The following is a 57,671-nucleotide window of genomic DNA, read 5'->3' on the forward strand; positions in this document are numbered from 1 at the left end:
TCGCGAAAAACTGTGCAAAAGAGCAGGGCTTAGATCTGCCCATGCTTAAAGACTAACTATTCAACAAACCGTGAAAAACAACGACAAGAATACGGATGTAAAAATGAAATCAGTCAATCATTTAGTATTAACGCCTGGCAGTTTAAGTCTGGCGCAACTGCGTGAAATCAGCCGCCATAAGCTGACACTCGAACTGGCACCAGAGGCGATTACCGAGATCAACACCAGCGCGCAAATCGTGCAAAAGGTGCTGGATGAAGGTCGCACCGTTTACGGCATCAACACGGGTTTTGGTCTGCTGGCCAACACTAAGATTGCCCCGGAAGATCTGCAATTACTGCAACGCTCTATCGTGTTATCCCACGCGGCGGGCACGGGCCAATATATGCAGGACGCCACAGTGCGCCTGATGATGGTGTTAAAGATCAACTCCTTAAGCCGTGGCTTCTCGGGTATCCGTTTAGAAGTCATCAACTTCCTTATCAGCCTAGTGAATGCCGAGGTTTATCCTTGCGTGCCTGAAAAAGGCTCTGTGGGTGCCTCTGGCGACTTAGCGCCGTTAGCCCATATGTGTTTGCCGCTGTTGGGTGAAGGCGAGATGAGCTATCAAGGACAGATTATTTCGGCCGCCGAAGGCTTAGAAATCGCGGGCCTCAAGCCGATCGATTTAGCCGCGAAGGAAGGCTTAGCCCTGCTCAACGGTACTCAGGCTTCTACGGCACTGGCGCTGGAAGGCTTGTTCCACGCTGAAGACTTATTTGCTGCCAGCTCAGTGATTGGCGCCATGAGCGTCGAGGCGGCCATGGGTAGCCGCAGCCCATTTGACCCACGCATTCATGCAGCCCGTGGTCAGAAAGGACAAATCGACGCGGCCATGGTGTTCCGTCATCTGCTGGGCGAAGAGTCTGAAATCAGCTTAAGCCACCTCAACTGCGAGAAGGTGCAAGACCCTTACTCACTGCGCTGCCAACCACAGGTATTAGGTGCGTGCTTAACTCAAATCCGTCAAGCGGCCGAAGTGTTAGGCACTGAAGCCAATGGCGTGACCGATAACCCGCTGGTATTCCAAGATACTGGCGACATTATCTCCGGCGGTAACTTCCACGCTGAGCCCGTTGCTATGGCCGCCGATAACTTGGCGATTGCGATTGCTGAATTAGGCGCGATTGCAGAGCGTCGTATCGCGCTGCTTATCGATTCTAGTCTGTCTAAACTGCCTCCTTTCCTAGTGAAAAACGGTGGGGTGAACTCGGGCTTTATGATCGCCCAAGTGACGGCGGCGGCATTGGCCTCTGAAAACAAAACCTATGCCCATCCAGCATCGGTCGACAGTTTACCTACCTCGGCCAACCAAGAAGACCATGTGTCTATGGCGACCTTTGCGGCGCGCCGTTTACGGGATATGAGCGAAAACACCCGTGGCGTGTTAGCGGTTGAGTTATTGGCGGCCGCCCAAGGTTTGGACTTCCGCGCGCCGTTAATGCCAAGTAAAGCTGTGGCACAGGCGAAGGCCGAGCTGCGCGAAGTGGTTGCCTACTATGATAAAGACAGATACTTTGCGCCGGATATCGATGCGGCTACGGATCTGCTTTATACCGCCAGCTTCAATGCTTACTTGCCCCTAGGTGTGTTGCCTAGCTTGTAACGGATAGCATTCGGCGCTAACTACCTCAGTTGTGGGTTTTATGGGCTGAAAGTTATCGATAACGCGAAAGGCATAGCGATTTGCTATGCCTTTCTATTAAGTTAAGCCACTAATTGGCTGCTTTAGCGCTTTGCACTTTAGGTGTGTTTAACACCGCAGGATGAGTGCTTTTTTATCCAATCTTTACATTGTCAGTTTTTATGGCTGTCTATCCGTCTAAAACAGCGGAATTGGAGCTGTTTTAGAACATTGTTATTCCTTTTTTGTCTGTAAATTTTCCTTATATAACCAAAGTCGGTGATTGTGAGACAAAATGGGTCTTTGTGTGTGGACAAAATGTCTTTTGGTTATTTTTGGTTTTTTAAGCTATTAAATGCGATATATTTTTATTTAAACTCTGATTTTTATATTTTTAATATTGTATTCTGGTTTAAGGTTCTGTGGTTTTCTATTTGAGATCTTGATCTCATGTCATTATTTGTTATCTATTTTCACTTTAAGGATAATCTTAAATTAAGTGAGGTCTTTATTGACTCACTCAAACGATTGCAGCTTTACCACTGCAATTACCCAACTCATAACGACAAAAGTGTGAGAGAACGCTATGAACAGACGCCAGTTTTTTAAACTGTGTGCGGCCGGAGCGGCAACCTCAGCGATTTCAGCGCTGGGATTGATGTCCGAAAAGGCCTATGCAGCAGTGCGAGAGTTTAAGCTGATTGGAGCCAAAGAAACCCGTAACAACTGTCCGTATTGCTCGGTCGGTTGTGGCCTGCTGATGTACAGCCAAGGCAGCGGGGGTAAAAACTCTGAACATGCTATTTTCCATATCGAGGGTGATGCCGATCATCCAGTAAACAGAGGTGCATTGTGCTCTAAGGGTGCTGGCCTTGTGGATTATGTTAACAGTCCACACCGTTTACAGTATCCAGAATATCGCGCCCCCGGCAGCAACAAATGGGAACGGATCAGCTGGCATGATGCCTTTAAACGTATTGCTCGTTTAATGAAAGATGACCGTGATGCGAACCTAATTGAGAAAAACGCCGATGGCGTAACGGTTAACCGTTGGTTAACCACAGGGATGATGACCTCATCCGGTATGGCTAATGAAAGTGGCTTAGCGACACAAAAGTTTGCTCGCGCTTTAGGCCTTGTAGCTATCGATACTATTGCACGTAACTGACACTCCCCAACGGTAGCAAGTCTTGCTCCAACATTTGGGCGTGGTGCCATGACCAACCACTGGATCGATATTAAAAATTCTAACGTAGTGATTATTATGGGCGGTAATGCCGCAGAAGCTCACCCTGTCGGATTCGGCTGGGTTACAGAAGCTATGCAGCATAACAATGCTAAGTTGATTGTGGTTGACCCACGTTTCAACCGCAGTGCGTCATTGGCAGATCACTATGCCCCAATCCGCTCAGGAACTGACATAGCATTCCTTCTGGGTGTGATTCGCTATTTGATTTCGACCAATCAAGTTAACTTCGATTATGTGAAAGCCTATACCAACGCCAGTTATCTGGTGCGGGATGATTTTGACTTCCATGACGGCCTATTCTCAGGCTTTGATGAAGCAAAAGGCGAGTACAACAAAGAATCCTGGTTCTACCAACTCGACGAAGACGGCTATGCCAAAGTGGATGAAACACTTGAGCACCCGCGTTGTGTGTGGAACTTACTCAAACAACACGTAGAACGTTATGATTTTGCAACGGTAACTAATATCACTGGTACGCCAATCGCTGACTACCAAGTGGTATGTGATGCTATTGCGAGCACTCATACTAAAGATCGTGTGGCGACCTTTATGTATGCGCTGGGCTGGACTCACCATAGTAAAGGTGCGCAGAACATCCGTTCTATGGCGATGATCCAGTTATTACTGGGCAACATTGGTCAGTTAGGCGGTGGTGTTAACGCATTGCGTGGTCACGCCAACGTTCAAGGCTCAACCGACATGGGGCTATTGGCCCAAAGTTTACCCGGTTACCTAAAACTGCCAAACGATAAAGAACCTACCTTAGCGGCTCACTTGGCGGCGAATACGCCTAAGCCATTGCGCCCGGGTCAAACCAACTACTGGCAAAACTATCCGAAGTTTTATGTGTCCCTGCTCAAAGCCTTCTGGGGTGAGCATGCTACGCCTGAAAACGAGTTCGGTTATCAGTGGTTACCTAAGTGGGATCAGATGTATGACTTCGGTAAGCATCTGGACATGATGTACCGTGGCAAAGTGAATGGTTGCATAGTGCAAGGGGTTAACGCCATTAACTCCATGCCTAACCGTAACAAGAACATCAAGGCACTGAGTAACCTTAAGTACCTAGTAGTGCTTGATAACTTGTCATCGGAAACCGCCACCTTCTGGCAAAACGAACCCGGTTTCAACGAGGTCGATACCGCCAGTATTCAAACCGAGGTCTTCCGCCTACCTGCGACCGTGTTCGCAGAGGAAGAAGGTTCGATCGTGAACTCTGGCCGCTGGATGCAATGGCACTATAAAGGCGCTAATCCTCCAGGCGAAGCAATGTCGGACTCAGAGATTGTTTCTGGTCTGCTGTTGGAGTTGAGAAGGTTATATCGTGAAGAGGGCGGCAAACTTCCTGAGCCGATTGAAGCGATTAACTGGAACTATACCGATCCGCACAACCCAAGCTCTATCGAATTGACGAAAGAGTTGAATGGTTATGATGTCGCGACCAAGCGTCAAATCAGCAGCTTTGCTGAGCTGAAGGCCGATGGTAGTACCGCGAGTGCCTGTTGGATTTACGCGGGTTCTTGGACCGAAGCCGGTAACCAAATGGCTCGCCGCGATAATCATGACCCATCGGGTAAAGGCATTACACCGGGATGGGCCTTCGCATGGCCGCTTAACCGCCGCGTCCTCTACAACCGTGCCTCTTGCGATGTGAACGGTAAACCTTGGGATGAGCACCGTAAAATTGTCGAGTGGAAAGACGGCAAGTGGGAAGGGATAGACGTGCCCGACTTCAATGCCAAGTTGAATCCACAGGAAAGTGCGCATCCTTTCATTATGCAGGCTGAAGGCGTGGGTCGTTTCTTCGCGCTCAAACTGCTGAAAGAAGGGCCGTTCCCAGAGCATTACGAGCCAGTCGAGTCGCCCATCGGCACTAACCCACTGCATCCTAATGTGGTGCACAGCCCTGTGCTGCGTTGGTTCGAAGGGGTGAAAGACACTATCGGTACTAAAGAGGAATACCCATACGCCTGTACCACTTACTCACTCACAGAACACTTTAACTTCTGGACGACACACTGCCGTTTAGCGGCGATTGCCATGCCAGAGACCTTTGTGGAAATGAATGAGCAATTGGCGGCAGAAAAAGGCATTAAGAATGGCGATTGGGTGAAAGTGAGCTCGAAACGTGGCCACATTCTCACCAAAGCCTTAGTGACTAAGCGTATGCGCCCATTGCAGGTCAATGGTCAAACGGTACACACACTCGGTATTCCACGTCACGGCAGCCATAACGCGCTCACACGTAAGGCCTATAGCTGTAACGTCCTTACCACTGAGATGGGTGATGCCAACACGGGTGTGCCTGAGTACAAAGCGTTCCTCGTGAATGTTGAAAAGGCGGAGGTCTGATAATGGCGACTCAAGATATCATTCAACGTTCCGGCACTTCGCAAGCGACTCCTCCTGCACAGGCGAGAGTCGGTGGCGTGAAGCAAATTGCGAAGCTGTTTGACGCGACTAAGTGTAATGGTTGTAAAGCCTGTCAGGTCGCTTGTTCCGAATGGAATGACCTGCGTGAAGAGGTGGGTTCGTTCCAAGGGACTTATCAAAACCCAGCATCTCTGTCCCCAGAGTGCTGGACCCTGATGAAGTACAACGAGATCGAAGACCAAGGCAAATTACGTTGGCAGTTTACCCACAGTGCTTGTATGCACTGTGCGGATCCCGCCTGCTTAAAGGCCTGTTCTACCTCTGGCGCGATTGTTCAACATGCCAATGGCACTGTGGATTTCGATTCGGACAAATGTATTGGCTGTGGTTATTGTGCCAGTGCCTGTCCATTCGATATCCCGAAGATCAGCGCCGTCGACAACAAAGCCTACAAGTGCACTATGTGCTCTGACCGCTTGGCTGTTGGGCTTGAGCCTTCCTGCGTTAAGTCCTGTACCACAGGTGCGCTGCGTTTTGGCACGCGCGAAGACATGCTGTTCTCCGCAGAAAAGCGTGTTAACGAGCTGAAAGAGCGTGGTTTTGCCAAGGCGGGACTCTACAACCCTGAGGGCGTGGGTGGTACAGGCATGCTGATGATATTGCACGATGTCACTCAGCCTGAAACCTACGAAATGCCAAAGGATCCGCAAATCCCATTATCTGTCACCCTGTGGCAGGACTGGGTGAAACCACTAGGTACTGTCGGACTTCTTGCCACGGCGGCTGTGGCCTGCCTGCATAAGATCACCGTCGGTCGCAACATAGTGGAAGAGGACCAACCCGGCTATCAGCCGCCAGAGGACAAGGCGCAAGCGGAAGAGGAGGCCAAGAAATGAGCAAGCATAACAAGCAAGAAATGGTAGTGCGTCACAAACTGTTCGACCGCATCTGTCATTGGTTCATTGTGGCCGTGGGGCTAGTCACGTTTCTGACGGGCTTTTCCTTCTTCTATCCCTCCTTCCAATGGTTGGGCGCGATAGCGGGCACGCCGCAATTGGCGAAGTTTATTCACCCAATTGCCGGCCTGATGATGTGTTTACCGCTGATGTTGATGTTGGTGCGTTATTACCACCACAACAAATGGGAAAAACACGATCTGGCTTGGATGCTTGCCATCAAGGACGTGATGTTCGAGAACGAGGAAAAAATCCCGCCTATCGGCCATTACAACCCTGGTCAAAAAGTGCTGTTCCGTGCCTTCGTGCTGACGTCTATCACCTTAACCGTGACGGGATTCATCATGTGGCAACCCTACTTTGCACCTTACTTCTCGGCCACTGTGGTGGGCTGGGCGATCGTGCTACATGCCATTAGTGCCTTGATCATGCTGATGTTTGTGATGGTGCACTTTTGGATGGCGACCTGGGTGGAAGGTTCTATCACAGGCATGCTTTACGGCAAGGTCTCTAAGGCTTGGTGCCGTAAACACCATCCGCTGATGTTGGATGAACATTCGGACGTGGAGAAACATTAATGAGTCATACAGCCGAGATACCTATGGTCCCCGGCAGCGAATCGCCGCTGGAGCTTAAACCCTTAAAGGCGGTGGACCCTAAAACTGTGTATTACAGACGGGCGCAGCGTTTGCTGTCGTTGGCTAAGGACTCGCCGCTGGCCGACTACTTTGAGCTATGCCGCCGTGTGGTTGCGATTCAGGCCAGATTGGCGGCGGAGGCTGACTTCGGTCAGCTTCTCGCTTGGGGGAAAGATGAAGCGATTCCGCTTTCCCACTTGGGCTTAGAGGCAGATAGCTATTGGCAAGGACTGCTACAACAACTGTTAAGCGATCTGTTGCCGCAGGTGGATGAGGATATGGCGCGAGTGCTGCGTTTGTTGATGCAGCAATCCCCAGAACAACTCACCTCCTGGGGCAGTGCATTGCGTCAGGGCCATATGAGCGAAGTGCCCGCGCGCTTCAGTTTGTTTATCTGGGCGGCGATGGGGGTCTACTGGTCCCATTGGGCACCTATGGTGATTAAACGGATCGATCAACGCAAAGTCGTGCAGCAGAACCTATGCCCGATTTGCGGCTGTCATCCTGTGGCGAGCGTAATCGTCGACCAGCCGAGAGCGGGTTTGCGTTATCTGCATTGCAGTTTGTGCGAGAGCGAATGGCATTACATACGCGCCCACTGCACTAGCTGTGGTCAGGATAAAGGGACGACGCTCTGGTCATTCGATGATGCTAAGGCGCAGGTGCGCATCGAGAGCTGCGACGAATGCCATGGTTACACCAAGATGCTGTTCGTTGAAAAGTCACCGCTGATGGATGTGGCGGCCGACGACTTAGCGACCCTGATGCTCGACAGTGAGCTAAATGCCAAAGGCTTTGGGGCGACCACGGTCAATCCATTGCTGCTGGCCCACGAAACTGAGCAATAACCAAAGTTGGGAAGGGCTCACTGAGCTCTTCCCCTTATATTTATCAAGATGATACAAATGATGACCCAAGTACCCGATACACCCCAAGCCCTGTACCGCGCGCTGCCGTCGATGGACAGTCTGCTCGCCGAGGCGATATTGGCGCCCCTGCTGCAACGCTATGGTAAAGCGGCGGTAAAAGCGGCGCTGGACAGTCAGTTACGCACGGCACGTGAGCTGATTGCCCAAGAGCGGCGCTTGCCCGCTTGGTGTGCTAATCCGGCGTTACTGAGCGGATATTTGGTTGATCAATTGTCTAAGGACTATAGCCATAGTCTTAAGCCCGTGTGGAACCTCACGGGAACCATACTGCATACCAATCTTGGTCGCGCCCAACAGTCAGAGGCGGCCATTCGGGCGGTGACTTCTGTGATGCGTTATCCCACGCCGCTGGAGTTTGAATTAGCCGCCGGTGAGCGCGGCCATCGGGATAATGCCATTAGTGGATTAATCCAGCGCCTAACAGGGGCAGAAGCCTGCTGTGTGGTGAATAACAACGCCGCCGCTGTGCTGCTGATGTTGTCGGCGGTCGCGGCGGGCAAAGAAGTGATTGTCTCCCGCGGCGAGCTGGTGGAAATCGGCGGCGCCTTTCGCATTCCAGACATTATGCGCCAAGCGGGCTGCACCTTAGTGGAGGTCGGCAGCACTAACCGTACTCACCTCAAGGACTATGAGCAGGCGATAACCGAAAATACCGCCGCCATCATGAAGGTGCATACCAGTAACTACCATATCAGTGGTTTTACTGCCTCGGTGGATGAGGCCAGATTAGGCCAACTCTGCCGCGAGCGAGGTGTCGCGTTGCTCTCGGATCTTGGCAGTGGTTCACTCACCGACTTACGCCGTTTTGGCCTGAAACAGGAGCCGACGCCCCAAGCCATGTTGGCGGATGGCGTCGATCTGGTTAGCTTCTCCGGCGATAAACTCCTCGGCGGCCCGCAATCGGGTTTGATTGTCGGTAAACAGGCGTTGATTAATAAGCTTCAAAGTCATCCGCTCAAGCGTGCATTGCGCTGCGACAAGCTGATTCTCGCGGCGCTAGAGGCTACTCTGATCCACTATCTCAACCCCGAAACCTTAGATCGGGAGCTGCCGATTATGGCTAAATTTGCCCGCAGCCAAGCTGAGTTGCGTCAAATCGGTGAGCGCCTGCAGCGCGCCTTAGCACCGCTGTTTGCCCCGAGCTATGGCATCGAATTAGTGGAGTGCCAAACCCAAGTCGGTAGCGGCTCGCAGCCAGACACCTTTTTACCTTCAATCGCCCTGTGCTTTAACGCGCAAGAGGGCGGCAGTTTAATGCTGCTCGAGCAGCATTTTAAGCAGGCGCAGCGGCCTGTGATTGGCAGAATGACCCAAGATCAACTTCGTCTCGACTTGCGCGGTATCGATGATGAGGCCGAATTGTTAGCCGAACTCAGTACCTTAGGTGTGCAGCTATGATTATGGTCACGGCGGGCCATGTCGACCACGGCAAGAGCACGTTGATCCGTGCCTTAACGGGAATGAACACCGACAGGCTCCCCGAAGAAAAACGCCGTGGCATGACTATCGACCTCGGCTACGCCTTTATGCCACTGCGAGATGGCAGTCGCTTAGCCTTTATCGACGTGCCCGGCCATGAAAAATTTATCAATAACATGCTGGTGGGCGTGAGCCATGTGCGCCACGCGCTGCTGGTGTTGGCCTGTGACGACGGGGTGATGCCGCAAACCCGCGAACATCTGCAAATCCTCGCGCTTTTACCGCTAAACAGTTTGACCTTAGTGCTGACCAAGCGGGATTTAGTCGATGACCAAACCACCGCCAAGTTGACTCAAGAGGGGATGGCGCTGCTTGCCGAATACGGTATCGAGGCCAGTGGCGTATTTGAGGTTTGCGCGAATGATGCAGGCGATGCAGGAGTAGAAACCCTTAAACAACATATTTTGGATATTGCCGAGCAGCAATCGACCCAAGCGGAAGATGCCAGTAGCTTTAGGATGACGCTCGATCGCGCCTTTAGCGTTAAAGGTGCCGGCTGTGTGGTCACTGGCACAGTGATTAGCGGCAGTGTGTGTATTGGCGATAGCCTCTACAGCTCTGGGCAAAAAGCGAAATTACGGGTGCGCGGCATTCACTGCCAAGGGATGGAAGTCCACAGGGCCTTGAGTGGCACTCGGGTCGCCTTAAATCTTACTGGTGTTGATAACCATAGGTCGCCCGCCCGCGGCGACTGGTTAAGCAGTCTGCCTCAAGCTGAGTTGTGCGCCAGACCCGTAGTGCAAATTCGCAGTTTCGAACCCTTAACCCATTGGCAAAATGTGCATTGTCACCACGGAGCCGACCACACCTTAGGGCGAGTATCGCTTCTGGATGAGGCCGATGAGCAGGGGCGTTATCTGGCCGAAATTGTGCTCGATAAGCCACTGCTGTTATGCCAAGACGACCCGATAGTGCTTAGGCATATTGGCGGCAAGCAAACGCTGGGCGCGGGGCGGGTGCTGGCATTAAAAGTTCCTAATCGTAAGAAGCGCACGCCGGAGCGTGTCAGTAAGTTGCAACAGCTGGCTCAGCTCTCCAATCCGGTAAATGTGCTGGCGTTACTTGGTCAGAGTGAGGCGCTCAGTATCGATGAAATCCGTTGGCGCTGGCAGCTAACCGATGAAGGGCTGGCTGCCATGCTGGCGCAGGCGGGGCTGACTCGCCTCGGAGCCTATGGGCTATCGACCCAGTTACTTGAGCAAGAAAAACAGCAATTTATCGATCTGCTACGTGAATATCACCAACAGCACCCCGACCAATTAGGGCTGGGGCGTAATCGCCTACAACGCATGAGCCACAGCGTATTGCCTAGCGAGCTTGCCAATAAGGTGCTCGATAGCCTCTGCCAAGACGGACAGATGGTGCTGCGCGGCGCCTTACTACAGTTGGCGGATCACAGGATTGTCCTCGATAGTGAGGCGCAGCAATGCTGGCAACGCTTGGCCCCTTGGTTGGCGCTGCAAACCTCGCCCGTGTGGGTGACTGAGATGGGTGAATATCTGGAACTCGAGCCCGCCAAACTCAGATTGCTGTGTTTTCAACTGGTGCAACAGGGCTTTATTACCGCCGTAGTGAAGGACAGATATCTGCTGAGCGAGCAGTTGTGCCACTACGCCAATCTGGTGCGTGAGCATGTGGAAACCCACGGCAAGCTCGAAACCGCAGAGTTTAAGGATCTGATTGGCCTAGGCCGCAAGGTCAGTATTCAGCTGTTGGAGTTTTTTGACCGCAGTGGTTTTACCCGTAGGAAGTATCGCAGTAACAGTCGGGAGATCCGGGATGGGGAACTGTTTTATTCCCATGAGAATTGGCGGAAGAACATAGGAGTCGAACCTACCCAGGACTGCTGGCAGCCCTACCCGGATTTGAAGTCCGGACGCCTCACCGGAGACGACGTTCTTCCAATAGAAGACAAACCGATAGTAGAAAATGCATAAACCTGAATCAAGTGCATTCGTATTTAGTTAGCCACTTTGTGACTTGAGTCGAACTTTATTGGCAAACCAATTGTTTTTATTTGAATTTATGATTTTAGAGGGTCGCTATGGAATATCATTCACACGCCGTGGTTACTGAAAGAAAGGTGACCCTTTTAGAACAGGGACAGGCTTCCGAGTTAACCGATTATGTGGCTAACGAGGTGCGAGTGGCACTGGTGTATAACGGCATCGCCCACACTGTGATGCTCGCCAGCCCAGAAAATCTCGAAGAGTTCGCGATTGGCTTTACCTTGTCGGAGCGAATTGTTTCCCATGTGAATGAAATCAAAGGTGTGGATCTGGAGTTTACTCCCGAAGGCGTGCTCATTCAGGTAGAGATCACCCAAAGATGCTTTATGGAACTCAAGCAGCAGCGGCGTAATATGGCAGGGCGCACGGGTTGCGGACTCTGTGGTGTTGCGCAGCTAGAAGAGGCGGTTAAGCCCGTTATCCGCGTAGACTCGGACGCCAGATTTAATATCGATCATCTTCAAGTCGCGCTTGGGCAACTTAAGGAAAATCAGCATCACTTTAAGCTTACTGGGGCGACCCACGCTGCCATGGGCTTAGATGCGGAAGGACAAATCATCGCCGCCTTTGAGGACATAGGTCGGCACATCGCACTGGATAAATTAATCGGTGGATTTTCAATGCGTAAGGCAGAGCGACCTGTCGCCGTGTTGCTCACCAGTCGCGCCAGTTTCGAAATGGTGCAAAAGGCCGCCAGTGCCAATATCCAAATTCTGTTTGCTATGTCCGCCGTGACCTCACTGGCGTTGGAATTAGCAGAGAAAAGCAACATCACGCTTATCGGTTTTTGTCGTAATGGCAGAGCTACGCTCTACACCCACGGCTATCGGCTATTGGGGCAGAATCGTGCCTGTTTAGCAAAAGCTATCTAAAGCGTGTCGCCACACAATTAAGATTCTTTAGCGCCTTATTTTTTAAGGAATTGTGCCTTGCTTGTGTGGCAACAGGTATAAGCTCCGCGCTTATTTTTTATAGTCTCGTTCATTAGGGTAATGACATGACATGGCAACAATTTAAACAACAATATTTAGTCCGTTTTTGGGCTCCTATGCCTGCGGTTATCGCCGCCGGTATCCTTTCTACTTACTATTTTGGTTTAACTGGCACTTTTTGGGCTGTCACGGGGGAATTTACTCGCTGGGGTGGGCACTTATTGCAACTTATAGGCGCGAACCCTGAAACTTGGGGTTATTTCAAGGTGATTGGTTTACAGGGTTCTCCCTTAGACCGTATCGACGGCATGATGATCATCGGCATGTTTGGTGGTTGTATTGCGGCGGCGCTGTGGGCCAATAACGTCAAACTGCGTATGCCACAGAGCCGTATCCGCATCGCTCAGGCGTTAATTGGCGGCATTATTGCTGGCTTTGGTGCGCGTTTAGCGATGGGTTGTAACTTAGCGGCCTTCTTCACTGGGATTCCGCAGTTTTCCTTACATGCGTGGTTTTTTGCTTTGGCGACGGCGGCGGGCTCTTACTTTGGTGCGCGTTTTACCCTGCTGCCTATGTTCCGCATTCCGGTGAAATTGAAGAAAGTCGATAAGGCGACTTCGGTTAAACAGGATGAAAACCAAGCCAGACGACGTTTTCGTATTGGCATGTTAGTGTTCGCGGCCATTATCGGCTGGGGATTACTGACGATGTTCAATGCGCCTAAGCTAGGTATCGCTATGCTCTGCGGTGTGGGTTTTGGTCTGTTGATTGAGCGGGCGCAAATCTGCTTTACCTCGGCATTTCGCGATATGTGGATCACCGGACGCACCCATATGGCTAAGGCGATTATTCTCGGTATGGCGGTGAGTGCCATCGGGATTTATAGCTATGTGCAATTAGGTGTGCCGCCCAAAATTATGTGGGCTGGCCCGAATGCGGTGATTGGTGGTCTGCTATTTGGCTTTGGCATTGTACTGGCGGGTGGTTGTGAGACAGGTTGGATGTACCGCGCCGTTGAAGGTCAAGTACATTTCTGGTGGGTTGGTTTAGGCAACGTGTTGGGTTCAACCCTGCTGGCCTATTACTGGGATGATTTAGCCCAGCCATTAGCCACAAGTTGGGACAAGGTTAACTTGCTTTCAAGCTTTGGTGATAAGGGCGGTTTATTGCTGACTTATCTGCTGCTGGCGCTGTCGTTTGCGGCCATGTTGCTGTGGGAAAAACGTTTTTTTGCCCGTAAGGCAAAGCGGGATGAACAACTGATCGCGGAGGCGGCGTAATGAGTCAATATATTCCAGATTATCAACTCGATATGGTGGGCGAGCCTTGCCCTTATCCTGCAGTGGCGACCCTTGAGGCTATGCCGACACTGAAGCCAGGGGAAATATTAGAAGTGATCAGTGACTGCCCACAGTCAATCAATAATATTCCACTCGATGCCAAGAATCATGGCTATAAAGTGCTAGAAATTGAGCAAAACGGGCCAACGATTCGTTACCTGATCCAGCGCTGAGGATAGGGCTATGCTAACTATCATCAGTGGCTTAGGGATTGGTTTGGCTATGGGCTTTGTGATGCAAAGGGGCAGATTCTGTATGGCGGGAGGGATCCGCGATACCTATCTGCAACGTGACTTTACCATGGTGATCGCGATTTTGATCGCCATCAGCATCCAAAGTTTAGGGCTGTTTCTGTTCTATGAGTGGGGCTGGGTTAAATTGCCCGAAGGGCATTTTCCCTGGTTGGCCACCTTAGTGGGTGGAATATTGTTTGGTGTAGGGATGGCTGCAGCGGGAAGTTGCTCTACTGGTGCCTATTACCGTGCAGCCGAAGGATTGGCAGCCAGTGTGATGGCGGTGCTTGGTTTTATTGTTGCCAGTAAATTTGTGCGCCTTGATGAGATGAAAGGGCTTCTTAAGCCTTTGAAACAGCATCAACTTGAGGATCAAACCCTCTATCAAACTTTAGGCGTTTCCCCTTGGGTGATCGTGTTTGCTCTCGTCGCACTCACATTATGGTTGGCATTGAGTTATCTCAAGCGCCGCAAACGTCCGGTAGCGCTAATGGCGCCTCGTAAAACGGGGATAGCTCATTGGTTGTTTGAGGCGCGTTGGCATCCTTTTGTAACAGCTCTAATGATTGGTTTGCTAGCGCTGCTGGCTTGGCCAGCCAGCCTTGAGAGCGGTCGGGTTGGCAGCGTGGGGATCAGTGGCCCAAGTGCGCAATTATGGGATCTTATCACCACAGGCAACACTAAGTTTTTTAGTTGGCCTGGATATTTCCTCTTAGGGCTATTTGCCGGTGCCTTCATTGCCGCCCGAGGTAGTGCTGAGCAGCGCTGGCGCTATCCTGGACATAAAGTCGTATTGTTTGGGTTTGTAGGTGGTTTGTTTATGGGAGTAGGCAGTGGGCTTGCTGGTGGCTGTATGCTGGGTAACGCACTGGTTGGTACAGCCTATTTGTCGTGGCAAGGCTGGCTATTTATTCCTGCTATTTTATTGGGTAGTTGGTGCTTTAACTATTTTGCGCTACTGAGGCCGATGCGCCTTGCGCAGATTTAATTTCGATAAAGGAGCTGTATATGGAACACTATCTCGACACAACGGGTAAGTTATGCCCTTTTCCTTTAATTGAGTTGCAACGTTTAATCACCAGTCTTGAGACGGGTGATAAAGTGGTGTTGGATTACGATTGTGGCCAAGCAACTGAAAATATTCCGCGCTGGGCCGCAGAGGCTGGGCACGAAGTAATTCACTTTGCGCAAAAGGGTGATGCTGCTTGGACAATGACGATTCAAAAAGGTTAATTTGTCCTAAAGTAAAAAGCGCTGCATTGGCAGCGCTTTTTGATCTTAGCCTTGGCAATCGGCAGGTAAATATTCGTCGGGAATACCGTTACTGCTACATACCCAAGTGACATTGTCTTGCTCGTCAACTTGGGGCGACAGATACACCTCATAACCTTGATAATCACCTAAGGCTTCGCCGGCTACAAAACCAACAATCCCCTCGGAATAAAGGTTAAAGGTGGTTAACTGCTCATCGCTAAAACCTAGCGGCTCTAACTCAGTCGGCCAAGCTTTATGGCTTTGGTAGTACTGAGTCAGCACCTCGGTAATAGGCGCTAATGATTGATGTAACTGGTCGATATGCTCGATTGCCAGTGCGGCATCGGGCACGTTAGCGGGCTCAGTCTCCATTTGCGGAGTACTGGTAGCGTAGTTGGCATCATCATAGTTAATGCTGGCTGCGCCCGCTTTCTCTTGGTATTCCTTATATGCGGGAATCGCGACCGCAGCGGCCACACCGATAATGGCCGCAAGGATGATAATCCCGCCGCCCGCGGTGCCCATACGTGGCATAAACAGGCTAAAGAGGTAGGCGAATACGCTGCGAGAAGGCGCTGCATACATTTTGCCCTGTGCGGTTGCTTGTACTCTTGCCATACGTTTAGTCAGCCATGGATAGCTGCTATTGAGCTCATGGAAGGACATCCAAAATCCGCTCGACTCTTGGGTTTGGCGAATATATTGATCCACATTCATCCGTTTCCACTGCTCAACCCCAGCGGCTAAAACAGCAACCGCATTGGTGGCCGAGCGTAGGCTATTACAGCAACGCAAGCCGTGTAAGTCGCAGGTGTATTCACAGGCGCGAGCATAGGCGGCGCCTACTAACGGCAACCAAGTGGCGAACACTAACAGCGGCTCTTTACCAATATGGTTACGGCGAATATGGCCCAGCTCATGGCCGATATAGAAGTTAAGGGCATCTTTATCGGACTCGAGTGCATCCACAATCGATGAGAACAGCACTATGTAGTTACGGCGTAAAAAGCGGGTGGCGAGGGCATTTAGCATGCCATCGGCGGCTAACAGGTAGGCGCGGGGCGGTTCTTTAATCTCTAAACGCTCGCAGCAGGCGAGGTATTGTTTGTGTAAATCGGGGAACTGCTCAGGGCTGATTTCAACCGCCGTGCCCCTTAAGTAGCTGATAAACGCCGAGTGGGTAAAGAGGTAAATGATGAAAAACATCAGCACATAAATCAGGGCGAGACCTTTGGTGGCTAAGATCAGCACGGCCCAAATTAGCCCTGAAATAATCGCTAAAATTGCAAACAGTGACTTTTCTTTCGAATAGACGGTATCGGCCATTTGAATGGGGTTGTCGTTCCCTGTGCTAATCGCTTGTTCCATGTTGATCCTTTTCCTAGTGAAATAACAAAGCGGCGTGAAAATAGTCAATTTCACTAGGAAATTCAATCTCTATAACTGGAATAACCGATAATTTACCCTTAAGTGCTAAAAATGGCCTAAGGTGCTAGTACTGCGGTGCCATTTTTTATCGCGTTTTGCGCAAGCTCGTAAACCTGCTTCTCGGCCACATCGACTAATGCTTGGTGTTCTTCACCGAGTTGTTCCATCTCTTTACCCATCACTTCCATCGACGCGCCTAGACTTTCGATTTGCGCGTTAACCTCAGTATCTTTTTCATTTGAGGTGAGATTGATTAAGAGTTTACTGGTTTCGGCGCTGATGGCATCGCCTTTAACCTGCATTTGTTCACCCAGGCGCTGCATCTTTTCGCCTTGCAGTTGCATTGGGCGCACAGCCTCTTTCACTTGATTTACAAGGGCTGGATCGGTAATCACATAGCTTTTTCCGGCGGTTTTGACCCACAGATAGTCGGTTGGATAAGCATTGCCTTGGCGTTTGAGTTTATTCCAATCTTGGCTCTCACCTGCGCCTATCGTGAGCTCGCCATCTTGGCGCACATAAATCCACGAAAAGTCAGGATAGTTGCTGCTATTGATTGAAATATTGGTTTCGCTAGATGACCGAGTGCTTACCTGCTGTGCAGCCCAAATTCCACAGGGGATAAGTGCGAGGATCAATAAACCGCCGAATACTTTAGTGCGAGTGTTCATAATGCTTCCTTGTATGAATGAGAGTTTGTGATTAACACTCCGGTATAAGCAGAGTCCGTGCCAATAAAATATTCCTTATTTATCATTGCGATAAAAATGGTGTCCGCCTAGTCGGCCTGAATGTGTCCGCGTGTTCAGTTTAAAAGTGTCCGATTCAGTGGGCACTCTTGGGATAACCCACAAGGCTGCACTACACTTATTCGTGTTTGTGAAAAGCCGTTAGCATGTAGAGCAGGCATTGAGTGGTATTTGTGCATTAGTGCTGATTTTTGCCTGTTCGGTAAGCGTATTTTGCTTAAGTCAGCTTCGGTTAAGCTGGTATGGCGTTAGCTATGGCAATGAATAGTGATTGGTCGTTGATATAAGGGAATAAAAGTATGACGTTAACTAAGATCATCAATACGCAAAACGCAGGAATAGTAGGGCTGTTAGCCATCATGGCCTTGAGTATGTCTGCTATGGCCGCAGAAAAGCCTTCCTTTGACTGTGGCAAGGTTGAAGCGGGCAGTATCGAAGAGATGGTGTGTCAGGATGAAGGCTTAACTAAGCTCGACCAAAAATTGGCTGAGGTGTATGCCAAGGCCACTGATAAAGCTAAAAATGAACAACCTCCAGTATTAAAAGCCATGCAGCGGGGTTGGGTCAAAGGTCGCAATGAATGTTGGAAGAGTGAAGATAAACGTGCCTGTATCGAGTCGAGTTACCAGACGCGGATTGCCGAGCTACAGGCGCAATATCGTTTGGTGGAAATGACTGGGCCGGTATTTTATGCCTGCGATGGCAATCCTGCGAATGAAGTCGTGGTGAGTTACTTTAAGACTGAGCCAGCTACTCTGATAGCCGAACGTGGCGATCAAACTTCCTTGATGTTTGTTCAGCCAAGTGGCAGCGGCGCTAAGTATCAGGGGCGCAACGAAAGCCTATGGGAACACCATGGCGAAGTTAAAATTGTTTGGGGATACGAAGCGCCAGAAATGACCTGCGTGGTAAAACCTCAGTAAATTTAGAAGTTAACGCCTAAGCCTAGGTTGTAGGAAATATCCCGAGAATGCTGCGCAGCAGATTTAGTCTGATTGATATCATATTTAAATGAGAGATAAATCTGTTGTGTTAGCAGATACTTAAGCCCTAGCGTTGCGTCAGAAATATAATCAATGGTTGGCGTATCAGGAAAGGCAATTTGGAGATCGGCATAGGTCTCCAATACGCCATCGAACCAATATTGCTTGTAGTTAAGTGTGGCTGCCCAAGCGTTGAGTTGATAAGTAAAAATTTGGGTCTCCAACCAAAAATGGTTGTACGTAACAACAAAATCCAGTTTATCTCTCCCTATTCCCCAAAATCGATAACCTGGACCGAGTGCGGCGTAATAATTACTTATCGGAAAATCGCGCCTATCTTCTTGAAAATAATCCTCTTGACGCAATAACCAATGCTCACTGATAAGGTAGTCAAGGCTGTAGTGAGCCTCAAGCGTATTGCGTTTAGTGGTTTTCTCTTCAGTTTCGTAGCGCACTTCACTTTTAAGGTTATGACGCCATTGTAAGGTTTCGGCGGTAATATCACTTTTAGCATGGAGTTTTTGGGTATTTTTAGTGTTGCTGGTGACATCAATTGCAGCTTCAACACTGCCACTATAGCGCCACTCTGAGTCACTTTTTCGGTCTGAAAAAACCAACTCGCTAATAGGTGTTTGTTGATTGTTAACCAACACAAAACCATCAAGTTCGGAAGACTGTATGCTCACATCCTTCAGCGTGCGATTAATGCTCCAATGCTGCTTTTGATCGGTTTCAAAGCTTTTAATCGCGCTTCGCTCTATGGATATTTTGGGAGAATAGCTGGGCTTAATGACTAAATGCTCTTCGTCGAATTTTTTAATTTCACCAGTAATTTTATCGCCATTTTTTAATAAGACGGTATCTGCAACACTTGGCCAGCTTATGATTGCCATAAACGTGGCCATAGATAACAGTGAGTGGCGATTAGGCATTGATGACTGGCTCTAAAATAAACAGTGTCGAAGATTTGGGCATTCTAGCTTATATAGCGGTCAGTAAGGCAAGATCAATAAATAGCGACAACAGAAATTGGGCATTACCGCCCAATTTCTTCTCTTAAGTAAGTGATCAACGAGAATTGATTTCGGTGATTTTGAGATTAATCAGTTGTTTCTGCCAACGGTTTTTATCGACACCTTCAACCCAAATCACAGGGCTCTTACGTTGCTCGCCTTTACGTAGGTAGGTTTCCGGCATACGGAAAATGGCTTCCCAGACTTCGAGTTTTTCGGTTTTGAGCAAGGTGCCATCGTCGGCAAAGAAGCTAGCTTCTACCTCTACTAAGGTCACATGCTCACCGCTGGTACTAGCAAGCTCGAAAGTTAGGCCGAGTTTATCCTTTTTCCATTGGCTCTCGCTGAAGGTGACCTTAATGCCATCTTTGGCGGTTGATCCCAAGAGTTCTGGGCGCGCAATGGCATTGGCAGTTAGCGTGGTGACTGGCGCAGCAGTTGCAACCGCGGGCGTATTGCTGGCTACGGCTGTTGCCGCTGGGGTTGATGTCACCTCGGTAGTAGGGGCTGTAACAGTGGCAATCGCTGGCGCTGCCGCGACTTTGGTCTCTGTGATGATATATTCCCAAGTAAAGTCATCCTTGAGTCTGACCTGAGCGCCATTCTCTAGGGTGATAGTTGCCACATCGGCGGCCATCACAGATGAAGAGAGCAGCAATAATGAGCTGAGCGCGCTGAGGCGAAATGAATTGGGCATGGTTTCTGGCTCCGATATCAGTCGAGTCAATAATTTGCCCTAACATAAACAATTTGCAGCATAGTCGTCACTGTCTAAGTCGTGTTTTGGTGAATAAAGTGGATTTAGTCTGGATTTAACTTAACTAAACTTGAACTAAACTTGGACACCCAACCTTAATAGCGTGGTAGTTAACCTCCGACTATGCTTTGGTTAAGCATTAAACAAGGAGGTTTGTATGCCGCGCCCCCGCAGAACTCAGATAAGCCTTGAAGACACACCTTATTACCATTGCTGTAGCCGCGTGGTGCGTCGGGCATTTTTATGTGGTGATGACAGTTACTCGGGTAAAAATTATGACCATCGCCGAGGTTGGGTAGAATCGCTACTGTTTGAACTTGCTGCTGTTTTTGCTATTGATGTAGCTGCTTATGCGGTGATGTCTAATCATCTGCATGTGGTGCTGCGAGTCGATATCGAGACGGCAAATCGTTGGACTGACCGCGAAGTGCTTGAGCAATGGCATAAGTTGTTTAAAGGCGATGAATTAACGCAAAAATTCGCCAAAGGTGAGTTGGTTGAGGCGTATCAGGTCAATCGATTAAAGCATTCAATCGCCCTTTATCGCAGTCGTTTGTGTGATATCTCATGGTTTATGCGCTGCCTCAACGAACCAATTGCAAGACAAGCAAATCAAGAGGATAACTGTACAGGTCGCTTCTGGGAGGGGCGATTTAAATCGCAAGCTCTACTCGATGAAGCTGCGGTATTAGCCTGTATGACTTACGTTGATTTAAATCCGATTCGAGCGCAACTTGCTGATACACCAGAACAATCCGACCATACCAGTATTCAACTGCGTATTCGGGCCGCATTAAAAGGTGAGCAGCCAAGCAATCTCCTGCCGTTTATTGGTAACGAGTGCGACGACCAACCCAATGGCATTGCGTTTTCATTAAAAGATTACCTTCAGTTGGTGGATGATACAGGCCGAATTATTCGAAATGATAAACGTGGATACATCAGTGAAAGTAGCGCCAAGATACTGAACAGATTAAATATCCCCCATGATAATTGGCTCAAACTGACCACCGAATTTGGCAAGTTATTTCATGGTCCAGTGGGCACATTGCGAGCACTAACCGATTACTGCGAACACTTAGAAAAGCGACGACGGCATTTTGCGTCAAGCTGCCAGCACTTTAACAGCAACTGATAACGGCTTATATCACTTCAAAAGCCCCATCCAGAACACTTCCCAAGCGCTATGGGCCAATTTACCTCGTCTGAAATACCCCATTTTTGAAGGAATTAGCGTAATTTTTTGCCTTAGATGCTCTCCCTGCGACTTTTGATGACTCCCACTAAAGTTATTTTAGCTCACACAAGTTGTAGGCAAACCGAAAGTGCATTATGTTATTGATTTAAAATGGGTGGCTAGATTTAAAAGTCGCAAGCTGCCAGCACTTTTACAGCAACTGAAAACTACTTATATCATTTCAAAAGCCCCATCCAGAACACTTCCCAAGCGCTATGGGACAATTTTCCTCGTCTGAAATACCCCATTTTTGAAGGAATTCGCGCAATTTATTGCCTTAGATGCTCTCCCGCGATTGTTGATGGTCCCTATTTAAACCATTTTAACTCGGACAAGTTGTAGGCAAACATAAAGTGCATTATGTTATTGATTTAAAATGGGTAGCTAAATTTAATTTTTGATCCAAACAAAAGAGAAATAGTTTCAACAACTGAATGGGACGGTATTGGCAATATTATCTACAACAAAGCAACTGGGTTTCTAGTTGCAACAGATGGTCTTTGTTTAGCCTTATTCAATGGGCCTCGCTTAGAATGGTCAGGTGAAAGAGTATCTGCTGACGGCATTAGCTTTACCGACCAGTCCGGTCCTGTAATAAAAGGGGGTCTAAATGACCTTACTGATGAAGGTTGTGAGTTTACATTTAATGCAAGTACCCGTGAGTTTAATGCGGCATGGGTGTTTGCCAAAAACTGGGATTAACAAGTCAAAGCCATGGACTTGGTTAAGCTGTCACCTGTTTTGCGTGCGCCCAAAAGCCGCCAACTTCACCAAGCCGGTGTTTGAGGCGTTATGTTTTCGGAGGGAATATGCGAAGACTTCTAATTATTCTTACTGCAATATCGGGATTGGTAATGGCAAAAGAATACCCAGCATCTTATGATGCAGTTTCTGAAAAGTATGAGGCTGTTGGCTTTTCCAATCTGTCTGAAAAAGAAAAGGCAATATATACGATTTGGTGGTTTGAAGCAGAGGTAAACAATGGTGGGTTCCATCAATATTTCTGGAACTCTTCTGGGGATCATGCTGCGTTTGCTCTGAAATCACTCAATAATATAGGTGCCACTAAAACTGCCTCATTGCTCCAACGGGCTATAGATGTGGCTTTCAATGGTAAGTTACCCGAATCTCGCCTTGAAAGACAAAACCATTTAAAAATTGATGAAGACTCAAAGATGGGTAAGCTCGGAGATCTAGATTCAGAGTTTTACGAGTATTCGGAAAACTTTTATGAAATGCTTGATGCTTATGTGGCGAAGTAAAAACATAAAAAACGCGTAATGTGCTGATTTTCCGCTAGTGCTTCAAACCAGCACACTACGCGGGCGTTAATCCATAGCAATTTTTATCCGAAATTCACCTGATACAGTTGACGTCCTGACATGCTTTAATGTCCCAAAACGAGTTTCAAATCTTCTTTTAGAACAAACAGGCTAAACCGATGTTAAACGGGTGAACCATGGTGATTAGCGAGGCGACCGTCCGCCCCATGGCCGCTCTTTGGCATCCATGCCATCGCGGCATTCGTGAATCCATTCACATCAGACAGGGCGGCCCTGCATCCACGGATGGACTTGAACAACATCCCTGTTTAACGGCCAGTTTGCCATCCATAGCCCTCGTTCATAAGCTAAGAAATCCTAGATTTCTATTCACCGTGTCGCCGAGCAAATACCATGGTTCGCCCTTAAATATGATCCGCATTCAATAACCAAGCAATGATATTCGTCTTCCAATATTTAACGCTCTTCTGTTCCATAGTGAGTTGTGTGCTTTCGAGTGGAGATTGTACGATTAAGCCTCGCGATATAATCAAAACTGTCGGTGCGTGTATGCGTTAGTACACTTGAGGAGGGTAAAATGCTCATCAAATATCATACTTATATATTGGTTTTTGGCTTGGTTTTTAGTGGTCTAGCATGGGCTGATGAACCCGCTACTATGGGCTGCGCTGCAAAATTAGCGGCCATTGGCGCTGAACTCACCGAGGCTAAGGCTGCTGGCAATCAACATAAAGTCGCTGGACTTGAAAAGGTCTATGATGAGATTGCTACCCATTGCGATGATGACAGCTTAACTGCGGAGCGTTTAGCTAAAATTGAGGCCTTAGAAGCTAAATTAGCCGAGCGCCAACATGAGCTTACCGAAGCGATTGCTGATGGTAAGCCTATGGATAAAATTAATAAAAAACGTCAAAAGATTGCAGAGGTCGAATCAGAGCTTGCTGAGGCGAGAGCTGAACTCTCGCAATAAGTTCGGACTCTTTCGGGTTAACCCGCGTATCCAATGCTCAAAATCGTTGATTCAGTGCTGGAGTTATAGCCAGCACTGAGAATAATATGCTCTGTGATACGGTATCTAAGGCCTGCTTCAGCACCCCATTGAGTGGTTTTATCTTCTTCCCACCTAGGTTTACCGCCAGCAATTCGGGGTGAAATATTGTTGGTGTAAGCTGTGGTGCTGGTATAGGCACTGCCTCCCGCATAAAAGCTTAAGTCGGTCGTTAAACTGTAGCTTAAACCTAAGCGCCATAGGCTTTCTTGCCGATGGGATAATGCAGGTTCAGGCACAACAATATCGGTTTCACGACTGCGGGCATAACCAAGGTAATAACCCCATCGCTGGTAATTATCATCAAAATGGTAAGGTGCAATGGTGATTCCATACAGATTATCTGTTGCCGGAACGTAATCGAGCATTAACGCTATATAGGGGGTATGGGTCTTTTCATCTGATTTATCTGGCATAATCAGATGACTTGCAGTGTTATATTCTGCTGCTTGTAGAGGTTGGCATAGGCTCAGTAGTCCCATGCTAAGATAGGTGAATTTGGGGAAATGGCGATACATGGGATGGCTTCCTTAATAATAGGTTGAATATTGTTCATTTCCTTTTGTGTGCGGTCAATTCAAAATGCTAAAATCTCTTTTAAAAGAATGATTTGTGAAATAATTGTTTCTTGCGTGAGCGTTTAAAATGGGGCGTTTAACCAAGGGTAACTCGGTTGTTTCCTTTGTATGATTTTGTTGCGCTAGTACCTAAATTGGAGTGAATCGTGGATCAGGAAATTCGCCTTGAAATCTCGGGTTGGTTATCAAGTATTGGGATCGATAGCCAGCCGTCAGACGGGATATCGACCAGCATTATGCTGCTTGCTTGCGTGTTAGTAGCGGCCATTGCCTATTTTATTATGCGCCGAGGAGTTATCCGCGCGGTGAACATGGTCATCCTGCGTTCAAAAGTGACGTGGGACGATGTGTTTATGCGTTATAAAGTGCTCGAAAAGCTGGCGATGTTAGTGCCCGCTATCGTGCTAAACCTGTTAGTGCCAATTACGTTAACCGAGCACCCTTTACTCAGCAGTTTAGTCGACCGTCTCCTGAGTATTTGGCTGGTAGTGTTGATGATCCGTGCCATTTACGCTGGGCTGGATGCGGTTAATGAGATCTCCGACATCAATCTGGTCAGCCGCCGTTTGCCGGTAAAAAGCTTTGTGCAGCTGATTAAACTCTTCCTGTTCTTCGTCGGTCTGATCGTGTCGATTTCCGTACTGGCAGATCAGTCCCCGGTGTACTTCCTCAGCGGTTTAGGTGTGGCAACGGGTTTTGTGATGTTAGTGTTCCGCGACACCATTTTAGGCTTTGTGGCGGGGATTCAGCTGGCAGCCAACCGCATGGTGAGCAAGGGCGACTGGATCCAAATGGACAAGTACGGCGCCGACGGTGCGGTGGAGGAAGTGTCGTTAACCACGGTCAAAGTTCGTAACTGGGACAAGACCATCACAATGATCCCCGCCTATGCCTTAGTGTCGGATGCGTTTCGTAACTGGCGTGGTATGTCGGAATCCGGTGGTCGTCGTATCAAGCGTGCTGTCAATATCGACATCAACAGCATTAAATTTTTAACTGAGGAAGAACGAAATCGCCTCAGTAAAATCAATTGTTTAAAAGAGTATTTCCCCGCGAAGATCAGCGAGATCCAAGAGTCGAATGCTAAAGTGTCGGATCTGGATATGATGGTTAATGGGCGTCATTTAACCAACGTGGGCACCTTCCGCGCCTATTTGCAGGAGTACCTACAGCGCCACGATAAAGTGCATAAAGATATGACTCTGATGGTGCGCCAACTCGCGCCGACGACTGAAGGTTTACCGATAGAGATTTATATCTTTACCAATGACACTCGTTGGGCTTTTTATGAGGCGATACAAGCGGATATCTTCGATCATATCTTTGCCGTATTGCCCGAGTTTGGTTTACAGGCCTTCCAAGCGCCGACGGGCAACGATATCCGCAGTCTAAAATCGGTGAAAGTTGAAGGCTAATCTCGACTGACTAAGATGGCGGCGAGGGTGAGAAACACGCCGCCGCTAGTACGGTCAAACCAATGCAGTTTGTTGCTGGCCTTTAGGCTCGGGGCCAGCACATTCGCCATCGAGGCGTACAGCATCACAAAGCTAAAATCGACCAGCGCCCAGGTGAGGGCAAGAATCGTCAGTTGTGGCATTTGTGGTGCGGTTAAATCGATAAATTGTGGAAATAACGCCGCAAAAAACAGCAGGTCTTTAGGATTGCTGATCCCTACTAAAAATGCCTGCTTATAGAGTTGCTTAGCTGTCCCTTTTCCTTCGGTTTTCGCGACTTCCAGCTTTTGCCCCTGTGACTTGGTGAGCACGAGTTTTATGCCCAAAAACACCAGATAGGCGGCGCCGCACCATTTGAGTAAGCTAAAGCCGTATTCCGAGGCGCTGATTATCGCGCCTAATCCTGCCGCCGAAGCCGCCATCAACACCAGTGCGGCGCTGACACTGCCAAGCCCCGTGGCTATGCTGCGTGTTTTGCCGAAATGAATACCGTGGGACATAGACAACATGGCGATAGGCCCGGGGGAAATCCCAATCAACACAATCGCAAAAAGGTAGAGTAACCAGGTTTCGGTCTGCATGCTTTGCTCCGTTATTCCTCAGGCATTAACGTCTGTTGTCTGGCGTATAGTCGGGGATCGTTTTGGGATGACGTCCTTTAATGCTGCGGTAAAAACTGAGGATTTCCGCCATATCTTGCTCGATTTCCCTTGGTTGCAGTGGCGGTTGGATCACCACGGCCTTACGGGCAAAGTCTAAGCCGACTGGCACGATTGGCACCTGCGCCTTGGAAGCGATATGGTAGAAGCCGCATTTCCAGCGGGTTACAGGGCTGCGAGTACCTTCGGGGGCGAGCGCGAGTTTATAGTCGGGTTGGGTGGCAAATAACTGCACCGCAGCATCGACTAAGTTATTGTTTTTACGCCTGTCCACTGGGCTGCCACCGATAGCGCGGAAGAACCAACCCCAAGGCGGAATAAACAATTGATGCTTACCGAGGAAGTGTATGCGGGTGTTTAAGGCGCCGCGAGCGAGCACGCCGATGATAAAGTCCCAGTTACTGGTGTGTGGCGCAACAATCACAATGTATTTGGCTTGAGAGGGTAATTGCCCTTGGATTTGCCAGCCTGAAATTTTGAGTAGCCAGCGGCATAAATGTGTAAACATAGTTTGGTGCTCAGAGTCGAAAAATGAATAATATCATCAGCTTTTTTTAATTATAAATCGGCTTTGACAAGATAGTCTGCGCCAATTTGGTTATAGTACAGTCTAACCTGATAGTTGGGGAGCGATACTATGTTGCGACAGGGATTGATGAAAAAACATATTTTACGGTGCTTCGCGGTACTGATGTTGCTGTTTGTTGGGCAGGTGAGTGCGGTGCCGACGGATGACATTGCCCAAATGCTAAAAGGTCAGGAAGATGCGTGGAACCGCGGCGATCTTGACGCTTACATGCAGGGTTATTGGAAGAACGAACAGCTTAGATTTGTCTCTAATGGAAAGTTTCGTTACGGCTGGGATGAAACCCTTGCCGCCTACAAGAAAAACTATCCGAATAAAGAGGCGCTGGGTGAGCTAAAGTTCACCATCAAAGAAATCAAAATGCTCAGTAACTACGCCGCTATGGTAGTTGGGCGTTGGGATTTAAAGCGGCAAAAGGATGCGCCCACGGGGGTATTTACCCTGCTGGTGGAAAAAATTGATGACCGCTGGGTGATCACTATGGACCACAGTTCAGACTGACCGCTAAAAGTCGGCGAGACAGTCTGGCTCCTTAGGTAATTGCGACGGCAGGGTGAAGTGGAAGTCCTGCTGTCCCAGTCGTCGACCCTTACCGTCATATCTTACCTCGGTAAACTGGACTTCCCCTTGGGTATTTTGCAGCAAAATGCTGGTGGAGCGGGTGCCATAGTCGGGGTGACGAATATAAATTGCCGAGAGTCGGCGTTCCCACTCTAGCCCGACGCCAGTGTCGGGTAGCTCGTTATCCTCTGGCCGCGAATCATCCTGCATCAACTTAATCAGCGACTCTAGCTCGAGTGGCCCCGATTGTTGGATAAGGGCCTCGAGTGAGCGTTGGCCTTTAGCCATTTTCGGCCAGACATCATCGAGTGCGCCGTTGCTTATTGCATGGAATCCTGCCGTAAGTTTTACCGTTTCTTGCTTAAGACTATTAAAGCAATAGAGATTAGTGCCTTGGCCAAACACGAGATTAAATGGCTGATAATCTTCGGCGTGTTCCTCAAGCCAGTTAGGGCAGATAAGCGAACCCGAGCTTAGGGCTTTAATGATCAGTTCGCCGCGGCTGCGCATCGGCTCTTGGGACTTTTGCGCCACCCTCAGGTTAGTGACGCCCGCAATTTGCCCCTGCTTATTCACCCCAAACCAAGTGCCACCCGCCTGCAAATCCTTGCCCGCGAGCATATTCTGCTCCGGTTGCCAAAATTGTGCCGGTGCTGTGGGCCTATGGTGAAACTCATCCCGATTCGCGCATATGATCAGCGGATATTGAGGATGAGCTTTAAGGGCGACGAAGAGTATGCACATAACAGGCTAAGGTTATCCAAGGATAAGGTTAACTTAGCCTGTCTGTGATCAAATGAACAGTGCTAGTGATGGTGCTTATTTACATCGCTATGGCTGTGGCCGCCACTCTGATGAGAGTGTGTATGGCCATGCCCGTGACTATGGGCGGTTTCTGTAGCCGAGGCATGCGCGTGAGCATGGCCGTGCTTATGACCATGAGTAGCCGGTTTTAACATCATCAGGCGGCGTAAGAACTTACGTGGCCCTAGGCGCAGTAAGCTCGCAGCAAATAAACCGGATAGAACCAGCAAGGCGGCCAAATTAATTGCCTCAGGCAAGGTGACCAAGGAGAACCACATAGGTAACTTAAGGGCTGCTACCAGTGATACGGCAATAATCGTCAGCAAAACACCACGCTGCGGCCAACTCATAAGTTTAAGTTGGGCGATGTTCAGCACGGGCGCAGCAATTAGAGGCAGTATGATGGCAATTGGGCTCCAGCCGCTGTAGGCGAGGGCTATCGACAGTACTGCTGCACCTAAATTACAGAAACGCATAGGTAAAAAGACCAACAAGAGTACGGCAATCTGCAACATTGGATTGCTTAACGGTACCGAAGGATGGCCGATCAGATTGACGAGCACTAGGCTGAGAAGCACCCAAGGGGCACTGCGATCAACCAGATGGGCAAAGCCAAAGCGCAGCGCATTGTGGGGCAACTTGCTGTGGGGATCGGTAATCTCGACCCGAGCATGGGCGAGATATGCACTCATAATAAACACCACGAGTAGCTGGAATAGCGCTAACCAAGGGCCAAGCAGTAGCGCGCTGAGCACGAGTGCCTCTGGGCCCGCTAAGCGTTGGAACCAACGGCGAGCCAGGCTGTTATCCTGCGGAGTTAAGCCAAGCTGGAATCGCAGCGCAGCTGCGGCATAGCTGAGTAAAAGTACTGGCGCTATGGTCATTAACCAAGTGGTTAGCTGTTCGGTGCTGTGATCGTGGTGGGCATGGTCATGGCCGCCGGAATCCATCAGTAACAGCACTATCAACAGTCCAATCCCCAGTAAACTGCCGATACCGGCCTGATATTCATACTGGCCTTGCTTATCGGTATCGTGTTGACCATGGGGTTGATGCAGTACAACGTGCAGGATTGAACCCGTCACAAAGGCTTGTAAATAAACGGTATTATCTAAACTGAGCTGGGATAATAATTGCTCGCCCGCGAAATAACCCACGCCAGTGAGCAGCATCATGGCGACTAATACGAGACTTGCCCAACGGGTTCCTACTTGAGGCTTGAGTAACCACCAAATGGCGAGGCCAACGGGCAGGCGATGCAATATCACCCCGAGCGCCAATAGGCTGGAATTGCCGTCCTGCTGCGCCAGCACCATAGCGCCGCCATCTGTAATGGTGTGCAGTAAAAGGCCGCCAATCCCGAGTGACAGGGTGAGATTATGGGTGATCTCTGAGTAGCGGTGGAATAAGCGTTCGCTGGCGGTCGGTCCCCAGAGGCCTAGCACCACAAAGACGATGGCCAATAGGCCGCCATGCTCGAGTAATTCAGGCAAAATATGGATCAGCACTAGCCCGCCTAAAGAGACGAAGATAAAGCCATCGAGTCCCTTCTGTAAGCCGCTGCCCGATGAAAAGTAGCGATAAAACAGTGGTCCGATTAATAGTGCGATACAGCTAGCGAGAAGATAGAGCATGGATTCCACGAATTTTGCTGAAAAAACGCCATAGTATACCAGTTGAAATTAAAATGAGCAGTGACTTACAGGCAATTTACTCACGCGACTATGACCTATTATTGCAGGCGCAGAAATCCCTTTAACGCTCAAGGGCGTAAACTCAGTGCGGCTTGGCATTGGTTGGGGGGTAAATTGATAAAGGTATGCTGGCTTAGAGCCATCATTAGGAATTTTATAGATAATTTTTCACATCTGTAACGCGAAAAAGTTATACAATATGGGTTCATGTTGGCTTGGGCGTTGATAAAGTTAAATGGATATATTTTCTGCTGCGGTAATGTTGTTTTTGATTATGGATCCCCTCGGTAACTTACCGATTTTCGCGTCGATTTTAAGGCATATCGACCCGAAAAAACGTCGCAGGGTTTTGATCCGCGAACTGATTTTTGCATTAGTGATCATGTTGGCCTTCCTGTATGCCGGCGAAGCCATCCTCAGTTTCTTAAATTTGCGCTCTGAGTCTGTCAGCATCGCTGGCGGGATTATCCTATTCCTGATCGCCATTCGAATGATTTTCCCTCAACCTGGCGGTGTGGTTGGCCTTGCGGCGGGGGAAGAACCCTTTATTGTGCCTATGGCGATTCCGTTGATGGCGGGACCATCGATTCTGGCTGCGCTGATTTTACTTGCACACACCGACAGTTCTCGTATGGGTGACTGGACGATAGCACTAGTATCTGCGTGGGGAGCGAGTGCGGTTATCTTAATGTTCTATAAGCTCTTTACCCGCATGTTGGGTGAAAAAGGCTTAACGGCCGTTGAGCGCTTAATGGGGATGGTACTGGTGATGATTTCGGTGCAAATGTTCCTCGATGGGGTTTCAAACTATATGAAAACCGCCAGCTAAACTTTGCGAAATATTGTAAGAACCGCATTAATGTCGTTAATGCGGTTTTTTTGTGCCCTAATGTCGGTTGTGATTTGCTGAACAAATGCTGACTAAAGTAAAAAAGAATGACTTTGCAGTCTGTATCAAGTTGTTACATAAATGTGGTCCTGATATGTTTTTACGTCCCGCAAAATTCGGGATAGGTATTCAAAATACGAGCTGCCAAAAACAAACTTGCCATAGAGCAAATAGGCACTAGCCTTAGAAAATAGCTCGGCTACAGCGCACATTGTGACGGAAGGAAGAAGGTAATGCGAAGTTCAAAAAGTATCACAGCGTTAGGTTTGATGTTGGCCTTGCTGAGTGGCGTAAGTATTGCCGCGCCCAATCATACGCCAGCGGATGCAGGGGTCATTAATAAAGAAAGGATCCTCTATTGGTTGATTAAGCGGGGTGAAGTCTCTGCTGATGCCAGCGATAGCGTTAAGCAAGCGGCCGTTGAAGCCTATATTGCCCGTGCCAGCCTAGCTCAGCCTAAAGAGCCGAGAATGGTGATTGAGGCAGAGCAAGAGCGCCTACAAAAAGCCAAAGCGACGGCGATGATGCGCGCACCCGCACAGCGAGTATTAGCGGATGCCGACGTGACTAAAACGGTGAAGGTATTAACCGTTCTAATTGATTTTCCTGATTTAAAGTATAACAACAATGGTTTAACTGCGAGTGATACCGACATGTATTACTCTAGTTACCCCGCTTCTCACTATAAAAATTTACTCTTCTCCACCACAGGTTTTAATGGTCCTCAAGGGCAGACCTTAGATTCGGCCTATCAATATTACCAAGCTGTTTCGGGCAAGACCTTCTTCTTTACGGGCGATGTGAAAGGTTGGTACACCGCTAGCCAAAATGCCGATTACTATGGTGCGAATGATGCCGATACGGGTAGTGATGCCAATGTGACTGAGCTAGTGAAAGAAGCGGTAACCCAAGCGGTTGCCAATATGTCAACCACAGAGCTTGCAACCTATGATGTTGAAGACCCATATGATTTAAATAATAACGGCAATTTAGATGAGCCAGATGGCATTATTGACCATGTGATGATTTTCCACTCGAGTATTGGGGAAGAAACTGGGGGCGGCAAATTAGGGGATAATGCGATTTGGTCGCACCGTTATTACGTTGACCAGAGCACGCAAGGTTATAGCCTACCTGGGTCGTCCAAAAAACTCTTTGGTTACACCATACAACCAATCGATGCGGCGACTGGGGTATGTACCCACGAGTTTGGCCATGATCTTGGCTTACCCGATGAATATGACACTACGGATAACACCAATAAGGATGGCTCTCCCGTAGGCGCATGGTCTTTGATGTCCGGTGGCAGCTGGACGGGTGCTATTCCAGGAACTAAACCTAGCGGTTTTAGCCCTTATGCACGTTCATATTTACAGGAAAAATATAAAGGTAAATGGCTGAATGAGCGTGAGATCAGCTTAGACAGCATTCCTAAATCTGGTATGGAGATCACCCTTAATCAGGCGACAAACCAAGATGCGGTAAATCAGATATCCATTCCGCTGCCTGCTGCGCCGATCGCCTTTAAAGCACCCTATCAAGGGAGTTATCAGTATTACTCTGGCCAAGGCGATATGCTGAACCATAGTATGAACTTTACGGCAAATTTACCGGCGACGAGTGAAAAACTTACCCTTGCGATGCAGGCAAGTTGGGAGATTGAGGCCGATTATGACTATATGCAGGTCAAAGTGAATGGTGTGGCGATTGCGGGTAATTACACTAAGTCCGTCAACGCAATTAACAGCGCTCGACATATTATTACGGGTAAATCATCGAGTATTTCGACCGCAGGCGGCAGTGATGCTTGGGTGGGGTTGGAATATGATTTGTCAGCTTACGCTGGCAAAAATGTAACGATTGAATTTACTTATGTGACCGATGAGGCTGCTATTGAGTCGGGTATCACTATCGACAACATCAGCATCAAGCAAGGTGCAACTGAGCTGTATGCCGATAATGCTGAAGCTGCGGGTAAAGCGACTCTGGCAGGTTATAGCCGGATCACCAACACACGTCCAGGTGCGGCTTCACGCTACTTAATCCAATTGCGTAGCCACAATGGCGTTGATGCAGGCTTAAAGAACGAAGGTTTTGATCCCGGTGTTCTCCTGTGGTTAGAGGATTTTAGTTACCATGATAACAACGTGTCAGATCATCCTGGCCATAGTTTGATTGGGGTGATTGATGCTGACCAGAACATGATAGGGAATAGATCAACCGACACCCAAATCCGCGATGCAGCCTTTAGTACTGTAAGGCAAACCGCTTACAGCGGTGATACTAACCTCGAGCCTGTCAGCTTGTTTGACGATAGTTTAGATTACAGTGCGCTGCTACAACCTCAATCGGGTATGGTGTTGCAAAAACTCGGCTTGACTATGCAAGTGGTCTCTCAAGCCAGTGACAATAGCACCGCGGTTATCCGTTTAGCCAATGCGAATGCCGATCCTGCATTAACGCCCTTAACGGCAGCGATCAATCTAAGTCAAAATGGCTTAACAGCCTCTGTTACTGCCGCGGTCGAGGGTGGTGAGGGTGCTTATACTTATGCTTGGGATTTTGGTATTGCGGGAGCAACCAGTACTTCAGCGTCGGCGACTTATACCTACGCGAATGCAGGAACTTATACGCTGACCCTAACGGTAACAGATGCTAAAGGTACCAGTGTTACGGTGACGAAAACGCTTGTGGTGAGCTTGCCTTTAACGGCTGGCTTTAGTGTCAGTGCTAACCAACTTACGGTTAACTTTAGCAACACCTCGGCAGGTGGCGTTGGCAGCCTAAGCTATACATGGAACTTTGGCGATGGCACTTCTAGCACTTCGGCATCGCCAACCCACACTTACACTCGCGCGGGCACTTACACTGTCACGTTGACGGTGAAAGATACTCAAAACGCTACCGCGAGTAGCAGTTCAAGCGTTACCGTGACAGCACCAACTACGCCAGTCGAAACCCCAAGTAGTGGCGGTGGTGGTAGCTTAAGCTGGCTGAGCCTAGTGTTGCTCGGTGGCTTTGCGTGGCGCCGCCAGCGCCAATAAGCTTATGTGTTAACGAAAAAATGCCTCTGATATAGAGGCATTTTTGTTTTAGCTTAGCGGTTAGGGTTGTAGCCTAGCCATCGCTTGTACTGCGGCCGGGAGGAACATTTCGCTGACAAACATTTCCTCCTCGTTATGGTGAAAATATCGGCGTCGACCCCAGAGCTCGTGTTCGACGTTTTGCGCTAAACTCTGAGCGAGCTGAGCGAGGCGACTGTCGGGGGTAAAGCGGGCTATTTCGATGCGACCGGGCACAAAACTGTCTTGGCTAAACAATAATTCACCCAGTGGGCGTGTACCTAGGCCTAAAAAATCGGCTTGGCGGGTCGATAATAAAGATTGTGGGATCAAGGTTCTAGCAAAGACCCAAGGCACAGAATCGAGGCAGAGTAACACTTCCCGCACCCAAACGGCATTTTGCTTGGGATATTCCCCTTCGAGCGGCGCACATTGGCCTTCACCGAGGATTTTGACTTCGAATTTATCGCAACAGCCCTTGAGCTTTTGTGTCAGGCTTCCCGGTGCCAGCAACCATTCTTTAAGGGGAGAAGAGGGAAGATTTTTGGCGTTATCGGCACAAAACCATTGAATAGATTCGCCATAGGGAAAGCTTAAGCTGGTCACATTCATTAAATACTCGTTACAATATAAGCAAACGTCGGCAGTCTACCAGATAGATTGGGAAGTTTCTTCCATTGACCATTATTGTTTTTAGGGAGCTGTAAACCGCGATGAAAAAATTATTATCAGCCTGCCTGATCTTATTCAGTGTTGTATTGAGTGCATATGCGGCCGACGAGAAAGAAGCGGCTCCCGCGGGAGATTACGCCTACTACGGTTTTGAACCCGAAATCGTGACTAACTATATTTCAAACCGCAAAAAACTGGGGTTTGTGAAGATCAGTGTCGAGCTGATGGTAAAAAGTCCTGATGATCTCGTCATCGTCGAGCGCCACGATCCGCTACTACGCGCCGCGATTATTGAGGTGCTGGGTAATCAGGCCGAAGAAAAGATTAAGTCCCTCACTGGCCGTGAAGAAATCCGCCGTGAATGCTTTGATATGGTGAATAATCTGCTGACCAAAGAAGCGGGTAAACCCTTAGTGGTCAACCTGTTGTTTACCTCCTATCTTTACGATTAATCTCGCCAATATGCTAAGGGCTGATCCTTTGATTAGCCCGCCCTTGTTGATAAGTCATTATGCCTAAACCCGTCAATAAAACTGCCGCTAAACCCGCGACCTCAGCCGCGGGTAAACGGGGCAAGCCAAGCGCGCCTAAGTCAGTGGTCAAACCCCAAGTTGCTAAGCCGAAAACGGTGAGTAAGCCTAAGGCAAAGCGCGGCGAGAAGAAAAGCTTACATCCGCGTAATTTGCATATTAATGGCTATGACTTTCCGGCCCTGATGGTGAGTTTTCCTAAGCTAAAAACCTTTGTTCGGCCCACGCCCTATGGCGCCTTATCTATCGATTTTGCCGATCCCTTAGCGGTAAAAAACCTGAATGCGGCGCTCTTGAAACATCATTATGGGCTGGCATTTTGGGATATTCCCAAGGGCGCGCTGTGCCCGCCAATCCCTGGGCGGGTCGACTATCTACATTACTTGGCCGATCTGTTATTTGAGGGCGGCAAAGTTAAGTACACTGCGGCGATCCGTGCCTTAGATATAGGCACGGGGGCGAATGGTGTTTACGCCATCCTAGGTCATCAAGTGTATGACTGGCAGTTTGTCGCCTCGGATATTAATCCTCAGTCGCTCACCAATGTGCAGCGGATTATCGACAATAACCCGAGTTTACAGGGGCACTTATCCTTAAGGCGGCAGCAGGATGAAAAGGCGGTCTTTAAGGGAATTATTCAAGCCTCAGATCGCTTCGAGTTAACTCTGTGCAATCCTCCCTTTCATGGCTCGTTAAAGGAAGCGAGTGAAGGCTCGCTGCGCAAGGTGCGTAATCTGCAACTCAATCGTGGTGAGCAGCCTAAAGCGACCAGCGCGACCTTAAACTTTGGTGGTCAGGCGGCGGAGTTATGGTGCCAAGGGGGAGAAAAGCAATTTTTAGCCACTATGATCCGCGAGAGCCAAGCGTTTGCCGAGCAGTGTTTGTGGTTTACCAGCTTAGTGTCGAAGCAGGAGAATCTAAAGCCTTGTTATCAGGCTTTGGAAAAGTTGGGTGTCGATACAGTAAAAACCATTGAGATGCAGCAGGGCAATAAGGTCACTCGGGTGCTCGCATGGAGTTTCCATTCGCAGGCTAAACGTTTGCAGTGGCGTAATCAGGTCATCAGCGGGGAATAAAAAACAGGCGCCGAGTGCGCCTGTTGTTTTACTCAGCCTCAATTACTGGGCTTTTTCCTGTGGATGGTCGCGGCGAAATAGCGCCCACTCATCAATTTTTTCACCGCTTGGCAAAGTACAGACACCCTGTTCGCCTTCAGCCGTCTTTTGGATTTCCGAGGTGCCACCTAGTGAGATGCAATATTCGGCCGCTGGGTTGGCGATTTGCACCTTAGCGCCTGCTTTGGCTTCGGTTGTTACTGCGGCGGGCGCCTGAGTTGCAGGTTCAGTCTTCTCGCCGCAGCCGACTAAGCTACCGCACATGATCAGGCCGATTAACAGTGGTGATGTTAACTTCATGCTGTTTTCCTTGTCGTTGAGTGACTTATTTACGTCCTAAAATCCGCAAAATACGCAGAAATAGGTTGATGATATCCATATACAAAGCGGCGGCACTGTCGACGGCATTATCGACGGTTTTTGGGATTTGATTTGCGCGGCCCCAATCGTAGCCAATATAGCCGCAGAAAATGAGCACAACTATCCAATCCAAAATGCCGTGGTGGGTTTTAAAGATAAATATTTCAATCAGTTCAACGACTATTACTAATAACAATGCGATAGTCAGCACCCCAGCGATTTTCTGGAAGAAGGCAGGGAACATAGTTCCTAAACACATCATGGCGATAGTGACTAAGCCCGTGATTCGAATCGCTTCGGTCACTAGCTCTGGGTCGTACTGGCTAACGACCATATTAATGATCAAGCCGAAGGGCACGACCACAAAGTTGTAACCAATAAAGCTGACGAGGGGGTTACTCGATGTTTGAAATAAGTAAATCCCAAAGAAACACGAAGCGAAGTAACCGATAAAGAAAATCCACGGGTTAACGCTGGCAATTGCTTCGGGGTCGATATGGCTGACCATTATATAGTTCACGGCAAAACCCCAAAGTAGGGTTAAGCCAATCACTAAATTATAAAGACCCGCGCCAATGAGAGTGTCATCGGTAGTGCGGCGGTCGAATACGCTGTTTTCAGAATCCATTGATTTTTATATCCTTAGTTGTTGAAAGTAAGCTAGTTACTGACTGCAAATTTTGCAGTGGGGTTGTTTAGGGAGTTTCATTTCGCGAAATTCCATGGTCATGGCATCGATCATCAAGATTCGTCCTGCGAGTGTCTTGCCCATCCCAGTAATCACTTTAATGGCTTCAACCGCTTGCAAGCAGCCGACCATGCCAACTACTGGGGCGAGAATGCCAGATTCGACGCAGCTGAGTTGCTGCTCGCCAAAGAGTGAACTAAAGCAATGATAACAAGGTGTTTGTGCTTGATAGTCGAAGACAGTAACCATGCCTTCCATACGAATCGCGGCGGCTGAGACCAGTGGTATTTTGTGCTTAAAACAGCTTTGATTTAACTGCTCACGCACACTGACATTATCGGTGCAATCCACCACTATACTGTGGCTGGCGACTAAGGCGTCGATCTCATGGTCATCCAATACCGCATTGATAGTATTGATTTTAACGTGAGGATTGAGCCGATTAAGGCTCTGCTTGGCCGACTCGACCTTAGGTTGGCCGATAGTGGCGTCTTGATGCAGCACTTGGCGCTGCAAATTAGAGAGTTCGACCGTATCGAAATCCACTAGAGTCAACTCGCCAATGCCCGCAACTGTGAGATATTGCCCCGCCGCGCAGCCTAAACCGCCGGCGCCAATCATCAAGACTTTGGCGAGTTTTAAGCGCTCTTGGCCGTCGATATCCATCGCCTTGATGGAGATTTGGCGGCTGTAGCGGGTGAGTTCGCCGTCGCTGAGGATCTCTAGTTGTTCATTCATCGAGGCGTACCTTAGCAGAGCACTGAATTAAAAGGTTCAACGGTCACTTGCGTGCCCACAGCCGTGTCACCTTGGAATTGCTCCAGCAGCACGAAACAATTCGCCAGACTCATAGAGGTCAACATGCCCGAACCTTGGCTGCCCGTGATGGCGACTTCCAACTCGCCCTGTGCATTGCGGGATAAAATGCCGCGCTGATACTCGACACGGCCGGGCTGTTTACGCACGGGAGTTGTCAGAGTGGCGGAAAGCATCAGTGGTGCCTTCGGGGTCAAGCCCTGCATCTTATTCAGAATGGGCCACACCAACTTGTAGAAGGTCACCATGGAAGAGACTGGATTGCCCGGTAAGCCGCAGAATACCGCCTTGCCGATGCGTCCCATCGCAAAGGGTTTACCCGGTTTAATGGCGAGTTTCCAGAAGGTGATTTTGCCTTCTTCATCAAGAATTTGCTTAGTAAAATCTGCTTCACCGACCGAGACGCCGCCTGAGGTTAATACCATATCCGCTTGGCTCGCGGCATGGCGAAATGCGTGGCGAATGGCCTCTGGGTCGTCGGCTATCACGCCTAAATCCAGCCATTCCACATTGGCGCGGCTGAGTAAACCTTGGATGGAATAACGGTTTGAATCGTAAATTTGTCCCGGTGCTAAGTCGCTGCCCACGGGGCGTAGTTCATCACCAGTGGAGAAAAACGCGACTTTGAGTTGGCGGTAAACCCGCACCTGACTCACGCCAATGGTGGCTAATACGCCCAGTTCTGCGGCTTTAATTTCGATGCCCGCTTTCAACACTTTAGTGCCTTGCAGCAGCTCTTCACCGCGGCAACGCACATTGGCACCCTTAGCCTTAGGGTGATTGATTTGGATTTGATTGCCCTGCGCGTTGGTCTCTTCCTGCATTTGCACTGTGTCATAACCCGCTGGCACTGGCGCGCCCGTCATAATGCGCACGCAGGAGTGAGGGGTGATTTCACCTTCATAACCATGGCCTGCAAAGGAGCTACCAATCAGGGTTAATGTAGTTTGATTGGTCTGACTGTTTAAGTCGGCAAAGCGAAAGGCGTAGCCGTCCATCGAGGAGTTATCGAAGGGCGGCAAATCGATGCAAGAGGCCAAATCCTCGGCCAATACGCGACCAAGCGCATGGGGAAGGGTAACGACTTCTGTGTCTGACACTGGGCTAACCTGCTCAAGCAGAAGGGGAATGGCTTGATCTGGATGCATTAAGCTAGGTTGCGAACAAGGATCGGCTTTCACGGACATCGGGTCTTCCTTATGGGCAAAGGGTTGGGCAAATATGGGGGCTATTATGCCACGCTGTGCTTGCTTGGCTATGATCTGTATAGGGGTTTATGTGATTTGTCAGACAGTTTTGCTTAAGTCTTGCCTAAAGAAAACGCTAGCAAGACGTCATTTTGCGACGACTTGGATATGCTGCTAAATACGAGTCTATGAACAAATGAAAATCATTTTTATCAATGAATCATTAACTTAGCGAAGTCAACAAAGGTAAATTTTGTTGCTTTTGGCGACGCCCTTCATGACAATGTGTGCCAAGATTTCAGTTCGAGTGCCCAAGAGGATTTACTATGCTATCTGCAACCATGATCGAAAAGTTGAATGAACAAATTAATATGGAGTTCTTCTCCTCTAATTTATATCTGCAAATGAGTGCATGGTGTGAAGATCAAGGCTTTGAAGGCGCAGCGAAATTTATGCGCGAACATGCGGACGAAGAGATGGGCCATATGCGCCGTTTGTTCACCTATGTGAGCGAAACGGGTGGCTTACCTTTGCTGGGGGCAATTGAGGCACCACAGTCGCACTTTGATTCGCTGCTGGCGTTATTCGAGCTGACCTATGAGCATGAGCAGCTGATCACCAGTAAGATCAATGCCTTGGCCCATGCAGCCTTTTCAAACCAAGATTATTCGACCTTCAACTTCCTGCAATGGTATGTGGCCGAGCAGCACGAAGAAGAAAAGCTGTTTAAGTCGATTGTCGATAAGATCCGTTTAGTGGGCGAAGATGGTAAGGCTCTGTTCTTTATCGATAAAGATTTGGCTAAGTTGGCATCAAAGGGCGGAGAGAGCATTATGAACGCTCAAAGCCAGCCGCAGGCTTAAGTGTAAGTGCGATGAATCGCGACATTAAAAAAGCAGCTAAGGCTGCTTTTTTAATGTCTATAAACCTAAGTGTTAAGCTGGCAATCCCTTAAGAGTTTACGCATTTTTCGCGTTGTTCTAGCTGTAATACGGTTGGCAGGTTTTGGCTTAGCAGTGGGGTGACGTCTTCGAATGGCAGAGGTTTTGAGATTAAGTAACCTTGGGCATAGTGACAGCCTAAGTCACGTAGCAGATTCCATTGGGCTTCGGTTTCGATTCCTTCGGCCACCAGTTCCATTTCAAGGCTTTGTCCCATCATCACAATCGCTTTGACAAGATTAGTATTCGAGCTGTTACTTAGGGCATTTTCTACAAAGCTGCGGTCAATCTTGATCACCGAAATCGGGAATTTCTTCAAATAACTCAATGAAGAATAGCCTGTGCCAAAGTCATCGATATAAATCTGCGAGCCTAAATGGCGGATCGATTCTAAGGTGCTTAAACAGTGGCTGGCATCGCCCATCAGCATGCTTTCGGTGATCTCGATATGCACATTCCGTGGATTGATATGGTGACGGTTAAAGCATTCCTGTAGCACTTGATCAAAGCCCATTCCCCTCGCATTAACACATTGACGGCTCGAAACATTAATGGCGATGTTGAGTTTGAGCCCCATATGTTGCCATTGTCTTAGGTCATGCATGGCTTGGTTGAGAACCCATTCACCCATAGGTTCGATAAGCCCCGTTTCTTCAGCAATACGAATAAAGTGATCTGGCGGAATTAAGCCTAAGTCCGGGTCTTGCCAACGGATCAATGCTTCAAGGCTGCACACTTTACCCGTCTTCATATCCACAATCGGTTGATAGTGAAGGGTAAACTCATCCTGAGCCACGGCGCGGCGTAGGCGTTGTTCCAGCTCCATGCGGGCAAACATGGCTTGGTTCATTCCCGAAGTAAAGTATTTAAAGTTATTGCGGCCAGCATCCTTGGCCTGATACATGGCCATTTCAGTATTACGGGTCAGCGAACTCACATCTAGCCCGTCTTCAGGGTAAACCCCAATCCCAAAGCTGGCGGATATTTGAATTTCCCGTTCATTCAAGTTGAAAGGCGTTGATAGGGTTTCGATAATTCGGCTTGCCATATGCTCGATAGCGAACTCATTCGTTACTCGAGGGAGAATGAGCACAAATTCGTCACCGCCAATACGGGCAATAAAATCGTTCTTACCCACAATATTTTCGAGTCGTTTGGCCACATCTTGCAGTAAGAGATCGCCTGTGGCATGGCCTTGTACATCATTGATATATTTGAACTGGTCTAAGTCGATCAACAGAATGGCTAGCTTGCGGGAGTCATGTTGGGCGAGTTGGATTTCATGCTGTAGTCGCTCATTAAACAATTTGCGGTTAGGTAATCCCGTGAGTGTGTCGAAATGTGCTTGATACCAGAGATCCTGCTCATATTGCTTACGCTTACTGATATCCATAAATAAACCAATATGTTGGATTATTTCGCCCTGTTCATTACGTACTACGGTAATGGCAAGATACTCGGGATACACTTGGCCATCTTTACGTTTATTCCAGATTTCGCCTTCCCATTTTCCATCTTTTTCTAATGCTTCCCACATCGCGGTATAGAAATGGCTTGGATGGCGTTTCGAGCTTAACAGTGAAGGGCTACGGCCTTTAACTTCCTCTAGGTTATAACCTGTAATTTGACTAAATGCGGGGTTAACTAGCTCAATATGATTATCGGCATCCGTCACCATAATGCCTTCGGCTGAGTAGTTAAATACGGCAGCAGCGCGACTTAATGCCTGATTGGCTTTTTGGCGCTCGCTCAGCATGCGGTTCATCGCCCGAGACATGCGAGCCAGTTCATCAGAGCCTGAAACATCAATATGAATATTGAGCTGCGGGTCGGCGGCCATTTGCTGCATATCGTTGGCGATTCGGGTGATTTTATCCATAAAACTGCGAATAATTTTTCGCCCAAGCCATAGGGTAATAGTCGCGGTAAATAGGGCCGATAGCAGATACATACCTAATAGCGTTAACGCCTTATTCTGCTGTACATCACTGTAACGAGCCATGGTTCGAGTGATCTCATTGCTGAGTGCATTGAGTTTATTGATTCTGTCGGTCGTTAAGGTCCACCAATGTTTACTACTCACGGGATGCGGTGGTATCAATAACTTATCAATTGCAGCACTGAGCTCTTCGTTATTGATATTGGCTAAGGTGGAAATGTCGCTGAGGGACAGTTTCTGCTCCCTTAATTGCACGATTTTGGTCATGCAAAATTGATACTGGTCAACACTCTCTTCTATGGTTTTCACCGCTGGGATTAGTGTAGGTAGATTAACAATTTCACGGTTAAGTTCATCGAGTTTGAGCTGAATAACCGCTAAGGACTTGTTAAACCTTTGCAGTGATGCGTCACTACCTGTCAGCAAGTAATCTTGAAAACTATCAATTAATCCCCCGTAACCTAAGTGTGTATTAATACTTTGAACTAGGGTACTGACGTGGATTTGCTGCTCAATTTGTTGGCTTATTTTGAGTATTCGTAGACTTTCTTGGGAGGACTGGATCTGACGGATCAGGGTATGCCTATCGGATATGGAGGCGTTACTGGCGTGTAAAATTGCCTGTCCATACTCGTACATAATCGTACTTATGGCTCTGTAGTCGTTAATACTTAGGCTTTCTGATAACAACATACGATTAATCGCACTACGTTCTTTTACGGCGAGCTCTTGTACCATGAGCAAATTGAGTAAATCTGCATAGGCTCTCGATTGACTAATGTCATTCGTGAGTAATTGCAGTTGTTGAATTAACTGCAATAAAGAATCATTAAGTTGTTGATATAAATCTATAAATGAGGATGGTTTTTGATCTAATGCTTCTTGGCGGCTCGATGCCAATCTATGGCTCAGTACAGTTAGATTGGTCAACTTATCCTGTAATTGTCCTGCTTGTTGCTCGCTTAATGCAGCATTTAAGGCCGTTAACGCAGGGCTCTTGAGGAGTATATCGAGTGCATCTGAGGTAATTTGTTGCTGTTGTAGTAAACGAGTTTCATCCTGCGGTGTAGCGTTTGGGAGCAGTTGGGTACTAATGCCATACTCATTATGGAGTTGGAAGAGTAATTCGGTCGTTTGCGCCGTAGCCCGAATGGCCAAATGGTTATTCGTTGCAGAACGGTACTCAGTCACTAGTACATACATTCGCGACAGCACAAAAATACTCATCATCAGCAAAGGTAGCAGCGAAAACAGAATAAGCTTCTGCTTCAAGCTGAGATGCTGTAGCGTTGACGGCATGTAAAGGGACTCCTAACTCCGCTTGCCTGATAATATCTTAAAAAATAGAGGAATTTTGCTTGTTGTTAAACAAGACAAAAGCTCAGGCACTGGGTGCGAATATTTAACATAGAAGCTATTGAGTCGCGACCACTAGTTAACGGATATCTAATCTAGCTCACGAAATTAAGTTATTTATTATATACATCTAACATTATATTTTTATTGATCAATTTTACGCCTAGCAAGAAAATTATTTATCTGTCTGTGATATCCGATGGGATTTGATACAAAGGCAATGTTTTTGTGCCGAAGATAAAAAAGGACGCGGGCTAAGCGCGCGTCCTTTAAGTCGTATCCCGTTTATGGGGCCAAATTTAGCCAACGTTGGCTAATAACGACTTACGGTAAACCACGATATCTTCAATCGTTAGTACGGGCATATTATGTGCGGCACCAAAGGCGATAATTTCTGGCAGACGCGCCATAGTGCCATCGGGGTTAGTGACCTCACACAACACGCCCGCAGGCTTGAGTCCGGCCAGTTGCATTAAATCGATAGTGCCTTCGGTATGGCCACGGCGAGTTAATACGCCGCCGGGTTGGGCGCGCAGTGGGTACACATGGCCTGGGCGCGCTAAATCACTCGGCTTAGCATTGTCGGCGATAGCGGTTTTAATGGTGGTGACACGATCCGCAGCCGAAACCCCAGTGGTGACACCCACTTTAGCTTCGATACTCACGGTAAACGCAGTGCCATATTGGCTCGAGTTGTTTTCGACCATAGGTGGCAGCTCAAGTGCTTTGACTTTTTCGTCCGGTAAACACAAGCACACGATACCGCTGCATTCGCGGATCAGCATGGCCATTTGCGCATTAGTCAGTGACTCGGCGGCAAAAATTAAGTCGCCTTCGTTTTCTCTATCTTCGTCATCGACGACCAACACACCTTGGCCTTGGCGCAGGGCTTCAAGACCCGCTTCAACGCGTTCGATAGCAGTACCAAAAGGAGCAAGTAAAGACTGATTCATGGTTAATATCCTTCAAAAATACGACATGGGAATATCCAGAATCAGGGCGTGCAGAAATACAGCCATTACCCCAAAGGGGATTGTGCTGTAGCAATCGACCTCTTTAAGCGCAGGCTTAAAAACGTGATTGCAAAATATGAGGCTAACATTTAGATGGCGGTAGCTTTCGCTCATTGGCTGAAACGAAGCGCTTGCATCCTAATGTTGTCTTACATTCTCTTCCATCCGGACTCAGAACCGTTGCCATGTTTGCAAACAGTCCATTACCGTCGGCTCTGGAATAGTAGCGCTCGATAGGCGTTAACCATAACGAGACAAGCTAAGTCACCAGATCTGCTGACCCCGAAATTGCATTCGGGCGCTCGCGGGCTTTAGTGGGAGTGAAAACGGCTCACTACACTATTTACCGCCGGTGGGGAGTTTCACCCCGCCCTGAGAATTGTTGTTAGGCCTTGGCCTAAAAACGCGGTTATGTTGCGCCTATTTCGTTGGAATGGCAATAAAATCGTGCCACAAATTGGGCAATGTTTGCGCAAGCGCACAATGCCTTGAGAACCTAAAGCAAGCGCAATCTTTAGGAAACTCGCAACAAGCGCTAGCTTGGGTATATCATATCCGGCACATCAACTTATTGGCTTGCCGTCGTGCCCCACGATGGTGTTTGAACGTCACAAGGACGTATACATGCGCACTCTGCTGCTTACTTTAGGTCTCGCTATGCTATTACCCGGTTGCTCCACTCCAAAAGGGCAAGTCTCTGCGCCCGTTGCGGAAAAAATCCCCCATGTGATGACCTTGCACGGGGTCACACGTACCGACGATTACTACTGGATGCGCGACGATAAACGCCAAGATCCTAAGGTGTTGGCGCATCTGAATGCCGAAAACCGTTACACACAAGCCTACTTTAAACCGCTTAAGTCATTGCAGGATGGGCTGTTTAACGAACTGACTGGGCGTCTCGTTGCCGATGAGTCGAGCGTGCCGTACCAATGGCACCAGCACAGTTATTACCGCCGCTACCAAGAGGGCGGCGAATATCCGCTGATCGCCCGCAAAGGCAGTGACGGGGTTGAGCAAATGATGCTCGATGTAAATGAGCGCGCCAAGGGCCATGAGTTTTATGGTTTAGGTGGTGTCAGCGTCAGCCCTGATGAAACCATGCTGGCCTTCGGTGAAGATGTGCTAAGTCGCCGCGTGTACAACATCTACTTTAAAGATATTGAGTCCGGCGCGATGATCACCGATGTGCTTGAAAACACAGAGGGACGCATCGTTTGGGGCAATGATAATCGCCATGTGTTTTATATCGCTAAGGATCTGCAAACCCTGCTGGGTTACCGTGTGTATCGCCACCAACTCGGCACGCCACAATCGAGTGATGTGTTGGTGTATGAGGAGCAAGATGATGCTTACTACATCTCCCTCGGCAAGAGTTTAGACGAGTCGCAAATTGTGCTGTTCCACGAGAGTACCACAACCAGCGAAGTGTCAGTGCTGGATGCTAACGATCCTCTAAGCCTGTTCAAACCTGTGCTCGCGCGGGAAGAGGGCCATGAATATAGCGTCTCAAAGCTGGGTGATAGCTATTACATTCTCACCAACTGGCAGGCGACTAACTTCCGTTTGATGAAAGTGGCGATTAAGGATGCCGCCGATAAATCCAAATGGCAGGAGGTGGTTGCCCATAATCCTAATGCGCGCATCGAAGATGAGCTGGTGCTGAAGGATTATTTGGTGATTCAAACCCGTGAAAATGGCCTAACGCGCATTAAAGTGATGCCATTCAATGGTCAAAAGCCCTTTGAGCTGAGTTTTGATGAACCTGCTTATGTGCTGGGTTTAGATGTGAACGCCCAGCAAGATAGCGATAAGTTACGAATTTTCTACTCGAGCCTGACCACGCCCGAGGCGATTTATGAGTACCACTTAAGCAATCCCGATAGACGCGATCTGCTTAAGCAGGAACAAGTGCTCGGCGGCTTCGATGCCAGCCAGTACCGCGCCGAACGTTTATTTGTCACCGCCCGCGATGGCGCCAAAGTGCCGGTGTCCTTGGTGTATCGCAAGGATAAGTTCAAGAAAGACGGCACCAATCCACTGTATCAATATGGTTATGGTTCATATGGTTACACTGTTGAGCCTGATTTTTCGTCGTCGGTTATTAGTCTGCTCGACCGTGGCTTTGTATATGCTATTGCCCATGTGCGCGGCAGCGAAATGTTAGGTCGCCCTTGGTACGATGCGGGCAAGTTACTGAATAAAAAGAATACCTTTAATGACTTTATCGATGTCACCACCGCCTTAACCGAGCAAGGTTATGGCGATAAAAATAAAGTGGTGGCCTCGGGCGGCAGTGCTGGCGGGCTATTAATGGGCGCGATTGCCAATATGGCGCCTGAAAAGTACTTTGCCATTGCGGCACATGTGCCCTTTGTGGATGTGGTGACGACCATGCTCGATGAGTCAATTCCGCTCACCACCAACGAGTACGATGAATGGGGTAATCCAAACGACAAGACCTATTTCGACTATATGCTCAGCTACTCGCCCTACGACAATGTTGCCGACCATGAGTATCCCCATCTGTTGGTGACCACAGGTTTGCATGATTCACAGGTGCAGTATTTCGAGCCTGCGAAATGGGTAGCAAAACTGCGCGAAGTGCAAAATAAATGGTACAAACTGGACGATAAGGTGTTGTTATTCCATGTCGATATGGATGCAGGACACGGTGGTAAGAGTGGTCGTTACCGCCAGTACCAAGATACAGCGCAGGAATATGCCTTCTTCTTAAGCCTGCTCGGCATGACTAAGTAGGCGCCAACGGGTGACCGATTTAGTGATTGAAGCCGCTAATTCAACTCCCTCGGCTAGCCCCAAAAAAGGGGCTAGCCAAACTCAAGCTGTTAACAAAGCTCAGTTTTCTAGCAAGTCAGAAGCGCTAGGTGCTGAGCAAGCTGTGACTTCGGAGCAAGGCGCAACATCAGAGATAGAACAAGTCTCGACGTGGTATCTGTACCTTATCCGCTGCGCCAATGGTCACTTATACACAGGCATCACCACAGATGTCGCACGCCGCTTTAACGAACATCAATCAAGCAGCCCCAAGGCAGCAAAGTTCCTGCGCGGCAAAGGGCCACTAACCCTAATGTATCAAGAACAAGTCGGCACTCGCAGCGATGCGCTAAGGCGAGAAATCGCAGTTAAAAAGTTAAGCCGCGCTCAGAAGTTGGCGTTGATTGAATCTGTACTCAGATAACACTGCACTCTGGCATCATTCAGCTCTTATTTTTTCAGGCAAAAGCTAAATCAACGTCGTGGGGCTTCACCCCACACCCGACCAAGGAGGACTGCTCGTCCTATCCTCCTTGGATTCTCCAAGACGCCCCTGACGGAGTTGAAAACCCCTTGGGCATTAAGCGTTCTTATGCTACCGCGTCAGACGCTCGTCCCTGATTCGACTGACGCTATCTCGGCATCCATGCCTCGCTCACGCAACGAACGCAAATGCCCTGCGGCAACTCCGAGGGGAAGGTGAACTCCTGTCGCTTTGGTGTTGTCTGCGGTTTGCTGAAAAAGATATGTCACATCTTTCTGTTTTCTTTTCCAACATTTAACAGTGAGTGTCTAGATAAACTCTACTGCGGCCTCGGTTCAACCGTTTTACGAGGCCCACATCCAGAGTGGCTTAGAAAGGAGCAATGATGGCTCAAGACGCAAATGAAGAAGTGTTAGGCGGTCCTATCTTGCTAGTCATGCATTTAAACTATTTTTAACCCCTTGTAGCCGTAATTTTTTTACGGCATATTGCATTTTATATGTTAAGATAAAAAAAAGAACTTGATTGCATACTTTAAGCTAAGAGGAAGTAAATATGTTACAAGACTTCTCTGTAAAAGGTTTTAGAAATTTTAAAGACTGGTATAGCTTTAGTTTTAAAACAAAAAAAAACTACGAGTTCAACTGTGAAAATATCAATGACAACATAATAATAAATTCCATTGTATATGGGAAAAATGGATGTGGTAAATCGAATTTAGGCGTTGCGTTATTAGATGTTACCTGTCATATCAATGATATCCCTGTAATGTTATCTCTAAATATCAACTACTTAAGTGGACATTTGGAGAGAAAAGACCTTGCTGAGTTTAAATATGTTTTCAAGTTTGATGATGACATTATTGAATATAGATATGGTAAGGAATCAGTCACCAGTACAGTGTATGAGCAGTTGCTAATAAATGATATTGCAGTCATATCGCTTGACAGAAGAATCAGTGATCAGATTTTTGTCGATTTAAAAGGTGCGGAAACACTTAATAAAAATCTATCTGACTCTAATATCTCTGCCGTCAAATATATCAAGTCAAATACAGTACTAGATCTTTCTGACAAGAATGCATTAGCATTTAAGAAGTTTATCGACTTTGTTTCTGGCATGTTGTTTTTCAGAACACTAACTCAGAGCGCTGATTATTATGGACAACGACTGGATGGAAATAGATTATCAAAGGCAATCATTGACTCAGGAAAGCTGCTTGACTTTGAGAAATTCTTAAATGATGCAGGTGTAGAGTGTAAGCTGGGAATTTCTGGACAAGAGACTGAAGAGAAAATTGTATTTAAATATGAGAAATCCAATCTAGACTTCGTTATAGCGGCTTCTACAGGCACTATGTCGTTAGGAATTTTTTATTATTGGTGGTTAAAGCTAGAAAGTGGAAAAGTTACTTTCGCTTACATTGATGAGTTCGATGCTTATTATCATCATATCCTCTCAAGGCTGGTGGTAAAAAAACTCATTGATGTAAAATGTCAGAAAGTTTTAACAACTCACAATTCTAGTATAATTTCGAATGATTTATTACGTCCAGATTGCTACTTTATATTGGAAGATAGGCAATACCCACTCTATGAAATGGTAGATAAGGATTTACGTAAAGCTCATAATTTAGAAAAGATATACAAAGGATTACAATATGATCCCAAAGAGTAACATTTTATGTATATTTGAAGGTGAACGACGTGAAGGCTTATATTTCAAAACGATAAAAAATTTATTTTTTAGTGAACATAGTATTGTCACATGCTGTTATGGGAATGATATATACGAATTATTTAAGGAAATGAGGGACGATCCAGATCTAGATATTGTCGAGGTGCTACGAGATTCAATAAAAGGTAAAGACAACTCTAAGATATTAAAAGAGTATGATCGAGAGCAGTTTAGTCAGGTCTTTCTCTTTTTTGACGCTGAATGTCACGATCAAAAATTTGATAAGGAAGAACTTCTTTCTATCATTAAGGTATTTAATGAAGAGACTGAAAGTGGGAAGATATTCATTAGCTATCCAATGGTTGAAGCTATTAGAGACATTCCCTCTCATGAAGAGTACATTTCACATAAAGTTAATTTGAGTGATTGTACAGGGAAAATATACAAAAATTCTTCAACGAACGGACTTAAAACATTTATAGACCCTAGACACAATGAACTATCAGACTGGATGGAATTAATAAAGCTGAATGTGACAAAAAGTAACTTTATCGTGTCTGGCGAGAAAAATAATGCTAAAACTATCCCAGAACAACTTGATATTGCAGAATATCAAATTAAGTCAATCGAAAAAGACAACAGTATCTATGTATTAAGTGCTTATCCACTATTTATATTCCACCAAAAATCATCCAATTTAAATTTTATTTAAAGAGCTTGTTTAGGTGACTTTGAGTTTAAACGAGACATATATGGACGCTCCCGATGAGTCAAGGTAATACTCGCTCATCGAAGACTTTTTGGCCTTCGTTTTTGTTCAATAATCTCACTTTTATTAAAGTTTATCGAGACACCCACTGTTAAATTTTCTTACAGGAATGATAGGGCTGGCAAAACTCTTGTGGGATTAACAGCCTGCATCGGAGGTTCAGAAGTTCATCTCCTTTGCGAAGTTGCGGAAGGGTGTTGAAGACTCTTTATTAAAAGGATAGAGCGTGACACAGACAGGATGTCTGCGTAGCTTTCGGGGTACAGGATGTACCATCGGAAGCGTTAGCTATTTTCGAATAAGCACGAAGCCAGTAATTAATGCATGTAACTTCGCTAGGGGCGTCTTGGAGAATCCAAGGAGGATAGGACGAGCAGTCCTTCTTGGTCGGGTGTGGGGTGAAGCCCCACGACTTTGACTTTTTTAAACATATCAACAAACAAAATAAAGCCTTATTTATATACTCATTGCTAAATTTTGCTCAGAAAAACAAATAGGTAAAACGTTACCAAAGGCTTACCTTAATTGAGTCTGAGAAAGTCTCAGACACAAAAAAAGATGCCACTACAAGGGGTTAGTGGCATAAAGTGCATAAGAATGTCCATGGAACAGTAACGCAAAAGGGGTGGGTAGAAGACTGACATTTGGTTGGGTACTGCAACATCAGTCTCTACGCCGGGAAGTTGGTTGAACTGTAATGCTATTGGTCTAACGGGCTTAGTGTTTGCTTACTGGGCCATCGATTTTATCGAAGCTCACACCCCCTGAACCTGCTGAGAGAATGGTTAAGCCCTTAGTGTTCACCACGTTGATATCGCCTGAGCCATCGTTGATGGTGACTGTGTTTTGCACATTGGCGACGTTGATTTCACCTGAACCATCATCAATGGTGATGCTGCCTTTAATATCATTGACTTGGATGCCGCCAGAACCATCGACAATCGCTAGGTTGCCGTTGACTTGGCTGACTTCAATCGCGCCAGAACCATCGTCGATGCTGACATTATTGCCGCCATGGATAACCAGTTCGCCCGAGCCATCCTTGACCTTAATATCCGCAGTCATCTTGTTGATAAACACAGCACCCGAACCATCGTCAATATCCAGCGCTAATCCGGCGGGGACTTGTAACTTAAGGTCGATATAGGGCGAGTAATTGTTAAAGCTGCTATGGGATTCAAAGTCAGCCTTAAGCTGGGCTTTGTTAGCCTTTTTCTCAAGGGTGAGAATCATTTTGCTATCGTCATTGCTATAGATATCAGCCACTAACTTAATTTGGGTTAGGCCTTCGACACCGATAATTTCAAGGCTGCCCGCACCCGTTTCGGCGACGAGCTCTTGCAAGTCTTGAGCATCGAGGCTGAGTTCACGTTGCTGGTGGTCTAAATCCGGCATGCCCGCGGCGTTCACATTGATAATGCAGCCAGTGAGTGACACGCCAACCGTAAAGACGGCGATAAATCCGAGGGTGAATATAAAAGGGCGTAGTGACATTTTCTTCTTCCTTGTTATCGACACTCGACGAGCGACTGAGTGCTGAGCTATTAGCGATAAGCTTGATATCTCTCGTGATTGCACATCCTATGCCAATTTTAAAACGTATTAATAATCATGCAGATAAATTAAATGTGTCCGCTTGGGCGCAGGCGGACATGTCCGCTGAATAAGTGATTTTTCCCAAAGAGTGGTGAAATTACTCACTTATTCAGTTAGCGTGTGTCCATTCAGCCCACATGGCTAGAAGCTTAACTAGAAAGGATTCATATGGATTATTTAACGACCAATAAAATCGCTTGGGATGCCCGCACTCGGGTGCACTTAACCTCTGATTTTTATGATGTTGAAGGCTTTTTGAGTGGCAACACATCTCTAACGGAAATCGAATTAAATGAACTTGTTGTGGCGGGCAAAAGTCTACTGCATCTGCAATGTCATTTTGGTTTAGATACCCTGTCGTGGGCGCGAATGGGCGCAAAGGTGACTGGGGTCGATTTATCCGAGGTGGCGATTGCTGAGGCGCGCAAGCTGGCGTTGCAGACGCAATTGTCCGCCGAGTTTATCTGTAGCGATGTGTACAGTGTGACGGGCAAGGTTGAGCCGCAAGATATTGTTTTTACCTCCTATGGCGCCATTGTATGGCTGCCGGACTTAACGCTCTGGGCGCAGACCATTGCGGCATGTTTAAAGCCCGGTGGACAGTTTTATATGGCCGAGTTTCATCCGGCGCAGCAGCTATTCGATGGGTATAGCTATTTTAATCGCGGTGAGCCAGACATTGAGAAGGAAGGAACCTATACCGAGAATGCTGGTGATGAGCAGCAGACCTTAATGTGCTGGTCGCATAGCCTGTCTGAGGTGATCAATGCCTTGTTGCAGGCGGGCTTAGTGTTGGAGTTCTTCCACGAATTTGCGTTTAGCCCCTATAACTGTTTCGCAGGGCTAGAGGCGCAAGCCGATGGCCGTTATGTGCTCACACACCAAGGGCAGCATGTGCCCTTGGTGTATAGCATCAGCGCGCGTAAGTCTGCTTAATCCTTGCTGTTTTTAAACGCGGGGATTAGCGGCTACGGTAGACTGGATACTTAAGATATTGATTATCGTAGTAAGGGCTGCGCTCATAGAACCAGCGTAAGCGTGCCTCGGGATCGGCGGCAAACTCTGGGTTTTCTAGCGCTTTGTTAAATTCCGCCTGTAACTTGGGATCTTCCTTCAGCATCTTGGCGGCCAGCGGCTCTACGGCGTAGTCCTCAATGTATTCGGTACGGGTAAAGATAGGGTTAAAGAAGCCCCATTGCAGTAACGAGTCCGGTGATTGTGGCTCGAGCAGTAAAATCGCCAGATCGCCCAAGGGTTGGTCTGTGCTGATTTTCACTGTGCCCGCGGGCAAGGTGGTGGTTAGTTTCGCCAGTGTCGAGTCGGCCTTCACAGTGAGTCGACCCTCGAACGCCTTGGTATTAAACACCGGATTGCTCAAGCTATATTGCTGCAATTTAAGCTCTGTTGGCTTGCTTAAACGCGTCATCCGAATGCCGTGTAGATTTAAGCGGTCAATCACTTGTGTCCACTGGGCGGGAATATAGTAAGCACTCGGGCGAGTGACTTTAATATCGGGCACAGTTTCGGCAATCACAGGTAAATTCGGATACAACTTAGGCTCGCCCGTCCAACGTACTACTTCGGTGCCGCTAATCGGGCTTTGCTCAAGCTTGTAATCTATGCCTTTAAAATCCCAGCCTTTAGCCAGTGGTGCCGATTTCCACGTTAATGTGATCAGTGGCGAGGCGCGGTATTTATCCTCTTGAATCGCACTCTTTAACTTGGTCGCTTGGTCACCGACGGTTTTCAGGGTTTGCTCTAGCATCACATAAGTACCAAGTACGCGCTGCTTAAAGGGTTTTAAGCTGTGGTTCTCAATCAAAATGGTAGGCAGATGGCGAGCATCACCATAGCCATTAGAGAAGCGTGGGCTAGGGTTCCACAGTGACATGCCTTTAGTGATATCGGTATTGTCGACGGCGAAAATCAGCGGACCAGGGACATGGCCTTGGGCGGTTAAGGCTGCTTCGACCGCGGGACGGTAGCTATTTTCGAGCCAACGGAAACTGGCGGGACTCAAGCCTTGTGCGAGGTTGTAGCCGAAGGTGATGTCGTACTGGTAATCGATACCGTCGGTGACATGCACATCGATATACAGATCCGGTTGCCACACATTAATCGCCCGCAGCATATGCTGCATTTCTAAGGTGTCGGCCTTGGCGTAGTCGCGGTTAAGGTTGAGGTTATTGGCATTGGTGCGCCAACCCATATTGACTGGGCCACGTTGATTAACACGATTAAATTCGCCGCTGCGCTCATGGGCATCGACGCTAAACATAGGCACAAACAGCAAGTTAGCCTTTTCGAGCAGGTCGCTTTTATCACCTTTGACTATATCCCGCAGCAGCATCATGCCGGCGTCTTTACCGTCGATTTCGCCCGCGTGGATCCCCGCCTGCACCAGAATCGTCGGCTTAGTGTTTTGCTTAAGGCGCGCCGATTCGTTAATGCCTTCACTGCTGGCGACATACATCCAAATGTCGCGCCCTTGAGGGCTCTTGCCTAGGCTGACTTTCTGCAATTTGGTGGTTTCGGCCGCCAATCGGTCGAGCCAAGTAATTGTGTCGTCATAGCTTGGGCTTTCGGTGCCGTTGCTTTGCTCGAAAGGCGTCGCCCATTCGTTATCGGCGCTGAGTAACAAGGCTTCGCTAGCTCCATGCCAAGTGATGCTCGGCGGTAGAATGGCATCATTCACAAAGGTATTGGCGCGAGTCGGTGTTGCTGTTACTGCGGCTTCGGGAGCCGCTTCTGTTGCGGGCGAAACGCTGCTGTCGGCACTGGTGTCAACCGCGTCGGTTTTAACGGCCTCAGCGTTGGCAGCTCCAGTCGTCACTTCGGGTAGCGCGACTTCGGCATTTGCGGCAACGGCTAACTGGGCTGTGAATAGTGAACCCGCCGATAAGCAGGCAATGGCGATAACGGAAGGGGAAAACAAGCGCATGAAAACAGTCCACACATCGAATTTTTATTAGGGCGGTATCTTTTCATTAAGCCCCTGCGAGTGCAAGGGCTACCAAGGGTTTATCTTGATCTGACTGAGTGATTTACGCTGCCACTCCCCGTGGCAACAGCCTATAAAGGATTGGCGGTTTTATGTAACACGGTTTGTCCGCTATAGGCGATTTCGATAATCTCGATATCGGCGTAGAGGGCTTCGACGGCAATGGCGAGTTGATAGATAAGCCAGCCGTATCCCGTGAGGGCAAATCCCTGCGCTACCTCGTTTGCTACAGAGATTGAGGTGTGGTCTGGCGCGGGTGTTGCCAAGGTAAGTTGTAATCTGTGCTGCAACTCTTGCTCTAATGCATTTGGTAGTGTGGGCAATGTGGCTGTTTTACCTGTAATAAATTCACTCAGCCTGTGAAGATACGCAGTAAGCTCGGCGGCGACACGGTTGATTTGGTGGTATGCCTCTTTGTCGGCCTCCTGCCAGCGACTCAAAGGTAATAACTCGAGTAGGGTGATCAGCCGCACCTGTTTATTGACTAATTCCGACAGCAGTACTTTATGCTTTTTCAGGGTTTGGCTTTCCCATTCGAGGGAGAAAAACAGCTTCTTCTGGGTTAATACGGCTTTCATGGCCGCTTCGAGATCGGCGCGAAAATCTAAATCATGGTTGGCGGGAGCCTGTAAGTGTTGGGTCAGTACCTTGGCCATACTATTGATGGCATTAGCGAGCTGACTACGCCAGTCCTGTTTGGCCTTAATCGGGAAGATAAATAGCGACACCAGAATCGCGATAACACAGCCGAGCAGAATATTCGCCGTGCGCCAGAGCGCCTCAGAGGTGTCGTGGTTCGCATCGCCAACAACGATAATAATAGTGAATCCCGCCACCAGATAGGCATAGCTGTAGCGTCCCGCCGAGATAAAACAGATCAGCGTAACCCCTAAGATCAGCAGCCCCATAATCAGCCAATAACTGTCGATAGTGGCCACTAACATCACGCCATAAGCCGAACCTAAACAAGTGCCTACTGCCCGTTGCAGGGATTTTTCAATCGCGCCGCCCACTTGCGGCAGACTCATCATAATGATCACAATCGTCACCATGCTCCAAATAAAATGCGGTGGTGACCAAATGGCATTGATAATGACCGCAATCAGCAGGGCTAGGCCGAGTTTAAGGGCATGAATGGCACGGAAATGACGATAGATAAAGTCGGCAAAAGGGCTTGCAGGGGCAAAAACGGACATAATGCAACACTCCTTTGGACTGATGGTAGCCAAGCCATTATCGCAGAAAGGCATTGTGCTCGTGTGGCTCGGCGGATAAAGAAATTCGAATTGCGAGGCCGCGCTGTTTGAGCTTAGCCCAAGGCGTCGCCAAGATCACATTAATCTGCATTAAGTGATAAGAAATCAGTGGGATAAAGTGCGGTATCTCGAAGTTTAAGCCATAAAAAAAGCTTGAATAAGCAAGCCTATTCAAGCCTTGGTATATCAATGTATTCGCACAGTTAGTTCGAGCTTGGCTCTGCGGTGTACTTATCCATAATCACGGCGCAGGCGGCATCACCTGTGATGTTGAGCGCGGTGCGGATCATGTCAAACACCCGGTCGAGGGCGAATAACAATGGTAAGCCGTCAATGGGAATACCCGCGGCCAGTAGCACTGCGACCACTAAAAATGATGGACCGGGCACACCCGCTTGGCCAATGGCGCCTAAGGTTGAGGTGAAGATAATCGCGGCATAGGCGGTCATTGAGAGGTCAATGTTGTACATTTGCGCGAAGAACATGGCGACTAAACCATAGTAAATCGCGTTGCCGCTCATATTGATGGTGGCGCCTAAAGGCAGCACAAAGGCGGTGGTTGCCTTAGAAACCTTAAGATCTTCTTCGCAGGTTTCCATATTCACCGGCAGCGTGGCCATGGATGAAGCCGTTGACAGTGCCATCACCTGAGGTTTTTTCATTGCCGAAATAAATTGGCGTGCCGATACCTTAGAAAACAGCTGCACCACTAAGGGGAAGAACACAAAACCGTAGATCAGAATCGCGGCCACAAACACGGCAAACAGCTTAAACACCACTTCTAAGGCATCGAAACCGAAGGTGCCGACGGAATCGGCCATCAAGCCAAACACCCCAATGGGGGCAATCACCATCACACAGTTGATCATCCACACAAACGCGTCGACGACGGTATTTAACGCCGCCATGATGGGCTTAGCGCCATCGCCTTTGACCTTGGTCAGCGCGATCCCGAAAAATATACTAAATACCAGAATTTGGAGGATATTCCCGCCAGTCAGCGATTCGAACACATTGGTTGGGATCATGCCAATAAAGGTGTCCATTACCCCAGGCAGAGCGCCATGCTCAGCGGTCACTTCCATCAGGCCGCTACTGCTATGGGCGGTAAAGTCGACGCCCGCGCCAGGGGTAAACATATTACCCATGACCAACGCTAAGATAACGGCAATTCCCGAAGTGACAATAAAGAAACCGAAAGTGCCGACACCAATCTTACCCGCCGAGGGGCTATCGCCTAAGCTGGCGGCGCCGCTGATGATAGACACCAGTACCAGTGGTATCACTAGCATTTTGATTAAATGGATAAAGATGGTGCCCAGTGGTGCGAAGATGCTCGCACTTTCACCCATCATAAAACCAACCAGTGCGCCAATAATCATGGCAATAACCACTTGCACACCAATGTTGCCTAATAAACTCTTGCTCTTCATTCTTGCGAAACTCCCCAGTTATCGCGGCATTTTGTGTCTTAAGACTAGTTATCTATTTACAGGCCTGCCCTCGCTTTTGGCGTAAAAGCTCAGCCCTGACACGTTTTTTGGGCGCCTAAGGTATCACAGTTGGCGTAACGGGTTTTGTGAAACATCACCAACCTTGGTTTGAAAATAACCAAAACCTAAATAACACCATGTATAAATGGGTAATGTTTAA

48 protein-coding genes, 1 tRNA gene, 1 pseudogene and 1 riboswitch (1 of these 51 cut by a window edge) are annotated in these 57,671 nt (G+C 48.2%); of the genes and pseudogenes, 29 read left to right on the forward strand and 21 right to left on the reverse strand.

The annotated features are described in order from the left end of the window. From hutU to selB, 8 genes and pseudogenes are all read left to right on the forward strand, one after another. Positions 1-56: the 3' end of a urocanate hydratase gene (gene hutU / locus EYR25_RS17950; RefSeq protein ID WP_133181948.1), read on the forward strand. 1,615 nt of this gene lie to the left of the window's left edge; 56 of the gene's 1,671 nt are visible here — the last part of the coding sequence; its start codon lies beyond the left edge, outside the window; its stop codon occupies positions 54-56. A 47-nt stretch (positions 57-103) separates the two neighbouring features. Continuing rightward, complete coding sequence (hutH, locus tag EYR25_RS17955; RefSeq protein ID WP_088212713.1) at positions 104-1,645, forward strand: histidine ammonia-lyase; 1,542 nt, start codon at positions 104-106, stop codon at positions 1,643-1,645. Positions 1,646-2,249: 604 nt separating this feature from the next. Continuing rightward, positions 2,250-5,264: a formate dehydrogenase-N subunit alpha gene (gene fdnG / locus EYR25_RS17965; RefSeq protein ID WP_084294827.1), complete on the forward strand. Its 3,015-nt coding sequence runs from the start codon at positions 2,250-2,252 to the stop codon at positions 5,262-5,264. Between the two features lie 2 nt (positions 5,265-5,266). Continuing rightward, positions 5,267-6,181: a formate dehydrogenase subunit beta gene (fdxH, locus tag EYR25_RS17970; RefSeq protein WP_023265886.1), complete on the forward strand. Its 915-nt coding sequence runs from the start codon at positions 5,267-5,269 to the stop codon at positions 6,179-6,181. Next, positions 6,178-6,819 carry a formate dehydrogenase subunit gamma gene (locus EYR25_RS17975; protein WP_133181952.1) on the forward strand — a complete coding sequence of 214 codons (642 nt, stop codon included), beginning with the start codon at positions 6,178-6,180 and terminating at the stop codon, positions 6,817-6,819. The genes fdxH and EYR25_RS17975 overlap by 4 nt, the downstream gene beginning before the upstream one ends. Beyond that, entirely contained in the window at positions 6,819-7,727 is a 909-nt protein-coding gene (gene fdhE, locus EYR25_RS17980; protein ID WP_133181954.1) for a formate dehydrogenase accessory protein FdhE, read from the forward strand. The genes EYR25_RS17975 and fdhE overlap by 1 nt, the downstream gene beginning before the upstream one ends. Positions 7,728-7,784: 57 nt before the next feature. After that, positions 7,785-9,206, forward strand: coding sequence for an L-seryl-tRNA(Sec) selenium transferase (gene selA, locus EYR25_RS17985; RefSeq protein ID WP_133181956.1), 1,422 nt, complete (start codon positions 7,785-7,787; stop codon positions 9,204-9,206). Positions 9,207-9,208: 2 nt separating this feature from the next. Next, positions 9,209-11,002 (forward strand): annotated as a pseudogene (selB, locus tag EYR25_RS21570) (selenocysteine-specific translation elongation factor); the annotation flags it as partial. 93 nt (positions 11,003-11,095) lie between these two features. Here selB and EYR25_RS21230 read toward each other — a convergent pair. Then, positions 11,096-11,190: transfer RNA gene (locus EYR25_RS21230), tRNA-Sec, on the reverse strand. Positions 11,191-11,331: 141 nt separating this feature from the next. Between EYR25_RS21230 and fdhD the strand changes: the two genes are divergently transcribed. The 5 genes from fdhD (at position 11,332) to EYR25_RS18015 (ending at position 15,034) form a co-directional block, all read left to right on the forward strand. Beyond that, positions 11,332-12,168 (forward strand): formate dehydrogenase accessory sulfurtransferase FdhD, encoded by an 837-nt coding sequence (gene fdhD, locus EYR25_RS17995; protein WP_023265881.1) that lies wholly within the window; start codon positions 11,332-11,334, stop codon positions 12,166-12,168. A 125-nt stretch (positions 12,169-12,293) separates the two neighbouring features. Beyond that, positions 12,294-13,508 (forward strand): selenium metabolism membrane protein YedE/FdhT, encoded by a 1,215-nt coding sequence (gene yedE, locus EYR25_RS18000; protein ID WP_023265880.1) that lies wholly within the window; start codon positions 12,294-12,296, stop codon positions 13,506-13,508. Then, positions 13,508-13,741 carry a sulfurtransferase-like selenium metabolism protein YedF gene (gene yedF / locus EYR25_RS18005; protein ID WP_011070517.1) on the forward strand — a complete coding sequence of 78 codons (234 nt, stop codon included), beginning with the start codon at positions 13,508-13,510 and terminating at the stop codon, positions 13,739-13,741. The genes yedE and yedF overlap by 1 nt, the downstream gene beginning before the upstream one ends. Before the next feature lie 10 nt (positions 13,742-13,751). Then, positions 13,752-14,789: a YeeE/YedE family protein gene (locus EYR25_RS18010; protein WP_207953663.1), complete on the forward strand. Its 1,038-nt coding sequence runs from the start codon at positions 13,752-13,754 to the stop codon at positions 14,787-14,789. Positions 14,790-14,809: 20 nt separating this feature from the next. After that, a complete protein-coding gene (locus tag EYR25_RS18015; protein ID WP_133181958.1) occupies positions 14,810-15,034 on the forward strand; it encodes a sulfurtransferase TusA family protein in 225 nt (74 codons plus the stop codon). Between the two features lie 45 nt (positions 15,035-15,079). Here EYR25_RS18015 and EYR25_RS18020 read toward each other — a convergent pair whose 3' ends face one another. Together EYR25_RS18020 and EYR25_RS18025 are read right to left on the reverse strand one after the other, a co-directional pair. Continuing rightward, positions 15,080-16,423 carry a M48 family metallopeptidase gene (locus EYR25_RS18020; RefSeq protein WP_133181960.1) on the reverse strand — a complete coding sequence of 448 codons (1,344 nt, stop codon included), beginning with the start codon at positions 16,421-16,423 and terminating at the stop codon, positions 15,080-15,082. A gap of 116 nt (positions 16,424-16,539) precedes the next feature. Then, positions 16,540-17,154: a hypothetical protein gene (locus EYR25_RS18025; RefSeq protein ID WP_133181962.1), complete on the reverse strand. Its 615-nt coding sequence runs from the start codon at positions 17,152-17,154 to the stop codon at positions 16,540-16,542. A gap of 437 nt (positions 17,155-17,591) precedes the next feature. Between EYR25_RS18025 and EYR25_RS18030 the strand changes: the two genes are divergently transcribed. Further along, positions 17,592-18,155 carry an MliC family protein gene (locus tag EYR25_RS18030; protein WP_425057231.1) on the forward strand — a complete coding sequence of 188 codons (564 nt, stop codon included), beginning with the start codon at positions 17,592-17,594 and terminating at the stop codon, positions 18,153-18,155. A gap of 2 nt (positions 18,156-18,157) precedes the next feature. On the opposite strand, the gene EYR25_RS18035 is transcribed toward EYR25_RS18030, so the two are convergent. Then, complete coding sequence (locus tag EYR25_RS18035; RefSeq protein WP_243729912.1) at positions 18,158-19,108, reverse strand: DUF481 domain-containing protein; 951 nt, start codon at positions 19,106-19,108, stop codon at positions 18,158-18,160. Between the two features lie 175 nt (positions 19,109-19,283). After that, positions 19,284-19,925, reverse strand: coding sequence for a DUF3157 family protein (locus tag EYR25_RS18040; protein ID WP_023265875.1), 642 nt, complete (start codon positions 19,923-19,925; stop codon positions 19,284-19,286). A 217-nt stretch (positions 19,926-20,142) separates the two neighbouring features. On the opposite strand from EYR25_RS18040, the gene EYR25_RS18045 reads away from it, so the two are divergent. The 3 genes from EYR25_RS18045 (at position 20,143) to EYR25_RS18055 (ending at position 23,475) form a co-directional block, all read left to right on the forward strand. Beyond that, positions 20,143-21,120, forward strand: a complete 978-nt coding sequence (locus tag EYR25_RS18045) for a transposase (protein WP_133181968.1) — start codon at positions 20,143-20,145, stop codon at positions 21,118-21,120. Positions 21,121-22,076: 956 nt separating this feature from the next. Further along, positions 22,077-22,484 (forward strand): DMP19 family protein, encoded by a 408-nt coding sequence (locus tag EYR25_RS18050; protein WP_165953524.1) that lies wholly within the window; start codon positions 22,077-22,079, stop codon positions 22,482-22,484. Positions 22,485-23,082: 598 nt separating this feature from the next. Next, positions 23,083-23,475 (forward strand): DUF1090 domain-containing protein, encoded by a 393-nt coding sequence (locus EYR25_RS18055; RefSeq protein WP_133181972.1) that lies wholly within the window; start codon positions 23,083-23,085, stop codon positions 23,473-23,475. 17 nt (positions 23,476-23,492) lie between these two features. On the opposite strand, the gene EYR25_RS18060 is transcribed toward EYR25_RS18055, so the two are convergent. After that, positions 23,493-24,071: an outer membrane protein gene (locus EYR25_RS18060; RefSeq protein ID WP_133181974.1), complete on the reverse strand. Its 579-nt coding sequence runs from the start codon at positions 24,069-24,071 to the stop codon at positions 23,493-23,495. A gap of 206 nt (positions 24,072-24,277) precedes the next feature. On the opposite strand from EYR25_RS18060, the gene EYR25_RS18065 reads away from it, so the two are divergent. After that, positions 24,278-25,546 (forward strand): mechanosensitive ion channel family protein, encoded by a 1,269-nt coding sequence (locus EYR25_RS18065; protein ID WP_023266273.1) that lies wholly within the window; start codon positions 24,278-24,280, stop codon positions 25,544-25,546. On the opposite strand, the gene EYR25_RS18070 is transcribed toward EYR25_RS18065, so the two are convergent. Together EYR25_RS18070 and EYR25_RS18075 are read right to left on the reverse strand one after the other, a co-directional pair. Further along, a complete protein-coding gene (locus EYR25_RS18070) occupies positions 25,543-26,166 on the reverse strand; it encodes a LysE family translocator (RefSeq protein ID WP_133181976.1) in 624 nt (207 codons plus the stop codon). The genes EYR25_RS18065 and EYR25_RS18070 overlap by 4 nt on opposite strands. A 25-nt stretch (positions 26,167-26,191) precedes the next feature. Continuing rightward, a complete protein-coding gene (locus tag EYR25_RS18075) occupies positions 26,192-26,752 on the reverse strand; it encodes a lysophospholipid acyltransferase family protein (RefSeq protein WP_011715392.1) in 561 nt (186 codons plus the stop codon). 129 nt (positions 26,753-26,881) lie between these two features. On the opposite strand from EYR25_RS18075, the gene EYR25_RS18080 reads away from it, so the two are divergent. Beyond that, a complete protein-coding gene (locus EYR25_RS18080) occupies positions 26,882-27,331 on the forward strand; it encodes a YybH family protein (RefSeq protein ID WP_023266271.1) in 450 nt (149 codons plus the stop codon). Between the two features lie 3 nt (positions 27,332-27,334). Here EYR25_RS18080 and EYR25_RS18085 read toward each other — a convergent pair whose 3' ends face one another. Both EYR25_RS18085 and EYR25_RS18090 read right to left on the reverse strand, forming a co-directional pair. After that, the gene (locus tag EYR25_RS18085) at positions 27,335-28,135 is read right to left on the reverse strand and encodes an NRDE family protein (RefSeq protein ID WP_133181978.1); all 801 of its coding nucleotides are present in this window, start codon (positions 28,133-28,135) and stop codon (positions 27,335-27,337) included. Positions 28,136-28,197: 62 nt separating this feature from the next. Beyond that, complete coding sequence (locus EYR25_RS18090; RefSeq protein ID WP_133182954.1) at positions 28,198-29,829, reverse strand: ZIP family metal transporter; 1,632 nt, start codon at positions 29,827-29,829, stop codon at positions 28,198-28,200. Between the two features lie 295 nt (positions 29,830-30,124). Between EYR25_RS18090 and EYR25_RS18095 the strand changes: the two genes are divergently transcribed. Together EYR25_RS18095 and EYR25_RS18100 are read left to right on the forward strand one after the other, a co-directional pair. After that, positions 30,125-30,718, forward strand: a complete 594-nt coding sequence (locus EYR25_RS18095; protein WP_023266268.1) for a YhgN family NAAT transporter — start codon at positions 30,125-30,127, stop codon at positions 30,716-30,718. A 293-nt stretch (positions 30,719-31,011) separates the two neighbouring features. Continuing rightward, positions 31,012-33,822 carry an immune inhibitor A domain-containing protein gene (locus tag EYR25_RS18100; RefSeq protein ID WP_133181980.1) on the forward strand — a complete coding sequence of 937 codons (2,811 nt, stop codon included), beginning with the start codon at positions 31,012-31,014 and terminating at the stop codon, positions 33,820-33,822. Between the two features lie 60 nt (positions 33,823-33,882). Here EYR25_RS18100 and EYR25_RS18105 read toward each other — a convergent pair whose 3' ends face one another. Beyond that, positions 33,883-34,452 carry a chorismate--pyruvate lyase family protein gene (locus tag EYR25_RS18105; RefSeq protein WP_133181982.1) on the reverse strand — a complete coding sequence of 190 codons (570 nt, stop codon included), beginning with the start codon at positions 34,450-34,452 and terminating at the stop codon, positions 33,883-33,885. Positions 34,453-34,553: 101 nt separating this feature from the next. On the opposite strand from EYR25_RS18105, the gene EYR25_RS18110 reads away from it, so the two are divergent. Continuing rightward, positions 34,554-34,964, forward strand: a complete 411-nt coding sequence (locus EYR25_RS18110; protein ID WP_133181985.1) for a flagellar basal body-associated protein FliL — start codon at positions 34,554-34,556, stop codon at positions 34,962-34,964. Positions 34,965-35,023: 59 nt separating this feature from the next. Further along, a complete protein-coding gene (rlmF, locus tag EYR25_RS18115; RefSeq protein ID WP_133181987.1) occupies positions 35,024-36,118 on the forward strand; it encodes a 23S rRNA (adenine(1618)-N(6))-methyltransferase RlmF in 1,095 nt (364 codons plus the stop codon). Between the two features lie 42 nt (positions 36,119-36,160). Here rlmF and EYR25_RS18120 read toward each other — a convergent pair whose 3' ends face one another. The 4 genes from EYR25_RS18120 to moeA are packed head-to-tail and all read right to left on the reverse strand — an operon-like array spanning position 36,161 to position 39,208. After that, positions 36,161-36,457: a putative hemolysin gene (locus EYR25_RS18120; protein WP_133181989.1), complete on the reverse strand. Its 297-nt coding sequence runs from the start codon at positions 36,455-36,457 to the stop codon at positions 36,161-36,163. Positions 36,458-36,482: 25 nt separating this feature from the next. Then, entirely contained in the window at positions 36,483-37,145 is a 663-nt protein-coding gene (locus EYR25_RS18125; RefSeq protein WP_133181991.1) for a Bax inhibitor-1 family protein, read from the reverse strand. Positions 37,146-37,181: 36 nt separating this feature from the next. Continuing rightward, positions 37,182-37,943 (reverse strand): molybdopterin-synthase adenylyltransferase MoeB, encoded by a 762-nt coding sequence (gene moeB / locus EYR25_RS18130; protein ID WP_133181993.1) that lies wholly within the window; start codon positions 37,941-37,943, stop codon positions 37,182-37,184. Between the two features lie 11 nt (positions 37,944-37,954). Next, on the reverse strand, positions 37,955-39,208 hold the full coding sequence (moeA, locus tag EYR25_RS18135) for a molybdopterin molybdotransferase MoeA (protein WP_133181995.1): 1,254 nt from the start codon (positions 39,206-39,208) through the stop codon (positions 37,955-37,957). Between the two features lie 326 nt (positions 39,209-39,534). On the opposite strand from moeA, the gene ftnA reads away from it, so the two are divergent. Continuing rightward, a complete protein-coding gene (gene ftnA / locus EYR25_RS18140; protein ID WP_023266259.1) occupies positions 39,535-40,071 on the forward strand; it encodes a non-heme ferritin in 537 nt (178 codons plus the stop codon). Between the two features lie 88 nt (positions 40,072-40,159). Here ftnA and EYR25_RS18145 read toward each other — a convergent pair whose 3' ends face one another. Together EYR25_RS18145 and ribB are read right to left on the reverse strand one after the other, a co-directional pair. Then, positions 40,160-43,387 carry an EAL domain-containing protein gene (locus EYR25_RS18145; RefSeq protein WP_133181997.1) on the reverse strand — a complete coding sequence of 1,076 codons (3,228 nt, stop codon included), beginning with the start codon at positions 43,385-43,387 and terminating at the stop codon, positions 40,160-40,162. Between the two features lie 356 nt (positions 43,388-43,743). After that, the gene (ribB, locus tag EYR25_RS18150) at positions 43,744-44,397 is read right to left on the reverse strand and encodes a 3,4-dihydroxy-2-butanone-4-phosphate synthase (protein WP_023266257.1); all 654 of its coding nucleotides are present in this window, start codon (positions 44,395-44,397) and stop codon (positions 43,744-43,746) included. Positions 44,398-44,606: 209 nt separating this feature from the next. Continuing rightward, positions 44,607-44,841, reverse strand: a riboswitch (FMN riboswitch). 240 nt (positions 44,842-45,081) lie between these two features. Here ribB and EYR25_RS18155 point away from each other — a divergent pair. The 4 genes from EYR25_RS18155 (at position 45,082) to EYR25_RS18175 (ending at position 50,108) form a co-directional block, all read left to right on the forward strand. Next, complete coding sequence (locus EYR25_RS18155; protein WP_133181999.1) at positions 45,082-47,217, forward strand: S9 family peptidase; 2,136 nt, start codon at positions 45,082-45,084, stop codon at positions 47,215-47,217. A gap of 10 nt (positions 47,218-47,227) precedes the next feature. Then, a complete protein-coding gene (locus EYR25_RS18160; RefSeq protein WP_133182001.1) occupies positions 47,228-47,659 on the forward strand; it encodes a GIY-YIG nuclease family protein in 432 nt (143 codons plus the stop codon). A gap of 615 nt (positions 47,660-48,274) precedes the next feature. Then, positions 48,275-49,396, forward strand: coding sequence for an AAA family ATPase (locus tag EYR25_RS18170; RefSeq protein WP_133182003.1), 1,122 nt, complete (start codon positions 48,275-48,277; stop codon positions 49,394-49,396). Next, positions 49,380-50,108, forward strand: coding sequence for a hypothetical protein (locus EYR25_RS18175; RefSeq protein WP_133182005.1), 729 nt, complete (start codon positions 49,380-49,382; stop codon positions 50,106-50,108). The genes EYR25_RS18170 and EYR25_RS18175 overlap by 17 nt, the downstream gene beginning before the upstream one ends. A 774-nt stretch (positions 50,109-50,882) precedes the next feature. Here the strand turns inward: EYR25_RS18175 and EYR25_RS18180 are convergent. Continuing rightward, positions 50,883-51,659, reverse strand: coding sequence for a DUF4097 family beta strand repeat-containing protein (locus EYR25_RS18180; protein ID WP_133182007.1), 777 nt, complete (start codon positions 51,657-51,659; stop codon positions 50,883-50,885). Positions 51,660-51,929: 270 nt separating this feature from the next. Here EYR25_RS18180 and EYR25_RS18185 point away from each other — a divergent pair, with 270 nt between their 5' ends. After that, on the forward strand, positions 51,930-52,697 hold the full coding sequence (locus EYR25_RS18185) for a class I SAM-dependent methyltransferase (protein ID WP_133182009.1): 768 nt from the start codon (positions 51,930-51,932) through the stop codon (positions 52,695-52,697). A gap of 25 nt (positions 52,698-52,722) precedes the next feature. Here EYR25_RS18185 and EYR25_RS18190 read toward each other — a convergent pair whose 3' ends face one another. From EYR25_RS18190 to EYR25_RS18200, 3 genes are all read right to left on the reverse strand, one after another. Beyond that, positions 52,723-54,702, reverse strand: coding sequence for a M14 family metallopeptidase (locus tag EYR25_RS18190; protein WP_133182012.1), 1,980 nt, complete (start codon positions 54,700-54,702; stop codon positions 52,723-52,725). A 131-nt stretch (positions 54,703-54,833) separates the two neighbouring features. Then, complete coding sequence (locus EYR25_RS18195) at positions 54,834-55,958, reverse strand: FUSC family protein (RefSeq protein ID WP_133182014.1); 1,125 nt, start codon at positions 55,956-55,958, stop codon at positions 54,834-54,836. Positions 55,959-56,221: 263 nt separating this feature from the next. Further along, positions 56,222-57,451 (reverse strand): dicarboxylate/amino acid:cation symporter, encoded by a 1,230-nt coding sequence (locus EYR25_RS18200; RefSeq protein ID WP_133182016.1) that lies wholly within the window; start codon positions 57,449-57,451, stop codon positions 56,222-56,224. Positions 57,452-57,671: the final 220 nt, after the last annotated feature.

Source organism: Shewanella decolorationis, from assembly GCF_004354305.1.
Lineage (GTDB): Bacteria > Pseudomonadota > Gammaproteobacteria > Enterobacterales > Shewanellaceae > Shewanella > Shewanella decolorationis.

Coding starts and splice junctions, on each gene's coding strand:
- hutH (WP_088212713.1), top strand. CDS start 104: ATGAAATCAGTCAATCATTTAGTATTAACGCCTGGCAGTTTAAGTCTG.
- fdxH (WP_023265886.1), top strand. CDS start 5,267: ATGGCGACTCAAGATATCATTCAACGTTCCGGCACTTCGCAAGCGACT.
- EYR25_RS17975 (WP_133181952.1), top strand. CDS start 6,178: ATGAGCAAGCATAACAAGCAAGAAATGGTAGTGCGTCACAAACTGTTC.
- fdhE (WP_133181954.1), top strand. CDS start 6,819: ATGAGTCATACAGCCGAGATACCTATGGTCCCCGGCAGCGAATCGCCG.
- selA (WP_133181956.1), top strand. CDS start 7,785: ATGATGACCCAAGTACCCGATACACCCCAAGCCCTGTACCGCGCGCTG.
- fdhD (WP_023265881.1), top strand. CDS start 11,332: ATGGAATATCATTCACACGCCGTGGTTACTGAAAGAAAGGTGACCCTT.
- yedE (WP_023265880.1), top strand. CDS start 12,294: ATGACATGGCAACAATTTAAACAACAATATTTAGTCCGTTTTTGGGCT.
- yedF (WP_011070517.1), top strand. CDS start 13,508: ATGAGTCAATATATTCCAGATTATCAACTCGATATGGTGGGCGAGCCT.
- EYR25_RS18010 (WP_207953663.1), top strand. CDS start 13,752: ATGCTAACTATCATCAGTGGCTTAGGGATTGGTTTGGCTATGGGCTTT.
- EYR25_RS18015 (WP_133181958.1), top strand. CDS start 14,810: ATGGAACACTATCTCGACACAACGGGTAAGTTATGCCCTTTTCCTTTA.
- EYR25_RS18020 (WP_133181960.1), bottom strand. CDS start 16,423: ATGGAACAAGCGATTAGCACAGGGAACGACAACCCCATTCAAATGGCC.
- EYR25_RS18025 (WP_133181962.1), bottom strand. CDS start 17,154: ATGAACACTCGCACTAAAGTATTCGGCGGTTTATTGATCCTCGCACTT.
- EYR25_RS18030 (WP_425057231.1), top strand. CDS start 17,592: ATGGCCTTGAGTATGTCTGCTATGGCCGCAGAAAAGCCTTCCTTTGAC.
- EYR25_RS18035 (WP_243729912.1), bottom strand. CDS start 19,108: ATGGCAATCATAAGCTGGCCAAGTGTTGCAGATACCGTCTTATTAAAA.
- EYR25_RS18040 (WP_023265875.1), bottom strand. CDS start 19,925: ATGCCCAATTCATTTCGCCTCAGCGCGCTCAGCTCATTATTGCTGCTC.
- EYR25_RS18045 (WP_133181968.1), top strand. CDS start 20,143: ATGCCGCGCCCCCGCAGAACTCAGATAAGCCTTGAAGACACACCTTAT.
- EYR25_RS18050 (WP_165953524.1), top strand. CDS start 22,077: ATGGCAAAAGAATACCCAGCATCTTATGATGCAGTTTCTGAAAAGTAT.
- EYR25_RS18055 (WP_133181972.1), top strand. CDS start 23,083: ATGCTCATCAAATATCATACTTATATATTGGTTTTTGGCTTGGTTTTT.
- EYR25_RS18060 (WP_133181974.1), bottom strand. CDS start 24,071: ATGTATCGCCATTTCCCCAAATTCACCTATCTTAGCATGGGACTACTG.
- EYR25_RS18070 (WP_133181976.1), bottom strand. CDS start 26,166: ATGCAGACCGAAACCTGGTTACTCTACCTTTTTGCGATTGTGTTGATT.
- EYR25_RS18075 (WP_011715392.1), bottom strand. CDS start 26,752: ATGTTTACACATTTATGCCGCTGGCTACTCAAAATTTCAGGCTGGCAA.
- EYR25_RS18080 (WP_023266271.1), top strand. CDS start 26,882: ATGTTGCGACAGGGATTGATGAAAAAACATATTTTACGGTGCTTCGCG.
- EYR25_RS18085 (WP_133181978.1), bottom strand. CDS start 28,135: ATGTGCATACTCTTCGTCGCCCTTAAAGCTCATCCTCAATATCCGCTG.
- EYR25_RS18090 (WP_133182954.1), bottom strand. CDS start 29,829: ATGCTCTATCTTCTCGCTAGCTGTATCGCACTATTAATCGGACCACTG.
- EYR25_RS18095 (WP_023266268.1), top strand. CDS start 30,125: ATGGATATATTTTCTGCTGCGGTAATGTTGTTTTTGATTATGGATCCC.
- EYR25_RS18100 (WP_133181980.1), top strand. CDS start 31,012: ATGCGAAGTTCAAAAAGTATCACAGCGTTAGGTTTGATGTTGGCCTTG.
- EYR25_RS18105 (WP_133181982.1), bottom strand. CDS start 34,452: ATGAATGTGACCAGCTTAAGCTTTCCCTATGGCGAATCTATTCAATGG.
- EYR25_RS18110 (WP_133181985.1), top strand. CDS start 34,554: ATGAAAAAATTATTATCAGCCTGCCTGATCTTATTCAGTGTTGTATTG.
- rlmF (WP_133181987.1), top strand. CDS start 35,024: ATGCCTAAACCCGTCAATAAAACTGCCGCTAAACCCGCGACCTCAGCC.
- EYR25_RS18120 (WP_133181989.1), bottom strand. CDS start 36,457: ATGAAGTTAACATCACCACTGTTAATCGGCCTGATCATGTGCGGTAGC.
- EYR25_RS18125 (WP_133181991.1), bottom strand. CDS start 37,145: ATGGATTCTGAAAACAGCGTATTCGACCGCCGCACTACCGATGACACT.
- moeB (WP_133181993.1), bottom strand. CDS start 37,943: ATGAATGAACAACTAGAGATCCTCAGCGACGGCGAACTCACCCGCTAC.
- moeA (WP_133181995.1), bottom strand. CDS start 39,208: ATGTCCGTGAAAGCCGATCCTTGTTCGCAACCTAGCTTAATGCATCCA.
- ftnA (WP_023266259.1), top strand. CDS start 39,535: ATGCTATCTGCAACCATGATCGAAAAGTTGAATGAACAAATTAATATG.
- EYR25_RS18145 (WP_133181997.1), bottom strand. CDS start 43,387: ATGCCGTCAACGCTACAGCATCTCAGCTTGAAGCAGAAGCTTATTCTG.
- ribB (WP_023266257.1), bottom strand. CDS start 44,397: ATGAATCAGTCTTTACTTGCTCCTTTTGGTACTGCTATCGAACGCGTT.
- EYR25_RS18155 (WP_133181999.1), top strand. CDS start 45,082: ATGCGCACTCTGCTGCTTACTTTAGGTCTCGCTATGCTATTACCCGGT.
- EYR25_RS18170 (WP_133182003.1), top strand. CDS start 48,275: ATGTTACAAGACTTCTCTGTAAAAGGTTTTAGAAATTTTAAAGACTGG.
- EYR25_RS18175 (WP_133182005.1), top strand. CDS start 49,380: ATGATCCCAAAGAGTAACATTTTATGTATATTTGAAGGTGAACGACGT.
- EYR25_RS18180 (WP_133182007.1), bottom strand. CDS start 51,659: ATGTCACTACGCCCTTTTATATTCACCCTCGGATTTATCGCCGTCTTT.
- EYR25_RS18185 (WP_133182009.1), top strand. CDS start 51,930: ATGGATTATTTAACGACCAATAAAATCGCTTGGGATGCCCGCACTCGG.
- EYR25_RS18190 (WP_133182012.1), bottom strand. CDS start 54,702: ATGCGCTTGTTTTCCCCTTCCGTTATCGCCATTGCCTGCTTATCGGCG.
- EYR25_RS18195 (WP_133182014.1), bottom strand. CDS start 55,958: ATGTCCGTTTTTGCCCCTGCAAGCCCTTTTGCCGACTTTATCTATCGT.
- EYR25_RS18200 (WP_133182016.1), bottom strand. CDS start 57,451: ATGAAGAGCAAGAGTTTATTAGGCAACATTGGTGTGCAAGTGGTTATT.